We start from the raw sequence: 53,714 nt of genomic DNA on the forward strand, positions 1-53,714 counted from the left end.
CAGGGCGGGAATCGACTGGCGCAGCTGCTGCTGGTTGGCGCACCACATGCGGTGCGTGTTGATCACCGCCTTGGGCATCTTGGTCGAGCCCGAGGTGAAGAGGAACTTGGTGATGGTGTCGGGGCCGGTGGCCTGCATCGCCGCGTCGATGGCGGGCGTGGCCGGCGTGGCGGCGAGCACGTCGAAGCGCGTGGTGGCGCGGCCTTCGAGCGTGCCTTCGGCGAGCACGACCTCGGTGCCGGCGGGCACGGTGGCCGCGATGGCCTTGGCGAAGCGCGCGGCGTCGGCCGCGAACACCAGGCCGGGCGTGAGCGTGTCGATGACGTGGCGCAGCTTGTCGTAGTCCTGGCTCACGATCGCATAGGGCGGCGACACGGGGCAGTAGGGCACGCCAGCGTAGAGGCAGCCCAGCGCAAGCAGCGCATGCTCGATGCCGTTTTCGCTCAGGATCACGACCGGGCGCTCGGCGTTCAGGCCGCGATCGAGCAGGGCCTGTCCGATACCGCGCGCTTCTTCCAGCGCCTGCGCATAGCTCACGCGCAGCCAGTCCCCGGTGCGGCCGTCGGGCAGGCGCTCGCGGCGCGCGATGAAGGTGCGATCGGGCGCGACCTGCGCCCAGTGCGCGAGCCGGTCGGTCATGCGCTCTCGGTAGGCCTGCAGCGGCGTCTCGGCCGTGAGGTAGCGCGTGCCCGGTGCGCCGTCGCGCAGCACCGCGCGCGTCACGCCGAAGGCCAGCGGGCGGTAGCGGACGGCGGTCATCCCTTGCTCACCTTCGCGCCGCGGCCTTCGAGGAAGTCGCGCACGCGTGCTTTGGCTTCGGGCGCGGCCTGGACGATGCCCGACATCAGCGCCTCGGTGAAGAAACCGTGGTCGGCCGACTGCTCGGAGATGCGCGGCAGCGCGTGCATCAGCGCGTAGTTGGTGAGCGGCGCGTTGGTGGCGATTCGCTTGGCAAGCTCCAGGGCCTTGTCGAAGGCGGTGCCTTCGTCGACCAGGTACTGCGCGAAGTTGGCGCGTTCGCCGTCTTCGGCGTTGTAGACGCGGCCGGTCATCATCATGTCGGTCATGCGGGCCACGCCGATCAGCTTGGGAATGCGCACCGAGCCGCCGCCGCCCACGAAGATGCCGCGCGAGCCTTCGGGCAGCGCGTAGAAGGTGGAGCGGTCGGCCACGCGGATGTGGCAGGCGCTGGCCAGTTCGAGCCCGCCGCCGACCACCGCGCCGTGCAGCGCCGCCACCACCGGCACCGGGCCGTGCTGGATCAGGTCGAGCGCGCTGTGCCACAGGCGCGAGTGCTGCATGCCCTGGCCGGCGTCGCGCTCCTTGAGCTCGCTCAGGTCCAGGCCGGCGCAGAAATGCGGGCCCTCGCCGTCGAGCACGGCCGCGCGCACGGTGGCGGGCAGCGTCTCGAAGGCGTCGCGCAGCGCGAGGATCAGGCCGTCGGACAGCGCGTTGCGCTTGGCGCCGCGCGTGAGACGAACGATGGCGACGTCGTCGCGGATGTCGAGGTGGAGGTCTGGATTGGTCATGATGGTGTGCGGGGTTGCGTTGGATTATGGTTATGAGAAATAATCAATTCAAGGCATTGGAGCCTCCCGAAACCTAGGGACTTACCCGAACCGGAGACAACGACATGGACCCACGGAACCTGATCGCGATCGACATCCACACCCACGCCGAAGTGAGCTGCTGGAACCCTTTCGACAACTACGGCGAGGAATACGACCGCGCGGCCGACAAGTTCTTCGGCTCGAACCGCCGCCCCACCATCGCCGAGAGCGTGGCGTACTACCGTGAAAGGAAGATCGGGCTGGTGATGTTCATGGTCGACGCCGAGTCGAACATGGGCCGCCGGCGCATCCCGAACGAGGAGATCGCCGAGGCGGCGGCGCAGAACAGCGACATCATGATTGCCTTCGGCAGCGTCGATCCGCACAAGGGAAAGATGGGCGCGCGCGAGGCGCGGCGGCTCATCGAGGAGCACGGCGTGAAGGGCTTCAAGTTCCACCCGACCGTGCAGGGCTACCACCCCTACGACCGCATGGCCTGGCCGATCTACGAGGTGATCGCCGAGTACAAGCTGCCGGCCATCTTCCACACCGGGCACAGCGGCATCGGCTCGGGCATGCGCTGCGGCGGCGGCCTGCGGCTGGAGTACAGCAACCCGATGCACCTGGACGACGTGGCCATCGACTTCCCCGACATGCAGATCGTCATGGCCCACCCCAGCTTTCCCTGGCAGGACGAGGCGCTGAGCGTGGCCACGCACAAGCCCAACGTGTGGATCGACCTGTCGGGCTGGAGCCCGAAGTACTTTCCGAAGCAGCTGGTGCAGTACGCCAACACGCTGCTGAAAGACCGCGTGCTGTTCGGCAGCGACTACCCGCTGATCACGCCTGACCGCTGGATGAAGGACTTCGAGGCCGCCGGCTTCAAGCCCGAGGTGATGCCCGGCATCCTCAAGGACAACGCGGTGCGCCTGTTGGGGCTCGGCACCCCGGCGGCCTGAGGTTCAGGCGGCGCGCGGCGCCGCCTCGTTCCAGTGCGGTTCCCACAGCGCCGCGCCGCGTTCGAACACGGCGGCCAGCTCCTTCTTGCGCCGCTGCGCCACCGCGGTGATCAAGGCATTGCAGACCGACAGCGCCGCCGTGTACGAATCGAAGGGCGAGGCGCTGGAGGTGCGCACCAGCAGCAGGTGGTCGGCCGAGGCTGCCGCAGGCGCCGTGGGGCTGTCGGTGACCATGACGACCTTCGCGCCCTTCTCGCGGAAGTAGGCCGCCGTGCGCGCGATCGCGAGCGAGTGGCGGCGGAAGGTGAGCGTGAGCAAGAGGTCGTTGTCGTCGATGCGCAGCAGCTGGTCTTCGAGCGGCAGCGCGCCCGCGCCGCCCAGCAGCCGCACGTCGGGCAGGCACAGGTTCAGGTTCAGCGCGAGGTGGCTGGCCAGCGGCAGGCCGTTGCGCTGGCCGAGCACGTGCACGCGCACCTTGCGCTGCGTGAGCAGCTTCACCGCCGCCTCGAACGCGCCCACGTCGAGCGCCGCGAAGGTGGCGGCCAGGTTGTGCTGGTCGTGCAGCAGCGCGTTGTCCAGGCAGCTGCGCACGGAGGTGTCGTCGCCGATGACCGCGTCGGCGCGCGTGGCGGGCGAGGCCAGCAGGGCGGTGACTTCGGCGCGCGCCTCCATCTGCGCCTGGGCGTAGCTCTCGTAGCCGAGCTTGGCGAGCAGCCGCACCACGGTCGAGGCGCTGGTGCCCACCTTTCTTGCAAGGCTCGTTGCAGATTCGAGCAGCCCCTGCGGGTGGTGTGCCTGCAATTCCTCGATGAGGCGTCGCTCGCTTTTCGTGAGCTTCTTGCCGTAGCCCGAGATGCGCTGGTTCAGGCTGGGGGCGGCGGGGGTGTCTGCGTGTGGCATCGGAGAAACCTCATGTTTGCAACGAGTATTGCAAAAATAGGGCCTCCTTGCAAAAATGAATGCACGATTTCGGCCGGACCTGTCCGCCCGATTGCCCGCTTCTTCTGCAGAAAGACCTTGCCATGCGTTCCACCACCCCCGCCGTGCCCGCCCTGCGTCGGCGCGAGATCCTCGGCGCCGGCCTGACGGCGGCGCTGCTGCCCCTGTCCGCGCGCGCCCAGGCCTTTCCGGCCCGCCCGGTCACGCTGGTGGTGCCGTTCCCGGCCGGCGGCTCGGTCGACCTGATCGCGCGGCTGTACGCCGAGCCGCTGTCGAAGGCGTTGGGCACGCCGGTGGTCATCGACAACCGCGCCGGCGCCGGCGGCTCCATCGCCAGCGCCCAGGTGGCGCGCGCCAAGCCCGACGGCTACACGCTCGTGGTGTCCTCGCAGAGCTCGCACCTTGCCAACCCGCTCACGCAGGCCAACCCGGGCTACGACCCGATCAAGGATTTCCTGTCGATCAGCCAGCTCGCGCGCTCCATCAACGTGCTGCTGGTGAACCCGGCTGTGCCCGCCAAGACCTTCAAGGAGTTCGTGGCGCTGGTGAAGTCGCGCCCGGGCGAGCTCAACTTCTGCAGCGCCGGGCCGGGCAGCATGGGCCAGCTCAACGTGGAGCTGATGAAGTCGCAGCTGCAGCTCAACGCCACGCACGTGCCCTACCGCGGCGGCGGCCCGCTGGTGACCGCGCTGATCTCGAACGAAGTGCAGTTCGGCCTGGACAACCTCGCGCCTTTCCTGCCGCACATCCAGGCCGGCAAGCTGCGCGCGCTGGCCGTGGCCTCGCCCACGCGCGTCGGGGCGCTGCCCGACGTGCCGACCTTCACCGAACTGGGCTATCCGGTGCTGAACACCACTTCGTGGATCGGCCTGGCCGCGCCCGCGAAGACGCCGCCCGAGGTCATCGCCGCGCTGCACAAGGCGGTGCGGACGGTGGCCGAGCAGCCGACGATGGTCGAGGCGCTGCTGGCGCGCGGCTCGCTCGCGCCCGAGGCGCAGTCGCCCGCGCAGTTCACGGCCATGATGTCGGAGCGGCTCGCGCTGTACGGCGAGATGGTCAAGCGCGCCGGCATCCGCGGCGAGTGAGCGGGCGGCTGGTTCCATGACGCAGACACTGCCGACCTTCGCACCCGACACCGCCCCGCTGGAGGTGCTGCCGCGCGACCTCTCGGCCTACCGCCAGGGCAACACCGGCATCGACTACGTGCACCGCTTCGCGTCCGGCAAGCCGGGTCCGCACGTGCTCGTCAACGCGCTCACGCACGGCAACGAGATCTGCGGCATGGTCGCGGCCACGCACCTGCTCGACACCGGCGTGCGCCCGAAGATCGGCACGCTCACCGTGAGCTTCGCGAACGTCGAGGCCTACGAGGCTTTCGACATCGACCGGCCCTACGAGAACCGCCAGCTGGTGCACAACCTGAACCGCATCTGGTCGCCCGAGCTGCTCGACGGCACCGGAGACAGCCCCGAGCTGCGCCGCGCGCGCGAGCTGCGGCCGGTGCTCGACGTGGCCGACTACGTGCTGGACATCCACTCCACGCGCGCGCCCGTGCAGCCCTTCTGGGTCTACCCGGAGTTCGAACGCAATGCGGGGTTGGCGCAGGCCGTCGGCGGCCCGGCGGTGCACCTCGTGATGCCCGTGGGCGCCGCGCCCGGCACGGGCGTCACGGCCTACGGCCGGCACGGCGAGCCGGGCATCGACGGCGGTGCGGTGGTGGTCGAGTGCGGCCAGCATTTCGCGCAGTTGGCGGCCGACCTGGCCACCGACGTGTCGCTGCGCTTTTTGGCCCACCTCGGGCTCGTCGACCCGGTGCCGCGCGTGCCGGTCGCCGCGCGCCGCTTCCGGCTGCTCGAGGTCCACATGGTCACGTCGGACGACTTCGCCTTCGTGCGGCCCGTGCTCGGTTTCGAGACCTTCGACCAGGGCGCGCTGATCGCGGTGCAGGCCGGGCGGGAGATTCGCTCGCCCTGCGACGGCTGCACGATCTTCATGCCGACGCGCGCGCCGGTGATCGGCCGCGAGGGCGTGTACCTGACCGTGCCGGTCTGACCTGGGGCCTCAGGGCGCCTTCGCGTCGCCTGCTGGTTCGTCTTCGCCGAGCCGGTCCCAGTCCTGGCCCGAACGCAGCTTGCGCTCCTCGCGCTCGCGTGCCATCTGTTCCTCGAACTGCTGGCGGCCCGCCTTGTTGGCGGCGATCAGCTTGGCGCGGTCCTTGTAGTGCGGGTAGATCTCGTCGCTGAGCTTGAGGTTTCGCTGGCGGAAACGCATCGACGCCTCGCGCGCCTCGGCCGCCGGCCAGCCCAGCGCCTCCAGCGCCGAGCGCGCGCTGCGCAGCGACGACTCGAACACCTCGCGCTCGATGTCCTGCACGCCGCGATCGCGCAACTGGAACAGGTGGGTCACGTTGCGTGCGCGCGCAATGATGCGCGCCTGCGGGAAGTTCTCGCGCACCAGGTCGACGATGTCCAGCGACTGCTCGATGTCGTCCACCGCCACCACGATGGCGCGCGCCGTGCCGGCGCCCGCGGTGCGCAGCAGGTCGAGTCGCGTGGCGTCGCCGTAGAACACCCGGAAGCCGAACTGGCGCAGGCCTTCGACGGTGTCGGCGTCGTGGTCGAGCACCGTCACGCGCAGGCCCTGCGACATCAGCAGGCGACCGACGATCTGGCCGTAGCGGCCGAAGCCGCAGATCAGCACCTTGGCGTCCTGCTGCTCCGAGATTTCCTCCAGCTGCGGCCCGCCCGCGTGGCTGTAGCGCGGCAGCACGAACTTGTCGAGCAGCACCAGCAAGAGCGGCGACAACAGCATCGACAGCGCCACCGCGCCGATCAGCAGCGAGGTGGTCTGCGGCGGCAGCACGTCGGGCCCGGCGGCCTGGAACACCACGAAGGCGAACTCGCCGCCCTGCGCCAGCAGCAGCGTGAACACCGGCCGCTCCTGGTAGGCCAGGCCCATGGCCTTGGCCAGCGCGTAGATCACCACCAGCTTGATGACCAGGAAGCTCACCACCAGCAAGGCCATGACCCCCGGGTTGGCCAGCAGCACGCCGAAGTTGATCGACATGCCCACCGCGATGAAGAACAGCCCGAGCAGCAGGCCCTTGAAGGGCTCGATGTCGGTCTCGAGCTCGCGCCGGTACTCGCTTTCGGCCAGCAGCACGCCGGCAAGGAAGGCGCCCAGCGCCATCGACAGCCCGACGAACTGCATCAGCGCCGCGATGGCCACCACCAGCAGCAGCGCGGCGGCGGTGAAGATCTCGGGCGTGTCGCTGCGCGCGATCCAGCGCAGGATCGGGCGCAGCAGCAGCCGGCCGCCGAGGATGATGCCGGCGATCACGCCGACGATCTTCAGCGCCTCAAGTGCGCGGTCCAGGCCGCTGATGGACTGTTCGGCCGCAGTCGCACCGGCCAGCAGCGGCAGCAGCGCGAGGATCGGGATCGCCGCCACGTCCTGGAACAGCAGGATCGAGAAGCCGGCCTGGCCGCTGGGCGTCTTCAGCAGGTTGCGTTCGCCGAACACCTGCAGCGCGATGGCGGTGGACGACAGCGCCAGCCCGAGCGCGGCCACCAGCGCCACGCGCCACGGTGCGCCCACGGCCCAGCCGACGGCGAACAGCACCGCCGCGCAGCTGAGCACCTGCGCCGACCCCCAGCCGAAGATCGGGCGGCGCAGGCTCCACAGGCGCTTGGGCTCGAGTTCGAGGCCCACGAGGAACAGCATCAGCACCACGCCGAACTCGGCGAAATGCAGCACGTCTTCGACGCTGGACACGAGGCCCAGGCCCCAGGGGCCGATGGCGATGCCGGCCACGAGGTAGCCGATGATTGAACCCAGGCCCAGGGCCTTGGACAGCGGCACCACCAGCACGGCGGCGCTCAGGTAGATCAGGCTGCTGGTCAGCCAGGCGGGTGCGTGTTCCATGCTCAGGCCGCCTTGTGGGTGCTGTTGCTGCCGTTGGCGACGGCCAGGCCGTGCGTCATCGCGCTGTGGAACGCGCCGGCCATCACCTGGCCCACGTCGTCGGATTCGGCGGGGCGGTCGGTCTCGGGCACCGGGCAGGCGATGCAGGCATCGAGCTCGTCCATCTCGGGCCACACCGGGTAGCTTTCCAGGCGCTGCACGAACACCTCGACATGCGCGGCCACCTCGGCCTCGCTGGCGCGGCGCGCACCGTGCAGCAGCAGCGGCGGCAAGAAGCGCATGCCGCACAGCGCGGCGGTCTGCTCGTAGGGCGGCAGGAAGGCGTCGAAGAAGTAGCGGTTGTAGCTTTGCGGGTGGTAGCTCGGCTCGGGGCCGCCGGTGGTGGCGACCAGCCAGCAGTCCTTGCCCTGCAGCGCGGTGCCGCCGGGGCCGTAGGCCCAGCCGTAGCCCAGCACGTCGTCGACCCAGAGCTTTTGCAGGGGCGGCATCGAGTACCACTGGATCGGGTGCAGCAGCACCACCAGGTCCGCGCGCGCCAGCCGCTCGCGTTCGACCTCGACGTCGATGGCGAAATCGGGGTAGCTGCCGTACAGGTCGTTCACCTCGGCGCCGGGCACGCGCTGTGCCGCGGCGAACAGCCGGCGGTTCACGCGCGAGTCGCGCCAGTGGGGGTGGGCCGCCAGCACATAGATGCTGGCGGGGTTCTCCGTGGATGTTGTTGTCGTCATGTGGCGAACATAACGCAGACGGCCCGCCGTCGCCGACGCGCAACCCGGGGCGACTACCATCCAGCCCTGTTCCCGTTCTGGAGGAGATCCTCATGCCGGTGGTTCTGGTCGCCAATCCCAAGGGAGGCGTGGGCAAGTCGACGATTGCAACGAACATCGCGGGCTACTTCGCGAGCCGCGGCCATGCCGTGATGCTCGGCGACGTGGACCGCCAGCAGTCCTCGCGGCTGTGGCTCGGCCTGCGCCCGCCGCAGGCCCGCCCCATCGCCACCTGGGAAGCCACCGGCGACAGCACCGTGGTGCGCCCGCCGCGCGGCACCACCCACGCGGTGCTCGACACGCCGGCCGGCCTGCACGGCTGGCGCTTCAAGGAGGTGCTGGCGCTGGCCGACCGCGTGATCGTGCCGCTGCAGCCGAGCATCTTCGACATCTACGCCACGCGCGATTTCCTCGACCGCCTGCTGGAAAGCCGCCGCGCCGAGAAGACCCGCATCGGCCTGGTCGGCATGCGCGTGAACGCCCGCACGCTGGCGGCCGACCGGCTGCACGAGTTCATCGCCGGCCTGGGCGTGCCCGTGTTGGGCGAGCTGCGCGACACGCAGAACTACGTGCAGCTGGCCGCGCGCGGGCTCACGCTGTTCGACATTGCCCCGGGGCGCGTGCAGCGCGACCTGGACCAGTGGGCGCCGATCTGCGAATGGCTCGACGCCTGAACTGACCCCGGATTTCCCTGATTCCCGGTTGTCGCAAGTCCGACAGCCAGCCTTGTGCCCTTGGCACCAGAATGCCCCGCATGACCAAAAAGACATTCCAGACCCTTCAGGATCTCGCCGCCTGCGTCGGCCAGGAAGTCGCCGTGAGCGACTGGATCAGCGTGACGCAGCAACAGGTCAACCAGTTCGCCGAGGCGACGGGCGACCACCAGTGGATCCACGTCGATGTGGAGCGGGCCAAGTCCGGCCCCTTCGGCGCGCCGATCGCGCACGGGTTTCTCACCTTGTCGCTGCTGCCGAAGTTCTTCGAGACGGCCATCGATGTGGTCGAGTCGCGCATGGGCGTGAACTACGGCCTGAACCGCGTGCGCTTCATGTCGCCGGTGCCCGTGGGCCAGCGCCTGCGCGCCCGCATGAAGCTGCTGAGCGCCGAGCCGATTCCCAACAACGGCCTGCAGATGACCTGGGAAACCACCATCGAACTCGAAGGCGCCGCCAAGCCGGCGTGCGTCGCCGAGTCGGTGGTGCGCCGTTTTCCCTGAGCGGACTTTTTCTTCTTCTCTTTACTTACATCCGGCGGTCGGTGACTTCGCCGTAGGCGGCGGCGCCCTGCCGGGTGATGCCGACGGCGCTCGCGCGCACCGCCGCGCGGTCGACATTGCCCGCGGTCGGGCGGGCCACGCCGGTGCCGCCATTGCTGATCTGCAGCGGCTGCATGGCTTGCTGCTGGACCTGGGCGCGCGTCAGCGACGACTGGAAGGGCGCGGGCGGCAGCGGGTTCTGCTCGCCCTGGAAGGCATGGGCGCCGCCGGCGAAGGCGAGGGCGGCGAGGGTGATCAGGCGCAGGGTGGTGGTGTGCATGGCGGGACTCCTTGGCAATCGGCGTTGAGGGGGCGGATGCCGGTGCGAATCACCGGCATGCCTTCCCATACGCCGCGCAGCACCGATCGGATGTTCCCCTGCCGCGCGAAGGGCCGTCAGGCGAAATCGTTTTGCCGCCAGGCCTCGAACACCGTGACCGCCACCGCGTTCGACAAATTCAGGCTGCGCTGGCCGGTGCGCATCGGCAGCCGCAGGCGCTGCGGCTCGGCAAAGCCGTCGCGGATCGCGGGCGGCAGGCCGGCGGTTTCCGAGCCGAACACCAGCCAGTCGCCGGGCTGGAAGCGCACGTCGTGCACGGCGCGGGTGCCGCGTGTGGTCAGCGCGAACATGCGTTCGGCCGGTGGTTGCTGCGTGGCCAGCAGCGCGGCCCAGTCGGCGTGGCGCTTGACCTCGGCGTACTCGTGGTAGTCGAGCCCGGCGCGGCGCAGCAGGCGGTCGTCCATCGAAAAGCCGAGCGGCTCCACCAGGTGCAGCGTGCAGCCGGTGTTGGCCGCGAGCCGGATCACGTTGCCGGTGTTCGGCGGAATTTCGGGGTGGACCAGGACGATATGGAACATGCGCCGATTGTCGCGGGCGCCGCCGGTGGCTTCAGCGCGGCGGGTCGGTCCGCGCCAGCACCACGCCGGTGATGTGCGCCGCGCCCGCCAGACGCAAGGTGGCGGCCGCGGCGAACAGCGAGGCGCCGCTGGTCATCACGTCGTCCACCAGCACCACGCGCCGCCCCCGCAGGCCGTCGGCGCGCAGCGGCTCCACGGCGAAGGCCCCGCGCAGGTTGCGCAAGCGGTCGGCGCGCGGCAGGCCGCTCTGCGCGGGCGTGTCGCGCGTGCGCAGCAGCAGGCTGGCGTCGGTCTTGGCAGGTGCCAGCCGGCGCGCGAGCTCGTGCGCCTGGTTGAAGCCGCGTTCGCCTAGGCGGCCGGGCGCCAGCGGCATCGGCAGCACGAGGTCGCACCGCTCCAGCGCCGGCTCCACCCACGGCGCGCTGCGCAGCAAGGTGGCCAGCGGGCCGGCCCAGCCCGCCTCGCCGCGAAACTTGAACTGGGCGATGCAATCGGGCCACGGCCAGGCATAGGTGCAGGCCGCGAGGCAGGCGTCGAGCGGCGGCGGGTGCTTGATGCACTCGCCGCAACGCGTCACGCCCTCGGGCATCGGCAGCGCGCAGCCGCCGCAGCGCGGGGTCGGCGGCGCGAAGCGGGCCACGCAGGCGTCGCACACGCGCTGCGCCGGCCAGGCGCGGCAGACCTCGCACTGGCTGGGCAGCCGCGCGAGCAGCGAGGTGAAAGGCCTCAGGGCCCGGCGGTTGTGCATGCCTCAATATACTCACGGCCCCATGGCCACCGACCCCGCAAGAAGACCGCCGACCATCGATCCCACGGCGGCCGACCGCTGGCGCCGGCTCGCGCCCGCCGAGGGCTCGCCCTGGCTGCACGAGGAAATCGGCCGCCGGATGGAAGACCGGCTGCAATGGATCAAGGCCCAGCCCCGCACGTGGGCCGACTGGTCGCCGCTGCGCGGCGGCCTCGAAGCGCACGCGCTGCTGGCCCGCCGCTACCGCGACGCCGAAGCCTTCGTCATCGAATCCGAACCCGCCTTGGCCGACCGGACCGGCGAGGCGCTGACCGCGCCCTGGTGGAGCGCGCGCCGCTGGCAGGGCGGCAAGGCCCGCTTCGACGCAACGCCCGAAGACGGCGTCGACCTGCTGTGGGCCAACATGTCGCTGCACATGGCGGCCGACCCCGAGGCGCTCATCGCGCAGTGGCACCGGCTGGTCGCGACCAACGGCTTCCTGATGTTCTCCTGCCTCGGCCCGGACACCGTGCGTGAGCTGCGGGCCCTGCATGCCCGCCTCGGCTGGCCCGCCGCCGGCCATGAATACACCGACATGCACGACTGGGGCGACATGCTCGTGCACGCCGGCTTCGCCGAGCCCGTGATGGACATGGAGCGCATCGTGCTGACCTGGGCCACCCCCGAGGCTGCCCTGGCCGAGCTGCGCACGCTGGGGCGCAACCTGCATCCGGCGCGCTTTCCCGCACTGCGCGGCAAGGCCTGGCACCGCGCGCTCAAGCAGGCCCTGCCCGAGCTGGCGCCGGCCGCGGAAGGCGAGGGCCGCATCGCACTGACCTTCGAGGTCATCTACGGCCACGCCTTCAAGCCGACGCCGCGCGTCGCGCTGTCGCCCGAGAGCGCGGTCTCGCTGCGCGAGATGCGATCGATGCTCCAGCGCGGCCGCCCTGGCGCCTGAGCGACCCGGCAGCCCTCATTCGGTGCGCGGGGCCCGCGCTCTACCCGCTACAATCCGCCGTTGCGTGAAACTCGCGGGTATTGTCCCGTGATCGAGGGGTGTCGGATCCTGTTTGTACGAGGGGTTTGGCCACCATCGACGCACCGATTTGCTGAACTCGCCCGTGTCGAATTCCGTGTTTCGTTTTGCCACCGTCTCAGGCCAGAACATCCACTGGTTCCTGAAACGCAATTGCTCGGTGACGCCGAGCCAGCTGGGCTGGCTCTACGCCTCGCTGTGCGTGGTATCTCTGGGAACGGGCATGGTGTTCTGGCTGCACGGTGCGCCGCTGGTATTGCCATTCGCCTGGCTCGAACTGGCCGCGGTGGGCTTTGCGTTCATGATGTACGCGCGGCATGCCACCGATGGCGAACGGATCGCGTTGCAAGGCGGACGCCTCGTCGTGGAGCTCGAGAACGGTGGGCACTACGAACGCACGGAATTTCTTCCGCACCAGGTGCGGATCGAACCGCAGACCGGCGATCGTTCGCTGATCGAGGTCTCGGGGCAGGGTCGATCGGTCAGGGTGGGGCGCTATGTACGCCCGGAGTTGCGAGCCGCATTGGCGCGCGAGATTCGCATGGCGTTGCGTGGCGCCTGAGGGGGCTCGCGCGGTGCTGCACGGTTGGGTTTTCGAAAAATTGAAGAAACGTGAACACGATGAAGAGCATTTGGCGCAATAAGTACAGGCCGGCGAATCTGTTGCTGGCGGCCGGCGCGGCGTTCAGCAACGCGGCGCACGCAGTCAACGATCTGCCCGGCGGCCCTTCGGTGCGCCAGCTGAATCTTCCGGTCGGCGTGACCAAGATCGCGCAGGAGCAGCATCTGCTCCACACGATCATGATGATCATCTGCACGGTCATCTTCGTCGCCGTGTTCGCGGTGATGTTCTATTCCATCTGGAAGCACCGCAAGTCGGTGGGCCACAAGGCCGCCAACTTCCATGAATCGGTGGTGGTCGAGGTCATCTGGACCATCGTGCCCTTCCTCATCGTGATCGTGATGGCGTTGCCTGCCACCAAGGTGCTCGTGGCCCAGAAGGACACCACGAACGCCGACCTCACGATCAAGACCACGGGCTACCAGTGGAAGTGGGGCTACGACTACCTGAACGGCGAAGGCGAGGGCCTGGCCTTCATCTCGACGCTCGACAGCTCGCAGCGCGCCATGTCCGACGCCGGTGCCAAGGGCGCCATGCCCGACGACTACCTGCTCAAGGTCGACAACCCGATGGTCGTGCCCGTGCAGAAGAAGGTCCGCATCATCACCACCGCGAACGACGTGATCCACGCCTTCGCCGTGCCGCAGCTGGGCCTCAAGCAGGACGCCATTCCCGGCTTCGTGCGCGACACCTGGTTCCGCGCCGAGACCGTGGGCGACTACTACGGCCAGTGCCAGGAACTGTGCGGCAAGGAACACGCCTACATGCCGATCCACGTGAAGGTGGTCTCGGCCGCCGACTACACGACCTGGGTCGCCACCAAGCGCAAGGAAGCCGCCGCCAAGCTCGACGACCCGACCAAGGTCTGGACGCTGCCCGACATGCTGGCACGCGGCGAGAAGGTCTACGCCTCCAACTGCGCGGCCTGCCACCAGGCCAACGGCAAGGGCGCAGGCCCGATCAAGCCGCTCGACGGCGCAGCCAAGGTGACCGATTCCGACCACAAGGTGCAGCTGATGGTGCTGCTCAACGGCCAGAACAACGGTGCCATGCCTGCCTGGAAACAGCTGAGCGACACCGACCTCGCGGCCGTGGCCACGTACACCAAGAACAGCTGGTCGAACAAGACGGGCCAGCTGGTGCAACCGGCTGAAGTGCTGGCCCTGCGCGGCAAGTGATCCGACGGCGCCCCGCGAAGAAGAAATTGCAAGGAACAACGACATGAGCGCAGTCCTCGACCCCCACGGTCACGCCCCCGGCGGCCACGCACACGACGAGCATCACGACCACCACGCGCCGACCGGCTGGCGCCGCTGGGTGTTCGCGACCAACCACAAGGACATCGGCACGCTCTACCTGCTGTTCAGCTTCACGATGCTGATGATCGGCGGCGTGCTCGCCTTGCTGATCCGTGCCGAGCTGTTCCAGCCCGGCCTGCAGCTGGTGAACCCCGAGCTGTTCAACCAGTTCACCACCATGCACGGCCTGATCATGGTGTTCGGCGCGATCATGCCGGCCTTCGTGGGCTTCGCGAACTGGATGATCCCGCTGCAGATCGGCGCATCCGACATGGCGTTCGCGCGCATGAACAACTTCAGCTTCTGGCTGCTGATCCCGGCGGCCATCATGCTGGCCGGTTCGTTCTTCATGCCCGGCGGCGCCCCCGCGGCCGGCTGGACGCTGTACGCCCCGCTCACGCTGCAGATGGGCCCCTCGATGGACGCCGGCATCTTCGCGATGCACATCATGGGCGCCTCGTCGATCATGGGTTCGATCAACATCATCGTCACCATCCTGAACATGCGCGCTCCCGGCATGACGCTGATGAAGATGCCGATGTTCTGCTGGACCTGGCTCATCACCGCCTACCTGCTGATCGCCGTGATGCCCGTGCTCGCAGGCGCCATCACGATGACGCTGACCGACCGTCACTTCGGCACCAGCTTCTTCAACCCCGCCGGTGGCGGCGACCCGGTGATGTACCAGCACATCTTCTGGTTCTTCGGCCACCCCGAGGTCTACATCATGATCTTGCCGGCCTTCGGCATCATCAGCCAGGTGGTTCCGGCCTTCGCCCGCAAGAAGCTCTTCGGCTACGCCTCGATGGTGTACGCCACCTCGTCGATCGCCATCCTGTCGTTCATCGTGTGGGCCCACCACATGTTCACGACCGGCATGCCGCTCACGGGCCAGCTGTTCTTCATGTACGCGACCATGCTGATCGCCGTGCCCACGGCCGTGAAGATCTTCAACTGGATCGCCACGATGTGGCAGGGCTCGATGACCTTCGAGACGCCCATGCTGTTCGCGGTCGGCTTCATCTTCGTGTTCACGATGGGCGGCTTCACCGGCCTGATCCTCGCGGTCGCGCCGATCGACACGCAGCTGCAGGACACCTACTACGTGGTGGCCCACTTCCACTACGTGCTGGTGGCCGGCTCGCTGTTCGCCATGTTCTCGGGCTTCTACTACTGGGCGCCCAAGTGGACCGGCGTGATGTACAACGAAACGCGCGGCAAGGTCCACTTCTGGTGGTCGCTGATCTCGTTCAACGTCACCTTCTTCCCGATGCACTTCCTGGGTCTGGCCGGCATGCCGCGTCGCTATGCCGACTACCCCATGCAGTTCGCCGACTTCAACGCCATCGCTTCGGTGGGTGCGTTCTTCTTCGGTTTCGCCCAGGTCTACTTCTTCCTGTTCATCGTGCTGCCTTCGATGCGCGGCAAGGGTGAAGCAGCAGCCCAGAAGCCGTGGGAAGCGGCCGAAGGCCTCGAGTGGGAAGTGCCGTCGCCGGCCCCGTTCCACACCTTCGAGAACCCGCCCAAGCTCGACGTGACCGCCACCAAGGTGATCGGCTGATCACCCGCACACGCCGGACACGCACAACGACTGAACGACGATGACGACGCCTGAACAAAGAAAGAACAACCGACGCATGGGGCTCACGCTGGCCTCCATCGCGGTGATCTTCTTCATCGGTTTCATCGCCCGCATGGTCTGGTTCAGCGGTCGCTGACCGCACCGCACCGCATCGCACCCCGAACGGAAGCAACAGCATGAGCCTCGGTCAACGCGTCCGCCGCGCCAACGTCCGCATGGTCGGCAAGCTGGCCGTGGTGACCTGCGGCATGTTCGCCTTCGGCTACGCGCTGGTGCCGATGTACCGCGCCATCTGCGAGATGACCGGCATCAACATCCTCGCGCTCTCCGAGCTCCAGGTGCCGGGCGGCGCCAGCGGCGCCAAGAACGTGCGCATCCCGGACAACACGCAGGTCGACATGACCCGCACGATCAAGGTCGAGTTCGACTCCAACGTGCGCGGCGGCCTGTGGGACTTCAAGCCGGCCGAGCGCTTCATCGAAGTGCACCCGGGCCAGCTGAACACGGTGATGTACGAGTTCCAGAACACGCAGAACCGCCGCATGGCCGCGCAGGCCATCCCGAGCTACGCGCCGCAACAGGCCGCGGCGCATTTCAACAAGCTCGAGTGCTTCTGCTTCAACCAGTACACGCTCGATGCGGGCGAGAAGAAGCAGTGGCCGGTCGCCTTCGTGATCGATCCGAAGATCTCGAAGGACGTCAAGACCATCACGCTGTCGTACACCTTCTTCGAGGTCGGCGGCAAGACGCCTCCGGCCCCGGTGGCCGCCGTTTCGCATGCTGTCGCCGATGAGCCGCGCTCGTGACCTCGCCGTTGCCGCCCGATGGCCCGCGCCGCAAGCCCACGCTGTGGGACACCATGAAGGCGGTGGGCTGGTCGTTCTTCGGGGTGCGTCGCAACAGCGCCTACAAGGAAGACCTGGGCAAGCTCAATCCGCTGCACGTCATCGTGGTGGCGTTTGCCGCAGTGATCGTCTTCGTGGTCGGGCTGGTGCTGCTGGTGCGGCATGTGGTCGCGGCCGCCTGAGCGCTGCCTGCTGAGCCGAAGACAAAAAACCACGATCTCCAGAATCATTGAATCGAGAGAAGAAAGAAAGCCAGGAGCTGATATGAGTTCAACCACCCACGGCACCACGCCCTACTACTTCGTGCCCGGACCCTCGGCCTACCCGGTCGTGTCCGCGATCGGCTTGTTCTTCGTGATCCTCGGCGCAGGGCAATGGATCAACAGCCACCAGTGGGGCGCCTGGTCGCTGCTGCTGGGCATGGTGATCTGGCTCGGCACGCTCTTCGTGTGGTTCCGCGCCGCCGTCGGCGAGAGCGAGAGTGGCCAGTACGGCCACAAGATCGACCTCTCGTACCGCTGGAGCATGAGCTGGTTCATCTTCTCGGAAGTGATGTTCTTCGGCGCCTTCTTCACGGCGCTGTGGTGGGCCCGCACCCACGCGCTGCCGACGCTCGGCAGCCTGGACAACGCGATCCTCTGGCCCGACTTCAAGGCCGTGTGGCCCAGCGTCGCGGCCGGTGTCACCGGTTCGCCGGCCGGCATCATCGAGCCCTTCCAGACCGTCGGCCCGTTCTGGCTGCCGACCATCAACACCGCGCTGCTGCTGAGCTCGGGCGTGACGCTGACCATCGCCCACCATGCGCTGCGCGCCGACCACCGCGCACAGTGCATCCGCTTCATGTGGCTCACCGTGCTGCTGGGCGTGATCTTCCTGGGTGTGCAGGGCTACGAGTACTTCCACCTGTACACCGAGCTGAACCTCAAGCTCACGTCGGGCACCTACGGTTCGACCTTCTTCATGCTGACCGGCTTCCACGGCCTGCACGTGTTCATCGGCATGCTGATGCTGCTGTTCATCACGCTGCGCCTGCAGAAGGGCCACTTCACCGCCGAGCGTCACTTCGGCTTCGAAGGCGCCGCCTGGTACTGGCACTTCGTGGACGTGGTCTGGCTGGGCCTGTACGTGCTGGTCTATTGGCTTTGAGCGAAAAACCTCACGGCATTCCAGAAAAAAGGCGCCGTAAGGCGCCTTTTTCATGGTTCTCGTGGAACGAGCACCATCTGTTACTTCCCGAGCGGGAGCCCGGTGGGCTGGATGTAGCCGAGTTTCCAGGCCAGCAGCATGCACAGGAACAAAAAGACCGACAGGCCGATCCGAAAGGTGAGCGCGCGGGCCATGCCCCCGCGCTTGTTTTGCCCGTCGCGACCGTCCTTCAGCATGAAGTAGAGCGCGAAGGCGAGGCTCGCGAAGATGCCCAGAAAGATCAGGGCGACGAAGTATTTCATGACCCGCATTATCGGCCGCGCGCCCCGTCCGCTCCAGTGACCTCCGAGCCTCCCGAGCCCCTTGTCTCCTCTGCCACGCCGCGCCGCCGCGCAGGCCGGGGCCGTTTCCTGATCGTCACGCTGGCGGCCGTGCTGGCGCTGGCGGCCACCGTGTCGCTGGGCCGTTGGCAGCTCTCGCGCGCCGCGCAGAAAGAAGCGCTGCAGGCCCGCATCGACGCGCAGAAGCAAAAGCCCCCGCTGTCGCAGGCGGAGTTCCTGGCGCTGGGCGAAGCGGTCGGCGAGCTGCACCGGCCGGTGCACCTGCGCGGCCTGTGGCTCACGGCGCAGACGGTCTACCTGGACAACCGCCAGATGCACGGCACACCGGGCTTCTATGTGCTGACGCCGTTCGCGCTCGAAGGCAGCGAGCGGACCGTGATGGTCCAGCGCGGCTGGGTGCAGCGCAATTTCGTCGACCGCACGCAGCTCGGTGTGGTCGAGACGCCGCCCGGCATCGTCGAGCTCACGGCGCTGATCGAGCCGCCGCCGAGCCACCTGTTCGAGCTCGGCGCCAAGGCCGTACCGGCGCCCGCCGCATCGGCCGCCGCGCCGGCTCCGGCGGCGCAGGCCGCCTCGGGCCCCACCGCTCCGGCACCGGGCATTCAGGGGTCTTCCCCCATCCGGCAAAATCTCGACTTGGAGGCATTCCGTGCCGAGACCCAGTTGCCGCTGCGCACCGACGTGTCGCTGCAGCAGAGCGGGCCGGCGTCCGAGGGCCTGCAGCGCGACTGGCCGGCCCCGGCGTTGGGCCTCGAGAGGCACTACGGTTACGCATTCCAGTGGTTCGGCCTGTCGGCCCTCGTTGTCATCCTCTATGTCTGGTTCCAATTCATCTCCCCCTTCCGGCGCGCGCGGCGCCGCGCACGCGATGGCCGCGGCCTCTGACGAGCCGCTGGGCCTGACCGTGCACTCGATGCCGTCGCCGGGCCAGGCGCTCGACGAGGCCGAGAACCGCCGCACCGTCCACGGGCGCTGGAAGATGATCGCCGTGCTGCTGATGTGCGCGGCACCCGTCATCGCCTCGTACTTCACCTACTACGTGATCCGGCCCGAGGGCCGCAGCGTGTACGGCGAGCTGATCGATCCGCAGCACGAGATGCCCCGCCTCACGGCAACCGACCGCAGCGGCGCGCCGGTCGAGCTGACCACGCTCAAGGGCCAGTGGCTGCTGGTGGCAGTGGCCGACGCGGCCTGCGACGCGCTGTGCGAGCAGCAGCTGTACCTGCAGCGCCAGCTGCGCGAGAGCCTGGGCCGCGAAAAAGACCGCCTGGACCGCGTCTGGCTCGTGAGCGACGCGGCACCCGTGCCCGAGCGCCTGACCAACGGCCTGCACGGCGCGACCGTGCTGCGCGTGCCGGCCGACCAGCTCGCCCGCTGGCTCGCGCCCGTGAAGGGCCACACGCTGTCCGAGCACCTCTACGTGGTCGATCCGATGGGCAACTGGATGATGCGTTTCCCGGCCCGCATGGACGCCGCCGGCGCAAGCCGCGCCAAGCGCGACATCGACCGCCTGCTGCGTGCCTCGTCCTCGTGGGACGAAGCGGGCCGCTGAGCCCGCGCGAACAACCATCGCCCCATGGACACGAGCTCCCTCTACGACCTCACGCCGATCGCCTGGATGATGGGCGCCGGCGTGCTGCTCGCGCTCGGACCGCTGGTCTGGGTGTGGCGCCGCAACGCCGGCTCCGGCCCCGCGCGGCGGCTGCACGCGCTGACCGTGCTCACGCTGTTCCTCACCTTCGACCTCACGCTGTTCGGCGCCTTCACGCGGCTCACCGATTCGGGCCTGGGCTGCCCCGACTGGCCCGGCTGCTACGGCAACGCCAGCCCGGCCGGCGCGCGCCACGAGATCGCGATGGCGCAGGCGGCCCAGCCGACCGGCCCGGTGACGCACAGCAAGGCCTGGATCGAGATGGTCCACCGCTACCTCGCGACCGGCGTCGGTGTGCTGATCCTCACGCTGGCCGGCGCGACCTGGATCGTGCGCCGCCGCCAGCGGCGCCAGCCCGCGCCGCCGGTCGACAGCGCGCACCATCACGTCGTGCTCAGCGCCTGGTGGCCCGCGGCCACGCTGGTCTGGGTCTGTCTGCAGGGTGCCTTCGGCGCCATGACCGTCACCTGGAAGCTGTTCCCCGCCATCGTCACGATGCACCTGATGGGCGCCATCGTGCTGCTCGCGCTGCTGTGCATCCAGGCCGTGCGCTACCGCCAGGTGGCGGCGCAGCGCCTGCCCACGGCCGTGTCGCCGGCCCTGCGCAACGGGCTGATCGCCACGGCGGTGCTGCTGGTGCTGCAGATTGCGCTCGGCGGCTGGGTCAGCACCAACTACGCGGTGCTGGCCTGCACGCAGTTCCCGACCTGCCAGGACAGCTGGTGGCCGCCGATGAATTTCGCGCAGGGCTTCGAGATCTGGCGCCACCTCGGCGTGACCGGCGACGGCCAGCCGCTCGACTTTTCCGCGCTCACCGCCATCCATTACGCGCACCGCCTCATGGCGTATGCCGTGTTCGTCGCGCTCGGCCTGCTGGCTTGGCGCCTGCGCCGCCTCGAGGCGCTGCGTTCGCAGGCGCACTGGCTGGCTGGCCTGGCGCTGTTGCAGCTGGCCACGGGCCTGGGCAACGTGCTGCTCGGCTGGCCGCTGGCCGCCGCCGTGCTCCACACCGGCGGCGCCGCGGCGCTGGCGGTGGTCCTGACCTGGGCGCTGTGCGAGAGCCGCCGCGAAAGCGCCGCCGCTGCACCGATTCCGCGCGCCGTCGACAATGCGCGCGGCACCCCCAACCCGAAGAAAGCCACCGCGTGAGCACCCCGATTCCTGTTCAGCACGCCAGCACCGCCAACGTGCTGCGCCAGTTCTACGCGCTCACCAAGCCGCGCGTGGTGCAGCTGATCGTGTTCTGCGCGCTCATCGGCATGGTGCTGGCCGTGCCCGGCCTGCCGTCGTGGGCCGATGTGCAGCGCGGCGTGCTGGCTTGCATCGGCATCTGGCTCGTGGCCGGTGCGGCCGCCGCATTCAACTGCCTGGTCGAGAAGGGCATCGACGCCAAGATGAAGCGCACCGCCTGGCGCCCCACGGCGCGCGGGCAACTCAGCGACATGCAGGCGCTGGTGTTCTCGGCGCTGCTGTGCGCGGCCGGCTCGGCGCTGCTGTGGTTCACGGTCAACCCGCTGACCATGTGGCTCACGTTTGCCACCTTCGTCGGCTATGCGGTGATCTACACCGTCATCCTGAAGCCGCTGACGCCCCAGAACATCGTGATCGGCGGCGCCTCGGGTGCCATGCCGCCGGTGCTGGGCTGGTCCGCCATGACGGGCGACGTCGGCCCCGAGGCGCTGATCCTGTTCCTCATCATCTTCCTGTGGACCCCGCCGCACTTCTGGGCGCTGGCGCTGTACCGCGTCGAGGACTACCGCAAGGCCGGCCTGCCGATGCTGCCCGTGACGCACGGCAACGAGTTCACGCGGCTGCAGGTGCTGCTGTACACCTTCATTTTGTTCGCCGCCTGCCTGATGCCCTTCATCTACGGCATGAGCGGCTGGCTCTACCTCGTGGTCGCCATCGGCGTGAGCATCGGCTTCACCGGCTATGCCTTCGCGCTGTGGCGCAACTACTCCGACACGCTGGCGCGCAAGACCTTCCGGTTTTCGCTCATCCACCTGAGCGTGCTGTTCGCGGCGCTGCTCGTCGACCATTACCTCCGCTGACCGGACCTGACCTGCCCATGAACAAGCGCAATGCCCTGAAATCGATCGCCGCCACGGCCGGCTGGGTGGCCGTCTCGGCCACGCTGGGACTGGGCCTCGCGGCCTGCAGCGAGCAGCAGCCGAAGCAGAGCTTCCAGGCGGTCGACATCACGGGCGCCGACTACGCGAAAGACTTCTCGCTCACCGACGCCGACGGCAAGGTGCGCACGCTGGCCGATTTCAAGGGCAAGGCGGTGGTGCTGTTCTTCGGCTACGTGCAGTGTCCCGACGTCTGCCCGACCACCATGACCGAGATGGCGCAGGTCAAGCAGCAGCTCGGCGCCGACGGCAGCAAGCTGCAGGTGCTGTTCGTCACCGTCGATCCGGCGCGCGACACGCCCGAGGTGCTCAAGGCCTACATGGGCGCGTTCGACCCGAGCTTCGTGGCGCTCATTCCCACGCCCGAGCAGCTGGCCGCCATCGCGAAGGACTTCAAGGTCTACTACAAGAAGGTCGAGGGCAAGACGCCGACCAGCTACGCCATGGACCACTCGGCCGCCAGCTACATCTACGACCCGCAAGGCCGCCTGCGGCTCTACGCGCGCTACGGCGCGGGCGTGCCGGCGATGGTGTCGGACCTGAAGACGCTGCTCGCTTCCTGAGCCGGGCGCCCACGCCATGGCATCGGTCGACCATCTGAAGTCGCGCAAGGGCGCGTTCCGCATCGCGCTCATTCCGCCGGAAGTGCTGGGCGCGCTGAACGGCGGGCTGCTCGAGACCGTCAACCTCAACGAATTTCTCGCGCTCGAACTGCCGCTGCTCGCGCGCAGCGTGGCGGGCCATGTCGGCCTCGACGCGGCGCACGAACGGCTGGACGACACGCTCGCCATGCTGGCCGCCTTCAAGCCCATGCAGCGCCACAGCCACATTGCGCGCGCGCTGTACGACATGACGGCCGAACACGCCGAACGCGATGCCGTGGCGCACCGGCTGGCCACGCACGCGAGCGACGTGGCGCGCTGCTGGGCGGTGCAGTGGATCACGCTGTCGGGCCTGCCGCTGGCGGCCCAGCTCGACGCCGTGCGCCGCTTTGCCGCCGACCCGCACTTCGGCGTGCGCGAGTTCGCCTGGATGGCGGTGCGCGACAGCGTCATCGATTCGCTCGACGAGGCGCTGGCGCTGCTGCAGCCCTGGGTGACCGATGCCGATCCGAACGTGCGCCGCTTCGCCAGCGAACTCACGCGCCCGCGCGGCGTGTGGTGCGCGCAGATCGAAGCGCTGAAGGCCGAGCCCTGGCTGGCGCTGCCGCTGCTGGAGCCGCTGCGCGCCGACGCGCATCGCTACGTGCAGAACTCGGTCGCCAACTGGCTCAACGACGCCAGCAAGACGCAGCCCGAGTGGGTCGAGACGCTGTGCACGCGCTGGGTGGCCGAATCGCCGGTTGCCGAGACCCGCTACATCGCGAAGCGGGCGCTGCGCACGCTGACCAAGTCGACGCCCTGAAGCGTCCCCGAACGAAAAAAAGCCCGGCACTGCCGGGCTTTTTCGTGGAGGAGGGCGGTCGTGACGCTTACGCGTACTCGGCCAGGGCCTTCTTCATCTTCTTCATCGCCGCCACTTCGATCTGGCGGATGCGCTCGGCGCTCACGCCGTACACCGCGGCCAGGTCGTGCAGCGTCATGCCGCCCGAGCCGTCGTCGTTCACCTTGAGCCAGCGCTCTTCGACGATGCGGCGGCTGCGGTCGTCCAGCGCCTCGAGGGCGGTGGCGATGCCGTCGCTCGACAGGCGGTCGCGCTGCTGCGATTCGAGCAAGGCGGTCGGTTCCTGCGTGGCGTCGGCCAGATAGGCGATGGGGCCGAAGCCTTCGTCGCCGTCATCGGACGGACCCGGATCGAGCAGCACGTCGCCGCCCGACAGGCGGGTTTCCATTTCGAGCACTTCCTCGGGCTTCACGTTCAGGCGCGTGGCCATCTGCGAGACCTCGTCGGGGCTCAGCGTCTCCCGGTGCGTGCCGTTGTCGGCCGCGGCCGAGTCGGCCTTGAAACTCTGCTTCATCGAACGCAGATTGAAGAACAGCTTGCGCTGCGCCTTGGTCGTTGCGACCTTGACCATGCGCCAGTTCTTCAGGATGTACTCGTGGATCTCGGCCTTGATCCAGTGCATGGCGTAGCTCACCAGCCGCACGCCCTGGTCGGGGTCGAAACGCTTCACGGCCTTCATGAGACCGACGTTGCCTTCCTGGATCAGGTCGCCGTGCGGCAGCCCGTAGCCCAGGTACTGGCGGGAAATGGAGACGACCAGGCGCAGGTGCGACAGGATCAGCGCACCGGCAGCTTCGAGGTCGTTCTGGTCGCGCAACTTGCGTGCGAAGCCCTGCTCTTCTTCGAGCGTGAGCAGCGGCAGGCGGTTGGCGGCCGAAATGTAGGCATCCAGGTTGCCCAGCGGGGGGACCATCGACCATGGGTTGGCGACGGCCAGCTGGTTGGCAGAGACTCCAGACAGCGTTGTCATCAGGGGAAACTCCTTTGTGTTGGCCATATTAGCACTCGGTTAGAGGGAGTGCTAAGCCAAGGGTTCCCTTGGGTTTCTATCGTTGCGATAGCTTTTGTCGCGATTTGTTGGATATTTGTATGCCGTTTGGCGTTTTTCAAGTCCTGGAGGCTTGCCCCAGCAGCCAGTCCTGAAACGCCAGGATGCGCGGGTCCTGGGCGCTGCCTTCCGGGTAGACCAGGTGGTAGGCGTAGCCCGCCGCCATGGGCACGCCGATGTCGAACAGCCGCACCAGCCGGCCCTGGGCGAGGTCGGCGCCGATCATGTCCAGGTCGGCCAGGCCGACCATGCCGCTCTCGGTGACGGCGCGCACCACGTCGCTCGAGTCGGCGAAGCCGATGCAGCGGCTGTCGTCGAAGCCCTCGACGCCCGCGGCGGCCATCCACATCGGCCAGTTCGGCCAGACCATGCCGTCGGTCTTCCAGTCGACGAAGCACAGCGTGTGCTGGAGCAGGTCGCGCGGCGTTGCCAACGGGGGCCCGCTGGCGAGCAGCCTGGGGCTGCAGACCGGCACGATCACGGTGTCGAACAGGCGCTGCGCGCGCGTGCCCGGGTCTTTGCCGGTGCCGAAGCGGATCGCCACGTCGATGTCGTCGGCGTCGAAATCCCGCAGCGCGTCGGAAATGTCGAAACCCAGTTCCAACCCAGGGTTCGCGGCCCGGAACTGCGGCAGCCGGGGCAGCAGCCAGTTGGTCGCGAAGCGGGCGCTGGTCGACACGCGCAGCGTCGCCGCCCCGCGCGCCATGCGCCGGGCGCGGCCGGCGGCGCGACGCAGGGTGTCGAGGGCGTCGGCGGTGGCCTCGAACCACACCGCGCCGGCCGGTGTCAGGCGGATGCTGCGGCTGGTGCGCGTGAACAGCACGACGCCCAGCTGGTCTTCGATCTCCTTGATCTGGTGGCTCACGGCCGCCGGCGTCAGCCCCACCTCTTCGGCGGCCCGGGTGAAGTTCAGGTGCCGCCCGGCAGCCTCGAAGGTGCGCAGGGCGCGGGTGCCGGGGAGCAGTCTGGGATGCATTGATCTTCAAATGATTTTTGATAATTTTCCAAAAACTATTCGTTTCTCAAAGGGAAGTCAACGCGGGATAGTTCAAGAACTTGAAGATCCATCCACAACGATCCCCTTTCAGGAGCAATGAAACCATGTCCGCCAGCACCCCTTCTTCCACTTTCGTCGTGCAACGCAACGGCCAGCCCGCACCCGCCGAGGCCTTGGCGTCGCTGGCCTTCGCCGGCCACGCCCATTTCACCGCCATGCAGGTGCGCGGCGGCCGGGTGCGGGGCCTTGATCTCCATCTGGCTCGGCTGCGCTTCGCCTCGCAGACCCTGTTCGGCCAGGCGCTGCCCGACGACATGGTGCGCGCCCACCTGCGGGCCGCGCTCGCGGCTGGCCCGGCGGACCTGTCGCTGACCGCCACCGTCTACTCCCCGGCTGGCGAGTTCACCGTGGCCGACGCGGTGCCCGAGGTGCTGATCCGCACCGGCCCGCCTTCCAACGGCCCCGCCGGCCCGCTGACCCTGGCCGCGATCGAACACGAGCGTTTCCTGCCGTCCGTGAAGCATGTCGGCGAAGGCGCCAAGACCCAGCTGCTGCGCCAGGCCGCCGCGCAGGGCTTCGACGACACGGCCTTTCTCGACCGGCAGGGCCGGCTCGGCGAGGCGTCGATCTGGAACCTGGCCTTCTGGGACGGCAAGGCGGTGGTGTGGCCCGAGGCCGACGTCCTCACCGGCACCACGATGGGCATCGTGCGCCGGCAACTCGATCGCCTCGGCGTCCCGCAGCGCAGCCAGGTGCTGCGGATGGCCGACCTGCCTGCGCTGGCCGGCGCCGTGGTCATGAACTCGTGGACGCCGGGCGTGGCGGCGCACCGCATCGGCGACGTGGCGTTGCCGGCGGCGCCGGCCTTTTTGGAGCTGCTCCACCGGGCCTACGAGGCCGAGCCGCTCGTGTCGGTGTGATCAGCCCCAGACCGACTGCACCGCCGACGTCAGCGCCACCACCAGCGGGTCGCCGGCGCGCTCGGTCGCGCTGCTGAAGTACAGCTGGGCGTCCACCCGCGCGTGACCCCACACGACCCAGTCGCCGCGCTCCACGCCCGGCACGGCGACTTCCTCGCGCAGCAGTGCGCAGGCGCTGCCGGCGCGCACGAAGGTTTCGAGTGCGCTGGTGTCGTCGCTGCGCATCACGACGTTGGGCGCCAGGCCCTGCTGCTCGAACAGGCCGCGCAGCATCTGGTGCACGTGCGATTCCGCCGTGCCGTCGACCCACGGCAGCCCGGCCAGCACGCGCCAGCCGCCGCGCTGCATTTCGGTGGCCAGGCGCGGCGGAAAGGCAATGCGGTAGCACACCGAGCGCAGCGCGATCCACTGCAGGTCGCGCGGCGGGTGCACGCTGATGGTGAAGGCGCCCGCCAGCCCGCCGCCGCGCACCTGGTCGAGCAGGTGGCCCACGGCGTGGGTGCGCGTGTGCAGCTCCACCAGCGGCAGGCTGCGCTGCACCGCGACCGCCAGGTGGCCGGTGCGCAGGAACTCGGGCGTCTCGCCCGGCAGGCCCAGGTCGATGCGTCCGCCGAGTTCGCCCTGCATGCGCCGCGCCGCGCCCTTGAGCTCGCTGGCGGCGCTCAGCAGCGCCTCGGCCTGGGGCAGCAGCCGGTCGCCCGCGCGCGTGAGCGTCATGCGGCCGGCGCCGCGGTCGAACAGGGCCACGCCGAGGCTCGATTCCAGGCCCTTGATCTGCGCGGTGACCGCGGGCTGCGTGACGCACAGCACGTCGGCCGCGCGCGTCACGTTGCCCACGCGTGCCACCGCGACGAAGGCGCGGATCTGGTGCAGCTCCATCGGCGCGCGGCGCGTCAGGCGCCGAACAGGCGCACTTGCGAGGGCTCGATGCCCAGGCTCACCGCACCGCCGACCGGGAACTTCGACAGCCCCATGTGGTGCGGGTGATCGACGGCCAGGTTCTGGTGGCCCACACGCACGCGGTAGCGCGTGAACTCGCCGAGGAACTCGCTGGCCTCCACGGTGCCCGGCACCCACACGTAGCGCGCGTCGTGCGCCGCGTCGGCCACGTCCACGCGCAGCGTGTGCGGGCGAAAGCTGATCTGCAATGTGTCGGCCTCGGGCGCGTCGGTGGGCAGCGGAAAGTGCAGCTCGCCCACGCCGTCGACGTCCAGCGAGAGCGTGTCGCCGCGGCGAGAGCGCACCTTGCCCTCCAGCAGGTTCATGGTGCCGACGAAGTTGGCGACGAAGGTGTTCACCGGGTAATCGTAGAGCGTGGCCGGCGCGCCGACCTGCTGCACCACGCCCTTGTCGAGCACGGCCATGCGGTCGGCGGTGGTCATGGCCTCTTCCTGGTCGTGCGTGACGAAGATGGTGGTCAGCCCCAGGCGCCGCTGCATCGCCAGCAGCTCCTGGCGCATCTGCACGCGCAGCGTCTTGTCGAGGTTGGAGAGCGGCTCGTCCAGCAGCAGCACCTGGGGCTCGATGACGATGGTGCGCGCCAGCGCCACGCGCTGCTGCTGGCCGCCCGACAGCTGGCTGGGGCGGCGCTGCGCATACGGCAGCAGCCCCACCAGCTCGAGCGCGGCCGTCACCTTCTCCTTGATGACCGCCTTGGGCGCCTTGCGCTCCACCAACCCGAAGGCCACGTTGTCCCACACCGTCATGTGCGGCCACAGCGCGTAGCTCTGGAACACCATGCCGATGTTGCGTTCCCAGGGCGCCTTGTCGCTCACGTCCTTGCCGTCGATCAGCACTTCGCCGTGCTGGTGGCGGTTGAAGCCGGCAATCAGGCGCAGCAGCGTCGACTTGCCCGAGCCCGAAGGCCCGAGCAGGGCGAAGAACTCGCCGGGCTCGATGTCGATGTTGACGTCCTTGAGCACTTCGGTGGTGCCGTAGGCGAGCCGCACGTTGCGGCACTGGACAGGTACTTTTTTCATGGGAAGCCTTGGGTCAGATCTTGGCCGCCGGGGCGGTGGGAATGGCAGGTGCGTCCGCAGCAACAGGTGCCGCGATCGGCAGCGGCGGCAGCGCTTCATCGAGCGGCCGCGCCGTGAGCCGCTGGCCGGTGCGCTCGACCACCAGGTGCGACAGGTAGGTGCCCAGCGCCACCACGGCGATGGCCAGCACGCCCAGCGCCGCGCCGGGCCCGCGGCCGGCCACGCTCTGCATGTACAGGTAGATGCCGTAGCTCATCGGCGCCTGCGACTCGGCCGACGACAGCAGGATGGTGGCCGACAGCTCCACCGCCGCCGTGATGAAGCTGGTCACGAAGCCCGCCAGGATGCCGCCCGCCATCAGCGGCACCACCACGCGCTGGATGGTGCGCATCTTGGTCGCGCCCAGGCTCTCGGCCGCCTCCTCGAGCGACACGTGCACCTGCTGCAGCGCGGCCACGCAGGAGCGCAGCGCGTAGGGCAGGCGGCGCACCGCGTAGGCCAGCATGATCACGATCCAGGTGCTGGTCAGCAGCGTGTCGGTGCCCGGCACCGTGACGCCCTTGAACAGCCGCAGGTAGCCGATGGCCAGCACGATGCCCGGCACGGCCAGCGAGGCGGTGGCGATCCAGTCGAGCCACTTGCGCGCGGGCAGCGAGGTGCGCAGCATCAGGTAGGCGATGGTCACGCCCAGAATCACATCGAGGCCCGCGGCCAGGCCGCAGTACAGCAGCGTGTTCTTCATCATGCCGCCGGCGTCGTGGAACACGGTCTCGTAGTGGGCCAGCGTGTAGGCGTCGGGCAGCGGCGAGAAGCTCCACACCTGCGCCAGCGACAGCAGCAGCACGCCCAGGTGCGGGCTCAGCACCACCAGCAGCACCACGAAGATCCAGCCGTAGGCCGCGAACGAGCCCAGCGGCGACAGCTGGCGCTTGGCGATGCTCGCGCCGCCCTTCTGGATCGTGGAGTACTCCTTGCCCGCCAGCATGCGCGCCGACAGCGCCATGGCCGTGATCGAGAACACGATCATGATCACGCTGATCACGTAGCCCAGCGGGTCTTCCAGCCCCACCTGCGTGATGCGCAGGTAGGCCTGCGGCGCCAGCATGTTGGTCTGGCCCAGCACCAGCGGCGTGCCCAGGTCGTCGAACACCTTCACGAACACCAGCGAGGCGCCGGCCACGAAGCCCGGCATGGCCAGCGGGAAGATCACGCGCCAGAACAGGCGCCAGCCGGTGCAGCCCAGGTTGAGCGCCGCTTCTTCCATGGCGCCGTCGATGTTGCGCAGCGCCACCGTGAGGTTCATCAGGATGAACGGGAAGTAGTGGATGGCCTCCACGAAGATCACGCCGTTGAGCCCTTCCATGATCGGCAGCGTGACGCCGAAGTACTGGTTGAGCAGCAGGTTCAGCGAGCCCGAGCGGCCGAAGATCAGCTGCATCGCGGCCGCGCCCACGAAGGGCGGCATGATCAGCGGCAGCACGCCCAGCGTCTGGATCAGCATCGCGCCGCGGAACTGGAAGCGCACAGTGAAGTACGACAGCGGCACTGCGATGAGTGCCGCGAACAGGGCCGACGCGGTGGCCACGAACAGGCTGTTGAAGAACGACTCGCGCATCAGCCCCTGTTCGAAGAAGGCGCCGAAGTGGCCGAAGGTCAGGCCGCCGTCGGCATCGACGAAGGCGGTGTAGAAGACCCGGCCGACCGGCAGCACGAGAAACAGCAGCAGAAAGCCGAGCACGAGGGCGCCGGCCAGCCAGGCGCCGGGGCGAACCTGGCTGAAGCGGCGCGCGCGCGCAGTGGCCGGCGCGGTGCCGGCGGTGAGTGTGGTCATCGGTGAGGTGTCCGGTGGCGCTCAGTGCGTGTTCAGCGGGCGCTGGCCAAGGCCTGCTCGGCCAGCGTGCGGGCGCGTTCGTACTGCTCGCGGGCCTGCGTGCTCCAGCGGTCTTCCAGGCCGGTGACCTGCTTGTTCGAGGCAGCGTCCTTCTTGTTGGCGGTGAACAGCGCCAGGAAGTCCTTGTCGTTCGCCATCGACGCGCCAACCAGCGGCGTGAAGGCCAGGTCGCGCGCCTGCTTGAGCTGCGCCTGGCCCTGCGCGTTGGGCTTCTTGGCCAGTGCGGCCGTGGCCTCGTGGATCGCCTTGGTGGCGGCCTTGAGTTCCTTGTGGCGGAAGGTGATGGTCTGGTCGAACAGCGACGACACCACGTTGTAGCGGGCTTCCGAAAGGTCGGAGTCGAAGTGCACCTTGGCGCGCTTGGCGATCTCGAACGGGTTCGGATAGGCGGGCGGCACCTTGCCACCGAGTGCCGACGGCGGCAGCACCGGCAGGCGCGAGATCTTCGGGTCGAGCAGCAGCAGTTGGCCTTCGGTCGACACGCTGTAGGCGATGAACTTGCGCGCCTCTTCGGGGTTCTTGCTGCCGCTGACCAGGCCGATGTTGGCCGGCACCACGGCCGTCACGTCGGGGTAGACGAACTCCACCGGGAAGCCCGAGAACTTGCCGGCCAGGCCGAAGAAGTCGATCACCAGGCCGATGCCGAACTGCCCGTTGTTCACGCCGTCGGGCACGCCGAAGCTGCGCTCGGTGATGGCTGCGCTGTTGCCCGAAATCTGCAGCAGCTGGTTCCAGCCCTTGTCCCAGCCTTCGCCCTGCAGCAGCGTCTCGACCGTCAGGTGCGTGGTGCCCGAGCGCGAGGGCGCGCTCATGGCCGCGTGGCCGAAGTACACCGGCTTCATCAGGTCGCTCCACTGCGCGGGCGCGGGCAGCTTGTTGGCGGCCATGTAGCGCGTGTTCCACATCAGGCCGTAGCCGGCCAGCGCCTGCCCCAGGTACAGGCCCTGCGGGTTGTTGATGGGGTAGTTGCCGACCTTCTCGGGCACCGCCTTGTTGGCCTGCGCCGCCACGTTCTCCAGCAGCTTCTGCCCGGCCAGCACCTCGAAGGCATCGGGCGCCGAGGCCCAGAACACGTCGGGCCGCTGGCCCACCGGCAGCTCGCGCACGTACGAGATGCCCTGCACCGTGCTCTTGTTGAGGATCTCCAGCTTGATGCCGGGGTTGGCTTTCTCGAACGCCACCTTGTAGGCCTGCGTCAGCTCCTTGGGAAAGGAGGTGACGACCGTGACGGTGCCGGCACGGGCAGCGCCGCCGAGGCCGGCGGCCAGCAGCGAGAACGAAAGCGCAAGCGTGCGCAGGGTGAAGCGGGAAGGCATGGTGTTGTCTCCAGGTCGTTGGCGAGGACGCATGCCGCGCGCTTCGTGGCGAGCGCTTGCGGTCATGTCGGTCGGCATCGTGCATGACGTGCCGCGCGGGGGCCAATCAGAAAACGTGATGCACGCCATCACCCCTCAGGGTTCACCCGAGGGCGGCAACGAAAAGGAGACGGGGTGGGAGGCGCCGTCTACCAGCGGATGCCGAGCTTCAGGAACAGCTTCGACAGCACGAACAGCGGACCGACCCAGAGGTACTGGATGTCCTCGAAGAACGACGGCTTCTTGCCTTCCATCTTGTGGCCGACGAACTGGAAGATCCATGCCACCACGAAGATCGCCGCCGACACCGGCGCTACCGAGGCGCCCATCGCATGCACCGCCACCAGCGCCAGCACCGTGAGCGCCAGCATGGTGACCAGGAAGGCCGGCGAGCGCAGCAATGCGTAGTACACGAGGCTGGCCGCCACGAAGGCGTAGGCCACCCACGGATGGATCGCGAACAGCAGCCCGACGATGCTCAGCATGATCGCGGGGATGGCCACGAAGTGGATCAGCTCGTTGGTCGGATGGCGGTGGCTCTCCTCGTAGTGGGCGAGCAGGCGGTCGACCTTGCGCTCGCTGGTGGCGAGCGGGGCGGCGGCGGTGTGGGTCATGGCAGGTCTCCGGGGCGCCGTGCGTTGCGGCAAGACTTCCATGGTGCCCACGGCGCCGGGCCGTGGCAAGTGGCGTCGTCCCGGGTGGGGCGAGGGCAGGGCGCCATGACTTAGGGCACTGTCGCGCGGGGCTTGCGCCGCTAAGATCAAATCCGTGGCCTCTTTCGACTCCCCCTCCGCACCCCCGCCGCCCCTCACCGACACCGGTGTGCCTGTCGGCGTGTCCGGCGCGATCCTGGTGGTGGACGACCACGACCTGCTGCGCCTGGGCGTGAGCGCGCTGGTGCAGGCCCAGGCCGCCACCTCGGGCGCGCGCATTTCGGTGTTCGAGGCCGGCAACATCGCCGACGCGCTCGCGCTCTACGCCGCGAACGAGGCGGCCATCGGCCTCGTGCTGCTCGACCTCGCGCTGCCCGACACGCACGGGCTCAGCGGCCTGGCCGAGTTCCGCCTGCGCTTTCCGGCGGCGCGCGTCGTGGTGCTCTCGGGCACCGCCAACAGCACGCTGGCGCAAGGCGCGCTCGCGCTCGGCGCCAGCGCCTTCCTGCCCAAGTCCGCCGACCTGAAGGAGATGGTGGGCTTCATCCGCGCCTGCGGCCTGTTCGAGGCCGACGGCACGCCGCCGCAGCCGCTGCCGCCGGCGGCGCTACCCAAGTCGCTGTCGGGGTACGCGGAGTTCGCGCACGCCAGCGCCTGGCAGGAACTCACGCCGCGCCAGATGCAGGTGCTGCAGTGGGTGCTCGAAGGCAAGGCGAACAAGGAGATCGCGCAACTGGCCAACCTGAGCGAGGGCACGGTGAAGAACCATGTCTCGACCATCCTCCTGCTGTTCGGCATGCGCTCGCGCGCCCAGCTGATCAGCATGCTGCGTTGAGCGGCGCCACGCTGGCGGGCCGCGGCGATGCCGCCGCCGGCCAGCTGCTGGGCCAGCGCGTGCTGCGCGAGCACGTCGGCTCGGTCTACGACACCTACGGCATCTCCACGCTGACCCACCTGGGCTTCGTGATCGTGTTCGGCTGCATCATCTACTCGCAGCTCAGCGATGCGCGCCTGCTGTTCTGGATGGCGGCGCTGGTGGCGGTCGACATCTACGTGTTCTTCACGCCGCGCTGGACGCCCGACAAGCCGGCCTCCGAGAGCCCGTACTGGGCGCGCAAGATCTCGCGCATGGTCACGCTGGTGAGCATGATCACGGCGGTGGTGCCCTGGTTCATCGTGCCGCACGAGAACCTGCCCATGACCTCGCTGCTGATGGCCGTGATCGTCGGCAGCTGCGCGCGCGCCGCGCAGTCGCTGTGGCCGCTCAAGCCCGCGCTGTTCGGCTACACGCTGCCCATGTCGCTGGGCATGATCATCGCGCTGGCCTGGCAGGGCGATGGCCTGCACCTGTTCCTGGCCGCGGCCGGCTCGGCCTACCTGATGCTCACGCTGCACGCCGGCGTGCGCCAGCACCGGCTGCTGACCGACTCGCTCATGCTGCGCTTCGAGAACGAGGCGCTGGCCGCGCGCCTGGGCGAGCAGATCGCCGCCACCGAGCGCGCCAGCGAAGAAAAGACCCGCTTCCTCGGTGCCGCCAGCCACGACCTGCGTCAGCCGCTGCACGCCATCGCGCTGTTCGGCGCCGCGCTCGAGAACGAACTGCGCGGCCGGCCCGAGAGCCGCAACGCCGAGCGCCTGATGCGCGCGGTGAACTCGCTGGGCGCGTCGCTGGACACCATGCTCGATGTGTCCCGGCTCGACGCGGGCGTCATCACGCCTTCGCCGCAGCCGGTGGAGCTCGATGCGCTGTTCCTGCCGCTCAACCACACCTTCTCGGCGCAGGCCGAGCAGAAGGAGCTGCAGCTGCGCGTGCGTGCCAGCGGCCTGTGGGTGCGCAGCGATCCGCAGCTGCTGCACCGCATGCTGTCCAACCTGATGGACAACGCCCTGAAGTACACCGTGCAGGGCGGCGTGACCGTCACGGCGCGCGACCGCGGCGACACCGTGTGGATCGAGGTGCGCGACACCGGCATCGGCATCGCGCCCGAGCAGTCGCACCGCATCTTCGAAGAGTTCTACCAAATCGATAACCCGGGCCGCGACCGTGCGCGCGGCCTGGGCATCGGCCTGTCGATCGTGCGCCGCCTGTCGCGCCTGCTCGGCCATCCGGTGCAGATGCATTCGCGCCCGGGCCGGGGCACGCACTTCCGCGTCGTGCTGCCGACCGTGCCGCCGCAGGTCAGCGCGCTCGTGGGCCCGTTTCCGGCCGGCAGTGTCGAACTGGCTGCACGTCGGCGCGCGGCCATGCTGCCCGGTCGCGTGCTGCTGATGGACGACGAACTTGAAATCCGCGAAGCCATGACCGGCCTGCTGCGCTCGCACGCGATCGATGCGCACGCCGTCGCCGACGAGGCCGCCGCGGCCGAGGCGCTGCACCAGGCTCGCGCCGAAGGCCGGCCCTTCGGCCTGCTGATGTGCGACTACCGCCTGGCCGACGGCGTCGACGGCCTCGACGTGGGCCTGCGCCTGAGTCGGCACCTGGGCACCGAACTGCCGCTGCTGCTGATCACCGGCGAGACCTCGCCCGACCGCCTGCAGCGCGTGCGCGAGTCGGGCGTGCCGGTGCTGTTCAAGCCCGTGGCGCCCGATGCGCTGCTGCAGGCCATGGCGGGGCTTGTGCCGGCACCGTAGCGTTTGGCACACAGCCTGCGGCTGAAAGTGAATACGTTGTAGTTCATTGCGTGCCGATCCCATCGGTTGGCCACACATGCAATGACTTTTGGCACTGCCGGGCGTTCGCCTCCCGTCGTAATTTCGGGTTTCAGGGAAGCGAAATCAGGGGGCGTTGCAGGCGTCGACCACCGGTGCCTTCGCACACGAGGCGCGACGCCGCACAGGCCACACGCAGGGGGAATACAAGGGAGAAATAAGAAAGACAGGGAGCTGACGGCCTCCGGCGAAAGCCGGGGGCCGTTTTTTTTATCCGAAGCGAAAGCCTCAGCCGAGCAGCGCCTGCGCGAACTCGCGGGCGTTGAAGGTCTCGAGGTCTTCGAGCTTTTCGCCCACGCCGATGAAGTACACCGGAATCGGCCGCTCGCGCGCGATGGCGCACAGCACGCCACCTTTGGCGGTGCCGTCGAGCTTGGTCACGATGAGGCCCGTGAGGCCCAGGGTCTCGTCGAAGGCCCTGACCTGCGCCAGCGCGTTCTGGCCGGTGTTGCCGTCGATCACCAGCAGCACCTCGTGCGGCGCGGTGGCGTCGGCCTTGGTGACGACGCGCTTGATCTTCTTGAGCTCGTCCATCAGGTGCAGTTGCGTCGGCAGGCGCCCGGCCGTGTCGACCAGCACCACGTCCTTGCCGCGTGCCTTGCCGGCGTTCACCGCGTCGAAGCTCACGGCCGAGGGGTCGCCGCCTTCGTTGCTCACGATCTCGACGGTGTTGCGGTCGGCCCAGACCAGCAGCTGCTCGCGCGCCGCCGCCCGGAAGGTGTCGGCCGCGGCCAGCAGCACCGAGGCGCCTTCGGTGGCCAGGTGCTTGGTGAGCTTGCCGATGGAGGTGGTCTTGCCCGCGCCGTTGACGCCCGCCACCATGATCACGGTGGGCGTGTATTCGCCGATGACCAGCGGCTTCTCGAGCGGCTTGAGCAGGTCGGTGACGGCGTCGGCCAGCAGCAGCTTGACCTGCGCGGCGTCGGTGGCCATCTGGCGTTTGACGCGCACCTTCAGGTCGGCGAGCAGGTACTCGGTGGCCTTGACGCCGGTGTCGGCCATCAGGAGCGCCGATTCGAGTTCTTCATACAGCGCGTCGTCGATCTGCGCATTGACGAACACGGCCTGGATGCCGGTGCCGGTCTTGCGCAGGCCAGTCTTGAGCTTGTCGAACCAGCTCTTGCGCTCGGTGGCGATGGGGGCCGGTTCGGCGACGGCGACAGGTGCGGGAGGCGGTGCGGGCACGGGCGCCGGAGGGGGCGGCGGTGGCGCGATGACGGGCGCGGGTGCAGGAACAGGGGCGGGTGCAGGAACGGGGGCGGGCGCTGGCGCAGGGATCGGCGCAGGTGCGGCGACCGGAACTGGCGCGGGCGTCGGCGCCACCACGGGCGCGGCCGGTGCCGGCTCGGGGGGCGGCGCAGGGGCGGGTGCGGGTGCGGGTGCGGGTGCGGGAACAGGCGCTTCCGCTGCAGGCTTCGACCCGAACCAGCTCGACGGCGAGAACACCGAGCGTGCCGGTGCGGGTTCCGCGGCCGGGGAGGGCGCGGGTTCGGTGGTCGGCGGCGGGGCCGGTGTCACCGGGGCATCGGCAGGTGGTTTTTTCTTGAAGAAACTGAACATCGGGAGCTTTTTACAATCCGACCCATTCTATGAAACACCTCTCGCCACGCCGCGCTGCGTCTGGTGCGGTGCTGGCCCTGGCGCTTTCTGCGCTGTGGACCGTGCCCGCGCAGGCCCAGTCCACCCCCGCTCCCGCCGCGTCGGCCTCGACTGCCGCCGCTCCGGGCCCCCAGCAATTCACCCTCGCCAACGGCATGACCGTGATCGTGCAGCCCGACCGGCGCTCGCCGACCGCGGTGCAGATGGTGTGGGTGCGGGTCGGCTCCATGGACGAGGTCGACGGCACCTCGGGCGTGGCGCACGTGCTGGAGCACATGCTGTTCAAGGGCACGAAGAGCGTGCCGGCCGGCGAGTTCTCGCGCCGCGTGGCGGCGCTGGGCGGCCAGGAAAACGCCTTCACCATGCGCGACGCCACGGGCTACTACCAGCAGATCCCGGTCGGCAGCCTCGAACAGGTGATGAAGCTCGAATCGGACCGCTTCGCCAACAACCAGTGGCCCGACGACGAGTTCAAGCGCGAGATCGAGGTGGTCAAGGAAGAGCGCCGCCTGCGCACCGACGACCAGCCGCGCGCGCTGCTCGGCGAGCAGCAGAACGCGGCCGTCTTCACCTCGTCGCCCTACCGCCGTCCGGTGGTGGGCTGGATGAGCGACCTCGAATCGATGACGCCGGCCGACGCGCGCGCCTTCTTCCAGCGCTGGTACGTGCCGGCCAACGCCGTGCTCGTGGTGGCCGGCGATGTCGACGTGGCGCGCGTGCGCGCGCTGGCCGAGAAGTACTACGGCAGCATCCCCGCGCGCGCCGTGCCGGAGCGCAAGCCGCGCACCGAGCCCGCGCAGCGCGGCATCCGCCGCCTCGAGTTCAAGGCCCCGGCCGAGCAGGCCTACGTGTCGCTCGCCTTCCGCGTGCCGCAGCTCACGAACATCGACGACGCGAACAGCGACGCCTGGGCGCTGGTGGTGCTCTCGGCCGTGCTCGACGGCTACGCCGGCGCGCGGCTCGACCGCGCCCTCACGCAGGGCCCCGGCCGCGTGGCCGATTCGGCCGGCGCGTACGCGGGCTTCATCGGTCGCGGTCCGCAACTCTTCATGCTCGACGGCGTGCCGGCCGCCGGCAAGACCGCCGAGACGGTCGAGGCCGCGCTGCGCGCCCAGGTGGCGCGCGTGGCGAAAGACGGTGTCGGCGAGGCCGAGCTGGCCCGCGTCAAGACGCAGTGGGTGGCGAGCGAAACCTACAAGCGCGATTCGGTGATGGCGCAGGCGCGCGAACTCGGCAGCAACTGGATCATGGGTCTGCCGCTGGACGCCAGCGAGCGCATCGTCGCCCGGCTGCAGGCCGTGACGGCGGCGCAGGTGCAGGCCGTGGCCGCCAAGTACTTCGGCGACGACCAGCTCACGGTCGCCACGCTGCGGCCCCTGCCGCCCGAACCCAAGCGCGGCCGCGGCTTCGCAGCCCCCGTGGGCGAGATGCGCTGAAAGGCACCGGATTCCCTCATGAAGAACCTCAAGAAGATTGCAAGCACCGCCCTCCTGGCGGGCATCACCGCGCTGTTCGGCATGGGCAGCGCGCAGGCTGCGCTGCCCATCCAGCACTGGACGCTGGCCAACGGCGCCAAGGTGTACCTGGTGTCGACCAACGCATTGCCGATCGTCGACGTGCAGATCGATTTCGACGCCGGCAGCCGGCGCGATCCGGCCGCGCAGGCAGGGCTGGCCAGCACCAGCGCCGCGATGGTCGAGAAGGGCGTGCGCGCCGGCCGCAACGGCGAGCCCGCGCTCGACCAGAACGCGCTGGGCGAGGCCTGGGCCGATCTGGGCGCCAGCTTCGACGTGAGCGCCGGCACCGACCGCACCAGCTACACGCTGCGCACGCTGTCCGATCCGGCGCTGCTGACCAAGGCCGTGGCCCTGGCCGCACGCGAGATCGGCGAGCCCTCGTTCCCCGACGACATCTGGTCGCGCGAGCGCGAGCGCATCAACGCCGCCATCAAGGAAGCCAACACCAAGCCCGCCACCGTCGTCGGCCGCGCCTTCGCGCAGGCCGTGTACGGCACGCATCCCTACGGCCAGGAAGTGACGGAAGAGACGCTCGCGCGCATCGACACCGCCGCCATGCGCCAGCGCTACGAGCAGCTGATCCTGCCGTGCCGCGCCAAGCTCAGCATCGTGGGCGCGGTCACGCGCGCCGAGGCCGAGGCGCTCGCGACCACGCTGCTGTCGCGCCTGCCCAGTCCCGGCGCCTGCGCACCGCTGCCGACCATCGCGCCGGTGGCGGCGCTCACGGCACCGAAGGACGAGCGCATCGCGTTCGATTCGGCCCAGGCCCACGTCTTCATCGGCCAGCCCGGCTACCCGCGCCAGGACCCGGACCACTTCGCGCTCACGCTCGGCAACTACGTGCTCGGCGGCGGCGGCTTTGTCTCGCGGCTGACCGAAGAGGTGCGCGAGAAGCGCGGCCTGGCCTACAGCGTGTACAGCGGCTTCGCGCCGGGGCTCGAGGCGGGCGCCTTCCGCATCGGCTTCCAGACCCGGCCCGACCAGGCCGAGGCGGCGACGAAGGTCTCGCGCGACGTGCTCGCGAAGTTCGTGGCCGAAGGCCCGACCGAGAAGGAGCTGAAGGCCGCGAAGGACAACCTGATCGGCGGCTTCCCGCTGCTGCTGGACAGCAATCGCAAGCTGATCGGCAATGTCGCCAACATCGCCTGGTACGACCTGCCACTGGACTACCTCGACACCTGGACCGCGCGCATGAACGCGGTCACGGCCGCCGACATCCAGGCCGCGTTCGCCCGCAAGCTGCAGCCGCAGCGCATGGTGACGGTGGTGGTGGGCGGCAAGCCGGCCGCCGCGGTGCAGTAAGAAAAGTTCAGGCCAGCGCGTGCGGCCCGCTGCGCGCGGCCTCGCGCACCGCGGCACCGAGCTGCGCCAGCAGGCGCGGCGCAGCTCGGGCATGCTGCCAGTACAGCGGCACCGGCAACGTCGCGCCGGGCACCAGTTCCACCAGCGTGCCGTCGCGCAGCGCATCGGCCACCATGCTGGTCGGGTGCATGCCCCAGCCGATGCCGCGGCAAGCCGCCTCGACGAAGGCGGCGGGCGAGGGCACCCAGTGGCGCGGCGTCTCCACGTTGCGGTGGCAGATGCGGCGCACCCAGCGCGCCTGCAGCCGGTCCTTGCGGTCGAACACCAGGTTCGGCGCGGCGGCCAGCGTGCGCGCCCCCACGCCCTTGGCGAAATAGCGTTCCACGAAACCGGGACTCGCGGCGGCCACGTAGTGCACCGTGCCCAGCGCCTCGCTGTTGCAGCCCGTGACCGGCTGGGCCAGCGCGGTCACGGCCGCCAGCACCGCGCCGCTGCGCAGCCGTTCGGCCGTGTGGTCCTGGTCGTCGGCCGTGAGGTCGAGCAGGGCGTCGGGCGCCTGCGCAGCAAAGGCGGCGGCGCCCGCCATGAACCAGGTCGCGAGGCTGTCGGCGTTGACCGCCACCCGCACCGTGACCCGCTCGTGCGCCTCGCCGCTGCCCATGCCCAACGCGGGCAGGGCCTCGCGCAGCTCGTGCTCCAGCATGCCCACGCGTTCGACGTGCCGGCACAGCTGCAGGCCGGCCTCGGTCGCCACGCAGGGCTGGCCGCGCACCAGCAGCGCGCCGCCGGTGCGCTCCTCGAGCAGCTTCACGCGCTGCGACACCGCCGAGGGCGTGACATGCAGCGCGCGGGCGGCGCGCTCGAAACTGCCTTCGCGCACCACGGCGGCAAGGGCGTGCAGGGCGGCGTAGTCGAGCATGGTCGTGAATGAAGTAAAACTGAATTGGCGTTAGAAAGTTTAGTTTGATTGAATCGGCTGCGGACGGCAAGCTCGGACCATGACCGCCGTTCACGCCTCCACCGCTTTCCTCAACGGGCTCTTCATGAGCCTGGTGCTCATCGTCGCCATCGGCGCCCAGAACGCCTACGTGCTGCGCCAGGGCTTGCGCCGCGAGCACGTGAGCGCTGTGGTGCTGTTCTGCGCCGTCTGCGACGCGGTGCTGGTCGCCGCGGGCGTGGCCGGCATGGCGCAGGCGCTGAAGGGGCGGCCGATGCTGGCGACGCTGCTCGCGGGCTTCGGCGCGGCCTTTCTCTGCGGCTACGGCCTGCGCGCGCTGTGGCGCTCGCGCCAGCCGGGCGCGTTGCAGACGGTGTCGCAGGGCGCCTCGCGCTCGCGCGCCGCGGTGGTCGCGCAGGCCGCCGGCTTCACGCTGCTGAACCCGCACGTCTACCTGGACACCGTGCTGCTCGTGGGCACGGCCGGGGCGCAGTACCCGGGCCTGCTCAAGGCCTGGTTCGTGGTCGGGTCGACGCTGGCCAGCGTGCTGTGGTTCACCGCGCTGGGCTTCGGCGCGCGGCTGCTGGCGCCGGTGTTTGCACGCCCGCGCGCCTGGCAGATGCTCGATGCGCTCATCGGCGGCACCATGCTCGTGCTGGCCGCGCTGCTGGCGCGTCGCGCGTTCATGGGCTACTGAGTGAAGGGGGGCCAGCTGCGGCGTTAAGCTCGCCGCATGCCCCAGAAGCCCCCGAAGAAGAACGCCGCCGCGCCCGTCTCGCGTGCCCCCGCCGCCAAGCGCCCGTCGCGGCCCAGCGAGGTCCGCATCATCGGCGGCGAATGGAAGCGCACCCGCCTCGCCGTGGCCGACAAGCCCGGCCTGCGCCCCACGCCCGACCGCGTGCGCGAAACGCTGTTCAACTGGCTCGCGAGCCTGGCCGGCGTGGGCGGCGGTGCCTTGCCGGGGTGGCACTGCATCGACGCCTTCGCGGGCACCGGCGCGCTCGGCCTCGAAGCTGCCTCGCGCGGCGCGGCCCACGTGCTGCTGTGCGAGCAGGACGCCGCGCTGGTCGCCCAGCTGCAAGCCGCCAAGGCCAAGCTCTCGGCCGAGGCCGTGCGCGTGGAGCGCGGCAACGGCGTCACCGCGCTCGAGCGTGCGGCGGCGGGCAGCCTGCAGGCGGTGTTTCTCGATCCGCCCTTCGACAACCTCGCGCTGTACGAGCCGGCCCTGCGCGCCGCCGCGCGCGCGCTGCACGCCGACGGCGCGATCTACCTCGAGGCGCCGCGCCGCTGGGCCGCCGAGGAACTCGCCGCGCTGGGCCTCATGGAATTCCGCTACCTGAAGGCCGGCGCCGTGCATGCCCATCTGCTGCGCCGCGCTGTGTCCGTGCCTGCATAATCCGCCGGACAAGCCGCACCGGCAGCATGAGGAAGAACCAACCATGGCCAGCAACGTGATCGCGGTTTATCCCGGCACTTTCGACCCCATCACCCTCGGTCACGAGGACGTGGTGCGGCGTGCAACCCAACTCTTCTCCAAGGTGATCGTCGCCGTCGCGGCGGGCCACCACAAGAAGGCGCTGTTCACGCTCTCCGAGCGCATGGACATGGCCCGCGAGGCGGTGAAGCCCTACAGCGACCAGGTCACGGTCGAGAGCTTCTCGGGCCTGCTGCGCGACTTCGTCGTCGCGCGCGGCGGCAAGGCCATGGTGCGCGGCCTGCGCGCCGTGACCGACTTCGACTACGAGTTCCAGCTCGCCGGCATGAACCGCTCGCTGATGCCCGACGTCGAGACCGTGTTCCTGACCCCGAGCGACAAGTACCAGTTCATCTCCAGCACCTTCGTGCGCGAGATCGCCATGCTCGGCGGCGAGGTCAACAAGTTCGTCTCGCCGAACGTCGAGCAGCAGCTGACCGCCAAAGTCCGCAGCCTGGGCAGGGAATGAGCCCGCTCCAGGCTTCGCGCTGAGGTGAGCGCCACCCCCTTGCCCCGCCTGCATCCGCTGGGCGATGCGGCGCTGGTGTGCGACCTGCCCGCGCCCGCCACGTTGGCGCAGCAGCAGCGCATCTGGGCGCTGGCCGCCGAGGTGATGGCCTGGCCCGGCGTCGGCGAAGCGCTGCCGGGCATGAACAACCTCACGCTGACCTTCGACCCGACCGCCGTGGCGTTCGAGGAACTCGCGGCGCGCGTGCTCGAGGCTTGGCCGGGGCTCGCGGCCCATGCCGCTGAAGGGCGGCGCATCGAGATTCCCGTGGCCTACGGCGGCGAGCACGGTCCCGACCTCGCCGACGTGGCGGCCCACACCGGGCTGTCGGCGGCCGAGGTGGTGCGACGCCACAGCGGCGGCGACTACGTGGTCTACCTGCTCGGCTTCCTGCCGGGCTTCGCCTTCATGGGCGGGCTGCCGCCCGAACTCGCGACACCGCGCCGCGCCGAACCGCGCACCGCCGTGCCCGCGCGCTCGGTCGGCATCGGCGGCGAGCAGACCGGCATCTATCCGCTGGTGTCGCCGGGCGGCTGGCAGCTCATCGGGCGCACGCCGCTCGCGCTGTTCGACCCGTCGGCCGAGTCGCCCACCTTGCTGCGTCCGGGCGACCGCGTGCGCTTCGTCGTCGAAAGCCTGCAGACATGATCCTCGTGCGCAAACCCGGCGTGCATGCCTCGGTGCAGGACCTCGGGCGACCCGGCCTGCGCCAGCTGGGCATCTGCCCGGGCGGCGCGCTCGACATGCTCGCGCTCACGCTGGCGAACCGGCTGGCCGGCAACGCCGACGCGGCGGCCGGCATCGAGTTCACCATGGGCGGCTGCGAGCTGCAGTTCGAAGTCGACACCCGCATCGCGCTCACCGGCGACGACTTCGGCGCCACGCTCGACGGCGTGCCGCTGTGGCCTTGCTGGAGCGTGCCGGTGCGTGCCGGCCAGACCCTGAGGCTCGCTGGTGCCAACGCGCCCGGCACAGCGAAGGCCGGCCTGCGCAGCTGGCTCGCGGTGGCCGGCGGCATCGACGTGGCGCCCGTGCTCGGCTCGCGCAGCACCGACCTCAAGGCCGGCTTCGGCGGCCACGAGGGCCGCGCGCTGCGCAAGGGCGACCGGCTCGTGCTGGGCGCTTCGCGCCTCGGTGCCGACCAGAACACGCGCCGTCCCTTCGGCCTGCGCGCGCCCGACTGGGGCACGGCCGAGCCCGACGGCGCCTTCGTGCTGCGTGTGCTGCCCGGCCCCGAGTTCGATCTGTTCACCCCCGACGCGCAGGCGCTGCTGTGGAGCGAGCGCTGGCGCATCACGCCGCAAAGCAACCGCATGGGCAGCCGGCTGGCCGGCGCCGAGCTGCAGCGCAAGGCGGGCGGCGACATGCTCTCGTCGGGCGTGATTCCCGGCACGATCCAGGTGCCGCCCTCGGGCCAGCCGATCATCCTCATGGGCGACGCGCAGACCACCGGCGGCTACCCGCGCATCGGCGTGGTGATCCGCGCCGACCTCTGGAAGCTCGCGCAGGCGCCGCTCGGCGGCCGGCTGCGGCTGGTGCGCACCGACCTGTCGCACGCGCTCGCGGCCTGGGCCGCGCAGCAGCGCTACCTGGCGCAGGTGGCGCAGGGGCTCGCCGCGGCGGGCTGGACCGGCGCGGCCTAGACTGTTGGCTGAAGCAGGTGGCTCCCGCACCTGCCCCGAGACGGAGAACACCCCATGCAGATCGACCTGAACGCCGACCTCGGCGAAGGCGCCGGCAGCGACGAAGCGCTGCTCGGCCTCGTGAGTTCCGCCAACATCGCCTGCGGCTGGCACGCGGGCGACGCCAGGACCATGCAGCAGTGCGTGCGCTGGGCCATGGCGCACGGCGTGGCGATCGGCGCGCACCCGAGCTTTCCCGACCGCGAGAACTTCGGCCGCAGCACCATGCACCTGCCGCCCGAGGAGATCGTCGCGAACGTGCTCTACCAGGTCGGCGCACTGGCCGCGATCGTCAAGGCCGAGGGCGGCCGGCTCGCGCACGTGAAGCCGCACGGCCAGCTCTACAACCAGGCGGTGAAAGAACCCGAACTCGCCGAGGCGCTGTGCGAGGCGGTGCGTCGCTTCGATCCCTCGCTCAAGTTCTTCGGTCTGGCCGGCAGCAACATGATCGACGCGGCCCGCCGCGCCGGCCTGCAGCCCGTCGAAGAAGTGTTCGCCGACCGAGGCTACATGCCCGACGGCAGCCTCGTGCCGCGCAGCCAGCCCGGCGCGCTCATCGAGAGCGAAGAACAGTCGCTCGCGCAGACCCTGTCGCTGGTGCGCGACCACCGCGTGGTCGCCATCGACGGCAGCACCGTAGCCGTCAACGCCCAGAGCGTGTGCCTGCACGGCGACGGCGCGCATGCGCTGGCCTTCGCGCGGCGCATCCGCGAGCGGTTGCAGCAGGAAGGCATCGACGTTCGCGCGATGGCCTGAACAGGATGCCGGCGAAGCGCGCTTCTCCCAACGTCCTGCTGACGGGCTTCGAGCCCTTCGAGCAGGAGCTGCTCAACCCGTCGTGGGAAGCGGTGCGCTCACTCGACGGCTGGCAGTGCGGCCGTGCCACCGTGCATGCGCGCCTTGTGCCCTGCGTCTTCGGCGAGGCGCTCACTGCGCTCGACCGCGCGATGGACGAACTCCAGCCGACGCTGGTGATCTGCATCGGCCAGGCCGGCGGTCGCGCCGAGTTCACGCCGGAGCGCATCGCCATCAACGTCGACGACGCGCGCGTGCCCGACAACCTCGGCCGTCAGCCGATCGACGTGCCCGTGATACCCGGCGCGCCCGCCGCCTACTTCTCGAGCCTGCCCGTGAAGGCCATCGTGCGCGAACTGCGCGCGGGCGGCGTGCCGGCCTCGGTGTCGAACAGCGCGGGCACCTTTGTGTGCAACCACCTCTTCTACGGGCTGATGCACCGCATCGCGACGCATCCGTCGGCGAAGGGCGCGCGCGGCGGCTTCATCCACATTCCCTACCTGCCCGCGCAGGCGGCGCGCTTTCCGGGTGCGCCGAGCATGGCGCTCGAGACGCTGGTCGATGCGTTGCGCATCACCGTGAAGACCGCGCTGGCCGTGAAGCAGGACGTTGCGGAAACCGGCGGCCAGCTGCACTGACCGGGGCTCTCAAGCGCTGGGGAAGTGCTTGCCCAGCCAGGCGTTGAGCGCCGTGTTGACGAACGCAGGCTTCTCCATCGTCAGCATGTGGCCGCACTGCGGCACCCACACCACCTCGGCGCGCGGCAGCAGCGCCGCCATCTCGCGGGTGCATTCGGGCGGCGCGAGGCGGTCGTCGTCGCCGCACATCAGCAGCACCGGCGCGCGCAGCAGGGCCAGGTGCGTGCGCGCATCGGGGCGGCGCATCACGGCGTGGTTCTGGCGGATGAGCTGGGCCGCGCCGGCGCCGAGCACGATGTCCAGGTAGCGCTGCACCAGCGCCGGGTTGGCGGCCTGCGCGGGATGGAAGGCGAAGGCGACGTTGGGCTCGATGATCTCGCGCACCTCGCCGCGCTCGAACCATTCGATGGCGCCTTCGCGCAGCGCGAACATGTCGGGCGTCTCGGGCCGCGCGCTGGTGCCCAGCAGCATCAACCCGGCGATGCGCTCGGGCGCCTGGCGCGCCGCTTCCATCGCGACCATGCCGCCCATCGAGGCACCGCACAGCACCAGCGGGCCGTCGTGCTCGCGCAGCACGGCGCTGGCCATGCCTTCGATGGTGTCGTGGCGCGTCTGGACGTCGCTCACGCGGGCGCCGAAAGCGGCGGGAAGTGCGGGCAACTGGGCCTCCCAGAGGCGTTCGTCGCAGGCAAGGCCGGGCAGCAGGACAAGATGGGGCATGGGCCGATTTTGCGCGATCGGACGCACCCGGCGCACGGCCCGTACGCGGTGGCGACCGTGCAACAGCGGGTTGGCACGAAGCCGCCGTGTCATGCACTCGGGGGACAATGCATGCAATGTCCACCACCACCCCCGACTCCGCCCCCACCGACCTCATCCTGATCCGCCACGGCGAAACCGCCTGGAACCGCGAGCTGCGCTTCCAGGGCCACGCGGACGTCCCGCTCAACGACATCGGCCACGAGCAGGCGCGCCGCCTCGGCCTGCGGCTCGCGGGCGAGACGGCACAGCACCTCATCAGCAGCGACCTCATGCGCGCCCAGCAGACCGCGGCGCCCGCGGCGCAGCAGTTGGCGCTGCCGGTCGTCACCTCGGCGGCGCTGCGCGAGCAGCATTTCGGCGTGGTCGAGGGCATGCGGGCCGACGAGATCCAGAGCCAGCATCCGCGCGCCTGGGAAGAGTGGCTGGAGTTCCGCGAAGACCACGCCATGCCGCAGGGCGAGAGCGCGCGCGAGTTCCATGCGCGCGTGATCGGCGCGCTCGGCGCCGTCGCCGCCGCGCACCGCGGCCAGCGCCTGATCGTCGTCACGCACGGCGGCGTGCTCGACATGGTGTGGCGCACCGCGCGCGGCCTGAGCCTCAGCGGCCCGCGCCAGAGCGAGATCCCGAACGCGGGCTTCAACCGCATCCGCATCGCCGACCCGGCTGCGCCGGACGCCATCGAGATCGTCGAGTGGGCCGACACGCGCCACCTCGCCGACCTGCCGCCGCAGCCGACCTACGACCAGCGGCGGCACCTCAAGAAGGACTGATCTTCCGGATCAAGCCGGGCAACTGCCCGGCTTCGGCGTGCGCAGCAGCGGCACGCCGGCGCCCACGCCCGTGGGCTGGCCGCCGTCCACCGCGAGGCGGCCGTTCACCAGCACCGTGACCACGCCTTCGGACAGCAGCGTGGGCTGCGTGTAGGTGGCCTTGGCCGCGAAGCGCTTCGGATCGAACACCACCACGTCGGCGTGGTAGCCGGGGCGCAGGTGGCCGCGCTGCACGAGGCCCAGCGTGTCGGCCGTGTACGCGCTGCTGCTGCGGATGAACTGCGCCAGCGAGATCGCGCGCTCCTTCACCACGTACTGGTCGTACTTGCGCGCGAAGGTGCCGTAGGCGCGCGGATGGCCCAGCGACGAGTCGGACGAGGTCATGACCCAGGGCCGCTTCATGAAGGCGCGCACGTCGTCGTCGCTCATGTTGAACGAGGCGATCATCAGGTCGCCGTCGCGCAGCACGGCGATGGCGGCGTCGACCGGGTCGGCGTTCGAGGCCTTGGCCACGTCGGCCAGCGTCTTGCCCACGTACTTCGTGCTGCCGGCCGAGAACAGGATGGCCTCGGGCCCGCCGCGCAGGCGCAGGTTCTCGCGCATGTCCTTGCGCAGGCGCTCCTGCTGCGCCGCGTCGTCGAAGCGCTGCAGCGTGGCCGCGCGGCCGCCTTCGTTGGCCCAGGGAGGCAGCAGCGCGGCCGAGAAGCGCGTGCTCGACGCGGTCCAGGGGTAGTGGTCGGCCGTGATGTCCAGGCCCGCGGCGCGCTCCTTCTCGATGCGCCGGATGATGTCGCCGCTCTGCCCCTGCACGGCCACGCCCAGCGCCTTGATGTGTGCCACGTGCACCGGCAGCTTCGCCTCGTGGCCGATGCGGATCACCTCGTCGATCGAGCCCTTGAGGCCGACGTTGTACATCGACTCGTCGCGGATGTGGCTGTCGTACAGGCCGCCGTGCGCGGCCGCCACCTTCGCGAGTTCGATGACCTCCTCGGTCTTGGAGAAATTCTGCGGCGGGTAGAACAGGCCCGTCGACAGCCCGAGCGCGCCGTCGCACATCGCGCGGGCCAGGTGCTGCTTCATGGTGTCCATCTGCGCGGGCGTGGGGGCGCGGTTGGCCTCGCCGAGCTGGCTGATGCGCAGCGGCCCGAAGCCTGCGTACATCGCGACGTTGGTGCCGACCGGCACGGCGCGCAGCTTCTGTGTCTGCGCGGCGATGTCGTAGCCGCCGAAGCCGTCGTTGCCGATCACGGCCGTGGTCACGCCCTGCGTGAGGAAGGGAGTGTTCAGGCGCTTGCGCGCGTCGCTCGAGAGCAGGTCGGCGTCGGCGTGCGTGTGGGCGTCGATGAAGCCGGGCGCCACCACGAGGCCGGTGGCGTCGATGGTGCGGCGTGCGCTGAACTGCGCCGGCATGGCGCGACCCGCGAACACGATGCGGTCGCCCGCGATGCCGACGTCGCCGACCACGGGCGTGTCGCTGTCGCCCGTGTAGATCGTGCCGCCGCGCAGCAGCAGGTCGAGCGCGACGGGGGCTTCAGCGGCGGTGGTGTGGAAGGGCGAGGCGAGGGCCGCGAGAACGGCCAGCGTGACGAGGGAGCGCTGCATGGGCGAACGGGAAGAGAGCGGGAGGAGCGGCCAGTTTAGGAGTCGCTCCCGCGCAGCCGTTAATTCCTTTTGCGGCACGCCCCATGACCGGAAGGCATGGGTGGTGCCACGCGCCGCTCAGCGCGCCGCGAGCTGCCCGAGTCCCAGCCGCGCGTAGACCGTATCCGTCTGCCGCCGCAGCCGCAGCGACTCGGGCTGGCCGTTGAGCTGCTGCTGCAGCAGGCCCTGCGCGCCCGAGAGCGCGGACTCGGTGCCGGTGCGCACCAGCGCGTCGAGGTACAGCTGCTCGAACAGGTCGCGCTGCGCATGGCTGCCGCCGATCTCGATCATGCGCGGCAGCGCGACGCCCAGGCCCTCGACCGCGCCCGCCACATCGCCGCGCGCATGGGCCACGAGGCCGCGCGCGGCCGGCACGCACACGCGCTGCCACGCGGCGCGCGTGGACGCCGGCGCCACGGGCGCGAAGGCCTCGATGTTGTGCAGCAGCACCTGCGCCTCGGGCCGGCCGGCGCGCGCCAGGCCGTAGAGGTACTGCAGGTCGAGAAAGGGCAGCACATGGTCGGCCTGGCGCTGTCGCAGGTGGTCGGCCACGTCGTCCCAGCGCGCGCCGACGTCGATGCCCGCCAGCTCGAGCCGCGCGAGCAGCGACACGGCGCCGATCTGGTCCTGCGAATAGTCCTTCACCACGCCCCAGGCGTGCTCGTCGTACACCGCGAGCGCCTCGGCGTCGCGGCCCAGGTCGATGAGGAACAGCGCCACGTGCCACCAGTTGTGCGTGACCATGAAGGAGTTGAGCCCGGTCCAGGTGTCGCTCACGCCCTGCATGAACGCCAGCCCCTCGGCCAGCCGGCCTTCGGTGAGCATCACGTGTGCCAGCGCATGGTGCGCCCAGGGCTCCTTGCGGCACAGGCCGATCGCGCGGCGCGCGCTGGCCTCGGCCTCGCGCAGCAGGTGGCACTGCTCGTAGCCGAAGGCCGCCATGCCGTGCACGTAGGGCACCTCGGCCGCGGTCGGCAGCGCCGCGAGCGCGAGCCGCAGCATGCCGGGGCAGTTGCCGGTGTTGAAGCAGTGGTACTGGCCCAGCTTCACCGACACCAGGTCGCGCGGATGCTCGTGCGCCTGCTCGGCATGCAGCGCGATGGCGCGCGCGATGTCACCATCGGCCCAGGCCTGGACGGCGGCGATGTAGCGCTGCTCGCGCGGCGTGGCGCGCGCCGCACCGGCGCGGGCCTTGTCGAGGAAGGGCCGCGCATTCGCTGCGGCCTCGCGCGATTCGGCGAACAGGTGCAGCGTCGCGCAGTAGGCCTGCACGATCGGGCTGGCATCGCGCTCAGCCAGCGCCAGCAGGTTCACGGCGCGCGCCTCGGTCGAAATGAAGCCCATGACGAAGTCGTCGACCAGCGCGAGGCTGGCGGCGTCGTCGAGCGTGAGCGGATTGCCGAGGCTGTCGGCGGCGTGCGGGGTTCCGTGGGAGGGCATGGCGGCATGGTGCCACGCCCCCGGCGTCTTTCAAGAAGTCTTCTCAGACACCCGCTTGCTGGTGGCGGTACTCCTGCGTCTTGCCGCCGTAGCCGTAGGCTGCGCCGCGCGCATCGATCACGTGGATGTACGAGACCTCGTGCAGGTCGGGCCGCAGCCGGGCCATGGCCGCGTGCACCTCGCGCAGGTAGCGCGCCTTCTCGGCCTTGGTGTTGGTCTCGTCGGTCACGCTGATGTCCAGGTGGAAGGCCGACTTGCCGAGCTCGGCCAGCGATTGGCCGCCGATGAACCAGCTGTCGGCGGCGATGTACTGCACCGTGACGGCGATGACCGGCAGCGCCTTGCCCAGCACGCTCTGCGTGAGCTCGGCGACCGTGTCGACGGTCTTGCGGGTGAGGGCGGCGTCAGGTTGGCCGGAGAGGTGGACGACGATGTGGGGCATGGTGGACTCCTTTCGGGGGTGAAGAACGGGTGGTCGATGGGGTGATTGTGGGCGCCGCATCGTCATCGGAAAAGCGGGAAGATATGATGGAATCCATCGGATCAGCGAATGGATAGGCAGGCACCATGCAAGGCTTCGACCTCGAACAGTTGCGCACCCTGGTGGCGGTGGCCGACGCCGGCAGCCTCACGGCGGCGGCGCCGCGCGTGTACCTGTCGCAATCGTCGGTGAGCGAGCAGATCCGCAAGCTCGAGGAGCGCGCCGGCCAGTCGCTGCTGACGCGCAGCAAGGCCGGCGTGGCGCCCACCGAGGCGGGCCTGCGGTTGCTGGGGCATGCGCGTCGCATCCTCGCGCTGAGCGACGAAGCCTTTCGCGACCTGCGCGGCGAAACGCTGCAAGGCGAGCTGCGGCTGGCCGTGACCGACTACTTCCGCCCCGGCGACCTCACCCGCCTGCTGGGCCGGCTCGGCGAGCGCTATCCGCAGGTGCGGCTGCACGTGACCATCCTGAAGAGCGACGCGCTGCGCACCGCCTACGCGCACGGCGATTTCGACGTGGGGCTGGCGATGAACATTGCGGGGGCCAATGCAGCCGCGGCCGGCAGCGGTGCCGTGCTGCGGCGCGAATCGCTGGCGTGGCTCGGTGCGGCCGGCCTGCGTGTGGTGCGCGGCGAGCCGGTGCGGCTGCTGGCGCTGCCCGACACCTGTTCGCTGCACCAGTTCACCGTGTCCCTGCTGCGCCGCCGCCGCGTGCCCTATGTGCTGGCGCACGTGGCATCAGGCGTGGCGGGCCTGCAGTCGGCCCTGGCCGCGGGCCTGGGCGTGGCCTGCCTCAACGAATCGGCGATCGGCGAGGGCATCGCGCGGCTCGCACCGCCCCACGGGCTGCCGGCGCTGCCCCGCGTGGCGTTCCAGTGGCTGCCCGCACGGCGGGGCGAGACCGCGTTCGTGACGCGGGCGCGGGAGATGCTGTCGTTGCAGCTGGCCTGAAGGCCGCGCTCAGAGCTGCGGCCAGGGCCGCTGCACTTCCCGGATCTGCTCGAACGCGCGCGCCACGCGCAGCACGCCGAGGTCGTCGAAGCGCTGTCCCGCGATCTGCAGCCCGATCGGCAGGCCGCCGGCCGAGTACCCGCAGTTCACCGACGCCGCCGGCTGCTCCGACATGTTGAACGGCACGGTGAAGCCGATGTGCTCCAGCGGCCGCAGCGGGTCGTTGGTGGGCGAGGGCGCCTCGGCCGCTGCCGGCATGTTGGGCGACACCGGCGAGATCACGTAGTCGAAGCGCGCGCAGGCGTTCACCGTGGTGACGCGCGTCGCGTGGAACTGGCTGAAGCTGCGGAACACGTGCTCGCCGCTGAACTCGGCGGCGCTCTCGGCCCATTCGCGGATGTAGGGCAGCACCTTGGCGCGCTGGTCGGGGCGCAGGGCCTTCAGGTCCACCAGCGAGCGCATGCGCCACAGGTGATCCATGCCGTCGAGCAGGGCCTGCGACATGAAGGGCTGCATGGGCTCGACGGTGGCGCCGGCCTTTTCGAACAGGCGCGCCGCCTGCTCGACCGCGGCCTGGATCTCGGGTTCGACCGCGAGGCCGCAGCCGGCGTCCAGCAGCAGGCCGATGCGCAGGCCGCGCAGGTGGTCGGGCGCGACGTCGAACGCGGCCCAGTCGATGTCCTGCGCGGGCAGGCTCATGCTGTCGCGCGCGTCGGGCCGGGCCAGCGCCTGCATCATGAGCGCGGCGTCGCCGACGGTGCGCGTCATGGGGCCGGCGGCGCGGCCCATGTAGGGCGGGTCGATCGGGATGCGTCCCAGGCTGGGCTTGAGCGTGAAGATGCCGCACCAGCTGGCGGGCAGCCGCAGCGAGCCGCCGATGTCGGTGCCCAGGTGCAGTGGGCCGTAGCCCGCCGCCGCGGCGGCACCGGCGCCGGCGCTGGAGCCGCCCGGCGTGCGGCTCAGGTCCCAGGGGTTGCGCGCGAGCGTGTGAAAGCTCGACAGCCCCGACGACAGCATGCCGTAGTCGGGCATGGTGGTCTTGCTGACGATGACGGCGCCGGCCTCCTTCAGGCGCGCGGCCGGCGGGGCGTCGGCGGCGGCGGGCATGAGGTCGACGGCGGCGGTGCCCGCGGGCAGCGGGTCGCCGCGCGTGGCGATGTTTTCCTTGATCGTGGTCGGCACGCCGTCGAGCGGGCCGCGCGCGTCGCCGCGCTGCCAGCGCTGCTCCGAGGCGCGCGCCTGCTCCAGCGCGGCCTCGGGCCGGAACAGCCACGTGGCCTGCAGCCGGGGTTCGCAGTGCTCGATGCGCGCGATGACGGCGCGCGTCACCTCGACCGGCGACAGGCGCTTCTCGCGGTAGGCCGCGGAGAGCTCCTGTGCCGACAGGTCGCTCAACGAAGGCAGGGAGGGGTCGGACACTGCGGGGCTCATCCCCACGACAGCGCGGACAGGTCGTTCACGAAGATCGGGTTCTCTTTCCAGAGGCCCTTGACGTTCTTCTTGGCCACGGTCGGGAACTGCGGCTGGTAGAGGAAGCCGTTGGCCGCGTCGGTGGCCAGCAGCTTTTGCGCCTCGCCCAGCAGCTTGTTGCGCTCCGCCGCGTTGCCGGTGGACTTGATCTTGTCGAACAGCGTGTCGAAGGCCTTCGACTGGTAGCCCCAGTAGTAGTCGGGCTTGGCGTAGTTGCCCAGGTCGAAGGGCTCGACGTGCGAAATGATCGACAGGTCGTAGTCCTTGTTGGTGTAGGTGCCGCTGAGCCACTGCGCCCACTCGACGTTCTGGATCTTCACGTTGATGCCGATCTTGGCGAGCTGGGCCACGATGACCTCGCCGCCCTGGCGCGCGTACGGCGGCGGGGGCAGGGTCATGCGCAGTTCGAGCGGGGTCTTCACGCCGGCCTCGGCGAGCAGCTTCTTGGCCTTCTCGATGTCGAAGGGGTTGATGCCCGTGGTGTCGATGTAGCCCGCGGCACCCGGCACGTAGTGGCTGCCGATCGGCACGCCCAGGCCGTCGGCCGCGCCCTCGATGAAGGCCTTGCGGTCGATGGCCGCAAGGATGGCGCGGCGCACGCGCACGTCGTCCAGCGGCTTCTTCTTGTTGTTGATCGAGAGGATGGTCTTGGCGCGCGAACCGGCCAGGATGGTCTGGAACTGCGGGTTGTTGCGGAACTGCGGCACGGCGCGCGTGCCGATGCGCGTGAACACGTCCACGTCGCCCGAGAGCACGGCGGCGGCCTGCGCGGCGGTGTCCGAGATGAAGCGGAAGGTGACCTTGTTGATCTTGGCGACAGCAGGGGCGCGAAAGCCCTCCCACTTGCTCAGCGTGATCGACGAACCCTTGGCCCAGTTGTCCAGCTTGTAGGGGCCGGTGCCGATCGGCTTGGTGGCGTTGCCCTCGGCGCTCTTGGGCTCGACGATGGCGGCCGTGGCCTGGCCCAGCACGAAGGGCAGGTCGGGGTCGATCTCCTTGTTGATGACCACCACCGTGTGCTCGTCGACCACCTGCGTGGCGAGGTTGGCGAAGGTGCGCTTGTCCTTGTTGGTGCTCTTCTCGCCGCCGGCGCGGTCGAAGGCGAACTTGACGGTGGAGGCGTT

The 53,714-nt window shown here is 69.8% G+C and carries 57 protein-coding genes (2 of these 57 cut by a window edge); 33 read left to right on the plus strand and 24 right to left on the minus strand.

The features are described 5' to 3' along the window. Both AC3WQM_RS16855 and AC3WQM_RS16860 read right to left on the minus strand, forming a co-directional pair. On the minus strand, positions 1-759 hold the 5' end (the start) of the coding sequence (locus tag AC3WQM_RS16855) for a feruloyl-CoA synthase (RefSeq protein ID WP_492680280.1). The gene continues 1,095 nt to the left of window position 1, outside the view; only the first 759 of its 1,854 coding nucleotides appear in the window; the start codon lies at positions 757-759; its stop codon lies beyond the left edge, outside the window. After that, the gene (locus tag AC3WQM_RS16860) at positions 756-1,529 is read right to left on the minus strand and encodes a crotonase/enoyl-CoA hydratase family protein (RefSeq protein ID WP_492680282.1); all 774 of its coding nucleotides are present in this window, start codon (positions 1,527-1,529) and stop codon (positions 756-758) included. The genes AC3WQM_RS16855 and AC3WQM_RS16860 overlap by 4 nt, the downstream gene beginning before the upstream one ends. Positions 1,530-1,633: 104 nt before the next feature. Here AC3WQM_RS16860 and AC3WQM_RS16865 point away from each other — a divergent pair, with 104 nt between their 5' ends. Then, entirely contained in the window at positions 1,634-2,509 is an 876-nt protein-coding gene (locus AC3WQM_RS16865; protein WP_070061956.1) for an amidohydrolase family protein, read from the plus strand. Between the two features lie 3 nt (positions 2,510-2,512). On the opposite strand, the gene AC3WQM_RS16870 is transcribed toward AC3WQM_RS16865, so the two are convergent. Continuing rightward, positions 2,513-3,409: a MurR/RpiR family transcriptional regulator gene (locus AC3WQM_RS16870; protein ID WP_159275422.1), complete on the minus strand. Its 897-nt coding sequence runs from the start codon at positions 3,407-3,409 to the stop codon at positions 2,513-2,515. Positions 3,410-3,531: 122 nt separating this feature from the next. Here AC3WQM_RS16870 and AC3WQM_RS16875 point away from each other — a divergent pair, with 122 nt between their 5' ends. Together AC3WQM_RS16875 and AC3WQM_RS16880 are read left to right on the plus strand one after the other, a co-directional pair. Continuing rightward, positions 3,532-4,533, plus strand: coding sequence for a Bug family tripartite tricarboxylate transporter substrate binding protein (locus tag AC3WQM_RS16875; RefSeq protein WP_492680284.1), 1,002 nt, complete (start codon positions 3,532-3,534; stop codon positions 4,531-4,533). A gap of 16 nt (positions 4,534-4,549) precedes the next feature. Beyond that, entirely contained in the window at positions 4,550-5,500 is a 951-nt protein-coding gene (locus AC3WQM_RS16880; protein WP_492680286.1) for a M14 family metallopeptidase, read from the plus strand. Positions 5,501-5,509: 9 nt separating this feature from the next. On the opposite strand, the gene kefC is transcribed toward AC3WQM_RS16880, so the two are convergent. Together kefC and kefF are read right to left on the minus strand one after the other, a co-directional pair. Next, positions 5,510-7,372, minus strand: coding sequence for a glutathione-regulated potassium-efflux system protein KefC (kefC, locus tag AC3WQM_RS16885; RefSeq protein WP_307695022.1), 1,863 nt, complete (start codon positions 7,370-7,372; stop codon positions 5,510-5,512). Between the two features lie 2 nt (positions 7,373-7,374). Then, the gene (gene kefF / locus AC3WQM_RS16890) at positions 7,375-8,100 is read right to left on the minus strand and encodes a glutathione-regulated potassium-efflux system oxidoreductase KefF (RefSeq protein ID WP_369630069.1); all 726 of its coding nucleotides are present in this window, start codon (positions 8,098-8,100) and stop codon (positions 7,375-7,377) included. A gap of 92 nt (positions 8,101-8,192) precedes the next feature. Between kefF and AC3WQM_RS16895 the strand changes: the two genes are divergently transcribed. Next, on the plus strand, positions 8,193-8,813 hold the full coding sequence (locus tag AC3WQM_RS16895) for a nucleotide-binding protein (protein WP_070061962.1): 621 nt from the start codon (positions 8,193-8,195) through the stop codon (positions 8,811-8,813). Positions 8,814-8,884: 71 nt separating this feature from the next. Continuing rightward, positions 8,885-9,355 carry a MaoC family dehydratase gene (locus tag AC3WQM_RS16900; protein WP_062479484.1) on the plus strand — a complete coding sequence of 157 codons (471 nt, stop codon included), beginning with the start codon at positions 8,885-8,887 and terminating at the stop codon, positions 9,353-9,355. 25 nt (positions 9,356-9,380) lie between these two features. Here the strand turns inward: AC3WQM_RS16900 and AC3WQM_RS16905 are convergent, their stop codons facing one another. From AC3WQM_RS16905 to AC3WQM_RS16915, 3 genes are all read right to left on the minus strand, one after another. Further along, positions 9,381-9,674, minus strand: coding sequence for a DUF4148 domain-containing protein (locus AC3WQM_RS16905; protein WP_492680288.1), 294 nt, complete (start codon positions 9,672-9,674; stop codon positions 9,381-9,383). A gap of 116 nt (positions 9,675-9,790) precedes the next feature. Beyond that, entirely contained in the window at positions 9,791-10,252 is a 462-nt protein-coding gene (trmL, locus tag AC3WQM_RS16910) for a tRNA (uridine(34)/cytosine(34)/5-carboxymethylaminomethyluridine(34)-2'-O)-methyltransferase TrmL (protein ID WP_492680290.1), read from the minus strand. Between the two features lie 31 nt (positions 10,253-10,283). Next, the gene (locus tag AC3WQM_RS16915; protein ID WP_492680292.1) at positions 10,284-11,000 is read right to left on the minus strand and encodes a ComF family protein; all 717 of its coding nucleotides are present in this window, start codon (positions 10,998-11,000) and stop codon (positions 10,284-10,286) included. A gap of 22 nt (positions 11,001-11,022) precedes the next feature. On the opposite strand from AC3WQM_RS16915, the gene AC3WQM_RS16920 reads away from it, so the two are divergent. The 8 genes from AC3WQM_RS16920 (at position 11,023) to AC3WQM_RS16955 (ending at position 17,508) form a co-directional block, all read left to right on the plus strand. After that, positions 11,023-11,937 carry a class I SAM-dependent methyltransferase gene (locus AC3WQM_RS16920; RefSeq protein WP_062481352.1) on the plus strand — a complete coding sequence of 305 codons (915 nt, stop codon included), beginning with the start codon at positions 11,023-11,025 and terminating at the stop codon, positions 11,935-11,937. Between the two features lie 163 nt (positions 11,938-12,100). Continuing rightward, positions 12,101-12,577, plus strand: coding sequence for a DUF2244 domain-containing protein (locus AC3WQM_RS16925; protein WP_056578078.1), 477 nt, complete (start codon positions 12,101-12,103; stop codon positions 12,575-12,577). A gap of 59 nt (positions 12,578-12,636) precedes the next feature. Beyond that, entirely contained in the window at positions 12,637-13,815 is a 1,179-nt protein-coding gene (gene coxB, locus AC3WQM_RS16930) for a cytochrome c oxidase subunit II (RefSeq protein WP_489057690.1), read from the plus strand. 43 nt (positions 13,816-13,858) lie between these two features. Next, positions 13,859-15,496, plus strand: coding sequence for a cytochrome c oxidase subunit I (ctaD, locus tag AC3WQM_RS16935; RefSeq protein ID WP_369630066.1), 1,638 nt, complete (start codon positions 13,859-13,861; stop codon positions 15,494-15,496). Positions 15,497-15,536: 40 nt separating this feature from the next. Beyond that, complete coding sequence (locus AC3WQM_RS16940) at positions 15,537-15,653, plus strand: cytochrome oxidase small assembly protein (protein ID WP_216846572.1); 117 nt, start codon at positions 15,537-15,539, stop codon at positions 15,651-15,653. A gap of 40 nt (positions 15,654-15,693) precedes the next feature. Next, entirely contained in the window at positions 15,694-16,323 is a 630-nt protein-coding gene (locus AC3WQM_RS16945) for a cytochrome c oxidase assembly protein (RefSeq protein WP_492680294.1), read from the plus strand. Between the two features lie 53 nt (positions 16,324-16,376). Continuing rightward, positions 16,377-16,544 carry a DUF2970 domain-containing protein gene (locus AC3WQM_RS16950; protein WP_082818316.1) on the plus strand — a complete coding sequence of 56 codons (168 nt, stop codon included), beginning with the start codon at positions 16,377-16,379 and terminating at the stop codon, positions 16,542-16,544. A gap of 82 nt (positions 16,545-16,626) precedes the next feature. After that, a complete protein-coding gene (locus tag AC3WQM_RS16955; protein WP_307695018.1) occupies positions 16,627-17,508 on the plus strand; it encodes a cytochrome c oxidase subunit 3 in 882 nt (293 codons plus the stop codon). A gap of 80 nt (positions 17,509-17,588) precedes the next feature. On the opposite strand, the gene AC3WQM_RS16960 is transcribed toward AC3WQM_RS16955, so the two are convergent. After that, a complete protein-coding gene (locus AC3WQM_RS16960) occupies positions 17,589-17,819 on the minus strand; it encodes a twin transmembrane helix small protein (RefSeq protein ID WP_062481367.1) in 231 nt (76 codons plus the stop codon). A 27-nt stretch (positions 17,820-17,846) separates the two neighbouring features. On the opposite strand from AC3WQM_RS16960, the gene AC3WQM_RS16965 reads away from it, so the two are divergent. The 6 genes from AC3WQM_RS16965 to AC3WQM_RS16990 are packed head-to-tail and all read left to right on the plus strand — an operon-like array spanning position 17,847 to position 23,033. Continuing rightward, the gene (locus tag AC3WQM_RS16965; protein WP_492680296.1) at positions 17,847-18,734 is read left to right on the plus strand and encodes an SURF1 family protein; all 888 of its coding nucleotides are present in this window, start codon (positions 17,847-17,849) and stop codon (positions 18,732-18,734) included. After that, complete coding sequence (locus AC3WQM_RS16970) at positions 18,718-19,401, plus strand: redox-active disulfide-containing membrane protein (RefSeq protein WP_492680298.1); 684 nt, start codon at positions 18,718-18,720, stop codon at positions 19,399-19,401. The genes AC3WQM_RS16965 and AC3WQM_RS16970 overlap by 17 nt, the downstream gene beginning before the upstream one ends. A gap of 24 nt (positions 19,402-19,425) precedes the next feature. Beyond that, on the plus strand, positions 19,426-20,649 hold the full coding sequence (locus AC3WQM_RS16975) for a COX15/CtaA family protein (RefSeq protein ID WP_492680300.1): 1,224 nt from the start codon (positions 19,426-19,428) through the stop codon (positions 20,647-20,649). Beyond that, entirely contained in the window at positions 20,646-21,551 is a 906-nt protein-coding gene (cyoE, locus tag AC3WQM_RS16980; protein WP_095950890.1) for a heme o synthase, read from the plus strand. Before AC3WQM_RS16975 ends, cyoE begins: the two co-directional genes overlap by 4 nt. Before the next feature lie 17 nt (positions 21,552-21,568). Beyond that, a complete protein-coding gene (locus tag AC3WQM_RS16985) occupies positions 21,569-22,192 on the plus strand; it encodes an SCO family protein (protein ID WP_492680302.1) in 624 nt (207 codons plus the stop codon). 16 nt (positions 22,193-22,208) lie between these two features. After that, positions 22,209-23,033 carry a DNA alkylation repair protein gene (locus AC3WQM_RS16990; protein WP_492680304.1) on the plus strand — a complete coding sequence of 275 codons (825 nt, stop codon included), beginning with the start codon at positions 22,209-22,211 and terminating at the stop codon, positions 23,031-23,033. A 67-nt stretch (positions 23,034-23,100) separates the two neighbouring features. Here the strand turns inward: AC3WQM_RS16990 and rpoH are convergent, their stop codons facing one another. Both rpoH and AC3WQM_RS17000 read right to left on the minus strand, forming a co-directional pair. Then, positions 23,101-24,042: an RNA polymerase sigma factor RpoH gene (gene rpoH / locus AC3WQM_RS16995; protein WP_099792678.1), complete on the minus strand. Its 942-nt coding sequence runs from the start codon at positions 24,040-24,042 to the stop codon at positions 23,101-23,103. A gap of 136 nt (positions 24,043-24,178) precedes the next feature. Next, the gene (locus tag AC3WQM_RS17000) at positions 24,179-25,096 is read right to left on the minus strand and encodes a LysR substrate-binding domain-containing protein (protein WP_492680306.1); all 918 of its coding nucleotides are present in this window, start codon (positions 25,094-25,096) and stop codon (positions 24,179-24,181) included. A gap of 125 nt (positions 25,097-25,221) precedes the next feature. Here AC3WQM_RS17000 and AC3WQM_RS17005 point away from each other — a divergent pair, with 125 nt between their 5' ends. Further along, entirely contained in the window at positions 25,222-26,037 is an 816-nt protein-coding gene (locus tag AC3WQM_RS17005; protein WP_492680308.1) for an aminotransferase class IV family protein, read from the plus strand. On the opposite strand, the gene AC3WQM_RS17010 is transcribed toward AC3WQM_RS17005, so the two are convergent. The 5 genes from AC3WQM_RS17010 to AC3WQM_RS17030 form a co-directional block, all read right to left on the minus strand. Beyond that, positions 26,038-26,916, minus strand: a complete 879-nt coding sequence (locus AC3WQM_RS17010; RefSeq protein ID WP_099792672.1) for a LysR family transcriptional regulator — start codon at positions 26,914-26,916, stop codon at positions 26,038-26,040. 14 nt (positions 26,917-26,930) lie between these two features. After that, positions 26,931-28,016: an ABC transporter ATP-binding protein gene (locus tag AC3WQM_RS17015; RefSeq protein WP_489057697.1), complete on the minus strand. Its 1,086-nt coding sequence runs from the start codon at positions 28,014-28,016 to the stop codon at positions 26,931-26,933. 13 nt (positions 28,017-28,029) lie between these two features. Next, positions 28,030-29,847 (minus strand): ABC transporter permease, encoded by a 1,818-nt coding sequence (locus AC3WQM_RS17020; protein ID WP_492680310.1) that lies wholly within the window; start codon positions 29,845-29,847, stop codon positions 28,030-28,032. 32 nt (positions 29,848-29,879) lie between these two features. After that, positions 29,880-31,223 (minus strand): ABC transporter substrate-binding protein, encoded by a 1,344-nt coding sequence (locus AC3WQM_RS17025; RefSeq protein WP_492680312.1) that lies wholly within the window; start codon positions 31,221-31,223, stop codon positions 29,880-29,882. Between the two features lie 188 nt (positions 31,224-31,411). Then, positions 31,412-31,876, minus strand: coding sequence for an Mpo1 family 2-hydroxy fatty acid dioxygenase (locus tag AC3WQM_RS17030; RefSeq protein WP_492680314.1), 465 nt, complete (start codon positions 31,874-31,876; stop codon positions 31,412-31,414). A 154-nt stretch (positions 31,877-32,030) separates the two neighbouring features. On the opposite strand from AC3WQM_RS17030, the gene AC3WQM_RS17035 reads away from it, so the two are divergent. Further along, entirely contained in the window at positions 32,031-32,750 is a 720-nt protein-coding gene (locus tag AC3WQM_RS17035) for a response regulator transcription factor (RefSeq protein ID WP_492680316.1), read from the plus strand. Then, a complete protein-coding gene (locus AC3WQM_RS17040) occupies positions 32,747-34,546 on the plus strand; it encodes an ATP-binding response regulator (RefSeq protein WP_489057702.1) in 1,800 nt (599 codons plus the stop codon). The genes AC3WQM_RS17035 and AC3WQM_RS17040 overlap by 4 nt, the downstream gene beginning before the upstream one ends. A gap of 306 nt (positions 34,547-34,852) precedes the next feature. Here the strand turns inward: AC3WQM_RS17040 and ftsY are convergent, their stop codons facing one another. Continuing rightward, a complete protein-coding gene (gene ftsY, locus AC3WQM_RS17045) occupies positions 34,853-36,184 on the minus strand; it encodes a signal recognition particle-docking protein FtsY (protein ID WP_492680318.1) in 1,332 nt (443 codons plus the stop codon). Positions 36,185-36,213: 29 nt separating this feature from the next. Here ftsY and AC3WQM_RS17050 point away from each other — a divergent pair, with 29 nt between their 5' ends. Then, positions 36,214-37,659 carry a M16 family metallopeptidase gene (locus tag AC3WQM_RS17050; protein WP_492680320.1) on the plus strand — a complete coding sequence of 482 codons (1,446 nt, stop codon included), beginning with the start codon at positions 36,214-36,216 and terminating at the stop codon, positions 37,657-37,659. Between the two features lie 18 nt (positions 37,660-37,677). Further along, positions 37,678-39,042, plus strand: coding sequence for a M16 family metallopeptidase (locus AC3WQM_RS17055; RefSeq protein WP_492680322.1), 1,365 nt, complete (start codon positions 37,678-37,680; stop codon positions 39,040-39,042). 7 nt (positions 39,043-39,049) lie between these two features. Here AC3WQM_RS17055 and AC3WQM_RS17060 read toward each other — a convergent pair whose 3' ends face one another. Further along, complete coding sequence (locus AC3WQM_RS17060; protein WP_070061978.1) at positions 39,050-39,961, minus strand: LysR family transcriptional regulator ArgP; 912 nt, start codon at positions 39,959-39,961, stop codon at positions 39,050-39,052. 79 nt (positions 39,962-40,040) lie between these two features. On the opposite strand from AC3WQM_RS17060, the gene AC3WQM_RS17065 reads away from it, so the two are divergent. Genes AC3WQM_RS17065 through pcp form a run of 7 tightly spaced genes read left to right on the plus strand, consistent with a single transcriptional unit; the run spans position 40,041 to position 45,076 of the window. Next, positions 40,041-40,676 (plus strand): LysE/ArgO family amino acid transporter, encoded by a 636-nt coding sequence (locus AC3WQM_RS17065; RefSeq protein ID WP_095746682.1) that lies wholly within the window; start codon positions 40,041-40,043, stop codon positions 40,674-40,676. Between the two features lie 36 nt (positions 40,677-40,712). Continuing rightward, positions 40,713-41,375: an RsmD family RNA methyltransferase gene (locus tag AC3WQM_RS17070; protein ID WP_492680324.1), complete on the plus strand. Its 663-nt coding sequence runs from the start codon at positions 40,713-40,715 to the stop codon at positions 41,373-41,375. Between the two features lie 43 nt (positions 41,376-41,418). Continuing rightward, positions 41,419-41,922, plus strand: a complete 504-nt coding sequence (gene coaD / locus AC3WQM_RS17075) for a pantetheine-phosphate adenylyltransferase (protein WP_062481439.1) — start codon at positions 41,419-41,421, stop codon at positions 41,920-41,922. A gap of 39 nt (positions 41,923-41,961) precedes the next feature. Beyond that, positions 41,962-42,609, plus strand: a complete 648-nt coding sequence (gene pxpB, locus AC3WQM_RS17080; RefSeq protein ID WP_492680388.1) for a 5-oxoprolinase subunit PxpB — start codon at positions 41,962-41,964, stop codon at positions 42,607-42,609. Next, a complete protein-coding gene (locus AC3WQM_RS17085) occupies positions 42,606-43,604 on the plus strand; it encodes a 5-oxoprolinase subunit C family protein (protein ID WP_492680326.1) in 999 nt (332 codons plus the stop codon). The genes pxpB and AC3WQM_RS17085 overlap by 4 nt, the downstream gene beginning before the upstream one ends. A gap of 54 nt (positions 43,605-43,658) precedes the next feature. Further along, a complete protein-coding gene (gene pxpA / locus AC3WQM_RS17090; protein WP_062481323.1) occupies positions 43,659-44,399 on the plus strand; it encodes a 5-oxoprolinase subunit PxpA in 741 nt (246 codons plus the stop codon). Positions 44,400-44,404: 5 nt separating this feature from the next. Further along, a complete protein-coding gene (gene pcp / locus AC3WQM_RS17095; RefSeq protein ID WP_492680328.1) occupies positions 44,405-45,076 on the plus strand; it encodes a pyroglutamyl-peptidase I in 672 nt (223 codons plus the stop codon). A gap of 9 nt (positions 45,077-45,085) precedes the next feature. Here pcp and AC3WQM_RS17100 read toward each other — a convergent pair whose 3' ends face one another. After that, positions 45,086-45,796, minus strand: coding sequence for an alpha/beta fold hydrolase (locus AC3WQM_RS17100; RefSeq protein ID WP_174543705.1), 711 nt, complete (start codon positions 45,794-45,796; stop codon positions 45,086-45,088). 116 nt (positions 45,797-45,912) lie between these two features. Here AC3WQM_RS17100 and AC3WQM_RS17105 point away from each other — a divergent pair, with 116 nt between their 5' ends. Continuing rightward, the gene (locus AC3WQM_RS17105) at positions 45,913-46,608 is read left to right on the plus strand and encodes a histidine phosphatase family protein (RefSeq protein ID WP_492680330.1); all 696 of its coding nucleotides are present in this window, start codon (positions 45,913-45,915) and stop codon (positions 46,606-46,608) included. A gap of 9 nt (positions 46,609-46,617) precedes the next feature. Here AC3WQM_RS17105 and AC3WQM_RS17110 read toward each other — a convergent pair whose 3' ends face one another. The 3 genes from AC3WQM_RS17110 to AC3WQM_RS17120 all read right to left on the minus strand — a co-directional run bounded on the left by AC3WQM_RS17110 (position 46,618) and on the right by AC3WQM_RS17120 (position 50,131). Further along, positions 46,618-48,210, minus strand: coding sequence for an N-acyl-D-amino-acid deacylase family protein (locus tag AC3WQM_RS17110; protein WP_492680332.1), 1,593 nt, complete (start codon positions 48,208-48,210; stop codon positions 46,618-46,620). Between the two features lie 117 nt (positions 48,211-48,327). Further along, complete coding sequence (locus tag AC3WQM_RS17115) at positions 48,328-49,689, minus strand: tetratricopeptide repeat protein (protein WP_492680334.1); 1,362 nt, start codon at positions 49,687-49,689, stop codon at positions 48,328-48,330. Between the two features lie 43 nt (positions 49,690-49,732). Then, entirely contained in the window at positions 49,733-50,131 is a 399-nt protein-coding gene (locus AC3WQM_RS17120; RefSeq protein ID WP_369630050.1) for a tautomerase family protein, read from the minus strand. A gap of 125 nt (positions 50,132-50,256) precedes the next feature. Here AC3WQM_RS17120 and AC3WQM_RS17125 point away from each other — a divergent pair, with 125 nt between their 5' ends. Continuing rightward, positions 50,257-51,120, plus strand: a complete 864-nt coding sequence (locus AC3WQM_RS17125) for a LysR family transcriptional regulator (protein WP_369630049.1) — start codon at positions 50,257-50,259, stop codon at positions 51,118-51,120. 9 nt (positions 51,121-51,129) lie between these two features. Here the strand turns inward: AC3WQM_RS17125 and AC3WQM_RS17130 are convergent, their stop codons facing one another. Both AC3WQM_RS17130 and AC3WQM_RS17135 read right to left on the minus strand, forming a co-directional pair. Continuing rightward, complete coding sequence (locus tag AC3WQM_RS17130) at positions 51,130-52,551, minus strand: amidase (RefSeq protein ID WP_492680336.1); 1,422 nt, start codon at positions 52,549-52,551, stop codon at positions 51,130-51,132. Continuing rightward, positions 52,548-53,714 carry the 3' portion of an ABC transporter substrate-binding protein gene (locus AC3WQM_RS17135; protein ID WP_070061989.1) on the minus strand. 321 nt of this gene lie beyond the right edge of the window, so the window shows 1,167 of its 1,488 coding nt (coding positions 322-1,488); its start codon lies beyond the right edge, outside the window — the gene reads right to left on this strand; the stop codon is at positions 52,548-52,550. Before AC3WQM_RS17135 ends, AC3WQM_RS17130 begins: the two co-directional genes overlap by 4 nt.

Source organism: Variovorax sp. FW301-JW7 (genome assembly GCF_058788795.1).

Excerpts from the sequence above, each read along its gene's own strand:
- AC3WQM_RS16895 (WP_070061962.1), top strand. The coding sequence starts at position 8,193 with ATGCCGGTGGTTCTGGTCGCCAATCCCAAGGGAGGCGTGGGCAAGTCG.
- AC3WQM_RS17010 (WP_099792672.1), bottom strand. The coding sequence starts at position 26,916 with ATGGAGCTGCACCAGATCCGCGCCTTCGTCGCGGTGGCACGCGTGGGC.
- AC3WQM_RS16865 (WP_070061956.1), top strand. The coding sequence starts at position 1,634 with ATGGACCCACGGAACCTGATCGCGATCGACATCCACACCCACGCCGAA.
- AC3WQM_RS16975 (WP_492680300.1), top strand. The coding sequence starts at position 19,426 with ATGGACACGAGCTCCCTCTACGACCTCACGCCGATCGCCTGGATGATG.
- AC3WQM_RS17000 (WP_492680306.1), bottom strand. The coding sequence starts at position 25,096 with ATGCATCCCAGACTGCTCCCCGGCACCCGCGCCCTGCGCACCTTCGAG.
- AC3WQM_RS17085 (WP_492680326.1), top strand. The coding sequence starts at position 42,606 with ATGATCCTCGTGCGCAAACCCGGCGTGCATGCCTCGGTGCAGGACCTC.
- AC3WQM_RS17120 (WP_369630050.1), bottom strand. The coding sequence starts at position 50,131 with ATGCCCCACATCGTCGTCCACCTCTCCGGCCAACCTGACGCCGCCCTC.
- AC3WQM_RS16985 (WP_492680302.1), top strand. The coding sequence starts at position 21,569 with ATGAACAAGCGCAATGCCCTGAAATCGATCGCCGCCACGGCCGGCTGG.
- AC3WQM_RS16870 (WP_159275422.1), bottom strand. The coding sequence starts at position 3,409 with ATGCCACACGCAGACACCCCCGCCGCCCCCAGCCTGAACCAGCGCATC.
- AC3WQM_RS17100 (WP_174543705.1), bottom strand. The coding sequence starts at position 45,796 with ATGCCCCATCTTGTCCTGCTGCCCGGCCTTGCCTGCGACGAACGCCTC.
- AC3WQM_RS17055 (WP_492680322.1), top strand. The coding sequence starts at position 37,678 with ATGAAGAACCTCAAGAAGATTGCAAGCACCGCCCTCCTGGCGGGCATC.
- AC3WQM_RS17050 (WP_492680320.1), top strand. The coding sequence starts at position 36,214 with ATGAAACACCTCTCGCCACGCCGCGCTGCGTCTGGTGCGGTGCTGGCC.
- rpoH (WP_099792678.1), bottom strand. The coding sequence starts at position 24,042 with ATGACAACGCTGTCTGGAGTCTCTGCCAACCAGCTGGCCGTCGCCAAC.
- AC3WQM_RS17005 (WP_492680308.1), top strand. The coding sequence starts at position 25,222 with ATGTCCGCCAGCACCCCTTCTTCCACTTTCGTCGTGCAACGCAACGGC.
- AC3WQM_RS16990 (WP_492680304.1), top strand. The coding sequence starts at position 22,209 with ATGGCATCGGTCGACCATCTGAAGTCGCGCAAGGGCGCGTTCCGCATC.
- coxB (WP_489057690.1), top strand. The coding sequence starts at position 12,637 with ATGAAGAGCATTTGGCGCAATAAGTACAGGCCGGCGAATCTGTTGCTG.
- AC3WQM_RS17125 (WP_369630049.1), top strand. The coding sequence starts at position 50,257 with ATGCAAGGCTTCGACCTCGAACAGTTGCGCACCCTGGTGGCGGTGGCC.
- AC3WQM_RS17020 (WP_492680310.1), bottom strand. The coding sequence starts at position 29,847 with ATGACCACACTCACCGCCGGCACCGCGCCGGCCACTGCGCGCGCGCGC.
- AC3WQM_RS17065 (WP_095746682.1), top strand. The coding sequence starts at position 40,041 with ATGACCGCCGTTCACGCCTCCACCGCTTTCCTCAACGGGCTCTTCATG.
- AC3WQM_RS17060 (WP_070061978.1), bottom strand. The coding sequence starts at position 39,961 with ATGCTCGACTACGCCGCCCTGCACGCCCTTGCCGCCGTGGTGCGCGAA.
- ctaD (WP_369630066.1), top strand. The coding sequence starts at position 13,859 with ATGAGCGCAGTCCTCGACCCCCACGGTCACGCCCCCGGCGGCCACGCA.
- AC3WQM_RS16900 (WP_062479484.1), top strand. The coding sequence starts at position 8,885 with ATGCCCCGCATGACCAAAAAGACATTCCAGACCCTTCAGGATCTCGCC.
- AC3WQM_RS16920 (WP_062481352.1), top strand. The coding sequence starts at position 11,023 with ATGGCCACCGACCCCGCAAGAAGACCGCCGACCATCGATCCCACGGCG.
- AC3WQM_RS17110 (WP_492680332.1), bottom strand. The coding sequence starts at position 48,210 with ATGCAGCGCTCCCTCGTCACGCTGGCCGTTCTCGCGGCCCTCGCCTCG.
- AC3WQM_RS17115 (WP_492680334.1), bottom strand. The coding sequence starts at position 49,689 with ATGCCCTCCCACGGAACCCCGCACGCCGCCGACAGCCTCGGCAATCCG.
- AC3WQM_RS16875 (WP_492680284.1), top strand. The coding sequence starts at position 3,532 with ATGCGTTCCACCACCCCCGCCGTGCCCGCCCTGCGTCGGCGCGAGATC.
- AC3WQM_RS16950 (WP_082818316.1), top strand. The coding sequence starts at position 16,377 with ATGAAGGCGGTGGGCTGGTCGTTCTTCGGGGTGCGTCGCAACAGCGCC.
- AC3WQM_RS17030 (WP_492680314.1), bottom strand. The coding sequence starts at position 31,876 with ATGACCCACACCGCCGCCGCCCCGCTCGCCACCAGCGAGCGCAAGGTC.
- ftsY (WP_492680318.1), bottom strand. The coding sequence starts at position 36,184 with ATGTTCAGTTTCTTCAAGAAAAAACCACCTGCCGATGCCCCGGTGACA.
- AC3WQM_RS16915 (WP_492680292.1), bottom strand. The coding sequence starts at position 11,000 with ATGCACAACCGCCGGGCCCTGAGGCCTTTCACCTCGCTGCTCGCGCGG.
- coaD (WP_062481439.1), top strand. The coding sequence starts at position 41,419 with ATGGCCAGCAACGTGATCGCGGTTTATCCCGGCACTTTCGACCCCATC.
- kefC (WP_307695022.1), bottom strand. The coding sequence starts at position 7,372 with ATGGAACACGCACCCGCCTGGCTGACCAGCAGCCTGATCTACCTGAGC.
- AC3WQM_RS16955 (WP_307695018.1), top strand. The coding sequence starts at position 16,627 with ATGAGTTCAACCACCCACGGCACCACGCCCTACTACTTCGTGCCCGGA.
- AC3WQM_RS16905 (WP_492680288.1), bottom strand. The coding sequence starts at position 9,674 with ATGCACACCACCACCCTGCGCCTGATCACCCTCGCCGCCCTCGCCTTC.
- AC3WQM_RS16880 (WP_492680286.1), top strand. The coding sequence starts at position 4,550 with ATGACGCAGACACTGCCGACCTTCGCACCCGACACCGCCCCGCTGGAG.
- trmL (WP_492680290.1), bottom strand. The coding sequence starts at position 10,252 with ATGTTCCATATCGTCCTGGTCCACCCCGAAATTCCGCCGAACACCGGC.
- AC3WQM_RS16970 (WP_492680298.1), top strand. The coding sequence starts at position 18,718 with ATGGCCGCGGCCTCTGACGAGCCGCTGGGCCTGACCGTGCACTCGATG.
- AC3WQM_RS17130 (WP_492680336.1), bottom strand. The coding sequence starts at position 52,551 with ATGAGCCCCGCAGTGTCCGACCCCTCCCTGCCTTCGTTGAGCGACCTG.
- AC3WQM_RS16945 (WP_492680294.1), top strand. The coding sequence starts at position 15,694 with ATGAGCCTCGGTCAACGCGTCCGCCGCGCCAACGTCCGCATGGTCGGC.
- pxpA (WP_062481323.1), top strand. The coding sequence starts at position 43,659 with ATGCAGATCGACCTGAACGCCGACCTCGGCGAAGGCGCCGGCAGCGAC.
- AC3WQM_RS17070 (WP_492680324.1), top strand. The coding sequence starts at position 40,713 with ATGCCCCAGAAGCCCCCGAAGAAGAACGCCGCCGCGCCCGTCTCGCGT.
- AC3WQM_RS16860 (WP_492680282.1), bottom strand. The coding sequence starts at position 1,529 with ATGACCAATCCAGACCTCCACCTCGACATCCGCGACGACGTCGCCATC.
- AC3WQM_RS16960 (WP_062481367.1), bottom strand. The coding sequence starts at position 17,819 with ATGCGGGTCATGAAATACTTCGTCGCCCTGATCTTTCTGGGCATCTTC.
- pcp (WP_492680328.1), top strand. The coding sequence starts at position 44,405 with ATGCCGGCGAAGCGCGCTTCTCCCAACGTCCTGCTGACGGGCTTCGAG.
- AC3WQM_RS17105 (WP_492680330.1), top strand. The coding sequence starts at position 45,913 with ATGTCCACCACCACCCCCGACTCCGCCCCCACCGACCTCATCCTGATC.
- kefF (WP_369630069.1), bottom strand. The coding sequence starts at position 8,100 with ATGACGACAACAACATCCACGGAGAACCCCGCCAGCATCTATGTGCTG.
- AC3WQM_RS17025 (WP_492680312.1), bottom strand. The coding sequence starts at position 31,223 with ATGCCTTCCCGCTTCACCCTGCGCACGCTTGCGCTTTCGTTCTCGCTG.
- AC3WQM_RS17015 (WP_489057697.1), bottom strand. The coding sequence starts at position 28,016 with ATGAAAAAAGTACCTGTCCAGTGCCGCAACGTGCGGCTCGCCTACGGC.
- AC3WQM_RS16940 (WP_216846572.1), top strand. The coding sequence starts at position 15,537 with ATGACGACGCCTGAACAAAGAAAGAACAACCGACGCATGGGGCTCACG.